The organism is Streptomyces sp. SKN60 (genome assembly GCF_026236535.1).
Classification (GTDB): domain Bacteria; phylum Actinomycetota; class Actinomycetes; order Streptomycetales; family Streptomycetaceae; genus Streptomyces.
The window spans coordinates 56,961-114,631 of record NZ_JAHTMW010000017.1; the positions used below are offsets into that span (position 1 = coordinate 56,961).

Annotated in this window: 45 protein-coding genes, 1 pseudogene and 1 riboswitch (1 of these 47 only partly in view); of the genes and pseudogenes, 10 read left to right on the plus strand and 36 right to left on the minus strand. The window is 70.9% G+C overall.

Translation table 11 applies throughout. The features are described 5' to 3' along the window. Positions 1-50, minus strand: partial view of an acyl-CoA dehydrogenase family protein gene (locus KV205_RS26240; protein ID WP_265867088.1) — the 5' end (the start) only. It extends 1,111 nt beyond the left edge of the window; 50 of the gene's 1,161 nt are visible here — the first part of the coding sequence; it begins with the start codon at positions 48-50; its stop codon lies beyond the left edge, outside the window. Between the two features lie 115 nt (positions 51-165). Continuing rightward, complete coding sequence (locus tag KV205_RS26245; protein ID WP_265867089.1) at positions 166-909, minus strand: MerR family transcriptional regulator; 744 nt, start codon at positions 907-909, stop codon at positions 166-168. A 69-nt stretch (positions 910-978) separates the two neighbouring features. On the opposite strand from KV205_RS26245, the gene KV205_RS26250 reads away from it, so the two are divergent. Continuing rightward, positions 979-2,214: an erythromycin esterase family protein gene (locus KV205_RS26250; protein WP_265867090.1), complete on the plus strand. Its 1,236-nt coding sequence runs from the start codon at positions 979-981 to the stop codon at positions 2,212-2,214. A 605-nt stretch (positions 2,215-2,819) separates the two neighbouring features. On the opposite strand, the gene KV205_RS26255 is transcribed toward KV205_RS26250, so the two are convergent. Further along, complete coding sequence (locus KV205_RS26255) at positions 2,820-3,431, minus strand: TetR/AcrR family transcriptional regulator (RefSeq protein WP_265867091.1); 612 nt, start codon at positions 3,429-3,431, stop codon at positions 2,820-2,822. Between the two features lie 64 nt (positions 3,432-3,495). After that, positions 3,496-4,749: an amino acid deaminase/aldolase gene (locus tag KV205_RS26260; RefSeq protein ID WP_265867092.1), complete on the minus strand. Its 1,254-nt coding sequence runs from the start codon at positions 4,747-4,749 to the stop codon at positions 3,496-3,498. A gap of 232 nt (positions 4,750-4,981) precedes the next feature. On the opposite strand from KV205_RS26260, the gene KV205_RS26265 reads away from it, so the two are divergent. Then, the gene (locus KV205_RS26265) at positions 4,982-6,346 is read left to right on the plus strand and encodes a D-arabinono-1,4-lactone oxidase (RefSeq protein ID WP_265867093.1); all 1,365 of its coding nucleotides are present in this window, start codon (positions 4,982-4,984) and stop codon (positions 6,344-6,346) included. Here the strand turns inward: KV205_RS26265 and KV205_RS26270 are convergent. The 5 genes and pseudogenes from KV205_RS26270 to KV205_RS26290 form a co-directional block, all read right to left on the minus strand. Next, positions 6,300-6,443, minus strand: a pseudogene (locus KV205_RS26270) (peptidase C39 family protein); the annotation flags it as partial. The gene KV205_RS26265 and the pseudogene KV205_RS26270 overlap by 47 nt on opposite strands. A 383-nt stretch (positions 6,444-6,826) precedes the next feature. Then, positions 6,827-7,339, minus strand: coding sequence for a hypothetical protein (locus KV205_RS26275; protein ID WP_265867094.1), 513 nt, complete (start codon positions 7,337-7,339; stop codon positions 6,827-6,829). Between the two features lie 14 nt (positions 7,340-7,353). Further along, positions 7,354-17,679 carry a LamG-like jellyroll fold domain-containing protein gene (locus tag KV205_RS26280; protein WP_265867095.1) on the minus strand — a complete coding sequence of 3,442 codons (10,326 nt, stop codon included), beginning with the start codon at positions 17,677-17,679 and terminating at the stop codon, positions 7,354-7,356. Between the two features lie 953 nt (positions 17,680-18,632). Next, positions 18,633-18,827 (minus strand): hypothetical protein, encoded by a 195-nt coding sequence (locus KV205_RS26285; RefSeq protein ID WP_265867096.1) that lies wholly within the window; start codon positions 18,825-18,827, stop codon positions 18,633-18,635. A gap of 4 nt (positions 18,828-18,831) precedes the next feature. Further along, a complete protein-coding gene (locus KV205_RS26290; protein ID WP_265867097.1) occupies positions 18,832-20,199 on the minus strand; it encodes a peptidase C39 family protein in 1,368 nt (455 codons plus the stop codon). A 186-nt stretch (positions 20,200-20,385) separates the two neighbouring features. On the opposite strand from KV205_RS26290, the gene KV205_RS26295 reads away from it, so the two are divergent. Together KV205_RS26295 and KV205_RS26300 are read left to right on the plus strand one after the other, a co-directional pair. Then, positions 20,386-21,024 carry a uridine kinase gene (locus KV205_RS26295; RefSeq protein ID WP_265867098.1) on the plus strand — a complete coding sequence of 213 codons (639 nt, stop codon included), beginning with the start codon at positions 20,386-20,388 and terminating at the stop codon, positions 21,022-21,024. A 306-nt stretch (positions 21,025-21,330) separates the two neighbouring features. After that, positions 21,331-23,220: an AAA family ATPase gene (locus tag KV205_RS26300; protein WP_265867099.1), complete on the plus strand. Its 1,890-nt coding sequence runs from the start codon at positions 21,331-21,333 to the stop codon at positions 23,218-23,220. A gap of 30 nt (positions 23,221-23,250) precedes the next feature. Here the strand turns inward: KV205_RS26300 and KV205_RS26305 are convergent, their stop codons facing one another. The 10 genes from KV205_RS26305 to ribD all read right to left on the minus strand — a co-directional run bounded on the left by KV205_RS26305 (position 23,251) and on the right by ribD (position 31,865). Continuing rightward, positions 23,251-24,381: a hemolysin family protein gene (locus tag KV205_RS26305; RefSeq protein WP_265867100.1), complete on the minus strand. Its 1,131-nt coding sequence runs from the start codon at positions 24,379-24,381 to the stop codon at positions 23,251-23,253. Beyond that, positions 24,378-25,718: a hemolysin family protein gene (locus tag KV205_RS26310; RefSeq protein WP_265867101.1), complete on the minus strand. Its 1,341-nt coding sequence runs from the start codon at positions 25,716-25,718 to the stop codon at positions 24,378-24,380. Before KV205_RS26310 ends, KV205_RS26305 begins: the two co-directional genes overlap by 4 nt. Positions 25,719-25,981: 263 nt before the next feature. Continuing rightward, positions 25,982-26,437, minus strand: a complete 456-nt coding sequence (locus KV205_RS26315) for a PH domain-containing protein (protein WP_265867102.1) — start codon at positions 26,435-26,437, stop codon at positions 25,982-25,984. 36 nt (positions 26,438-26,473) lie between these two features. After that, positions 26,474-27,322, minus strand: coding sequence for an ATP phosphoribosyltransferase (gene hisG / locus KV205_RS26320; RefSeq protein ID WP_265867103.1), 849 nt, complete (start codon positions 27,320-27,322; stop codon positions 26,474-26,476). Positions 27,323-27,398: 76 nt separating this feature from the next. After that, positions 27,399-27,671 carry a phosphoribosyl-ATP diphosphatase gene (locus KV205_RS26325; protein ID WP_116162050.1) on the minus strand — a complete coding sequence of 91 codons (273 nt, stop codon included), beginning with the start codon at positions 27,669-27,671 and terminating at the stop codon, positions 27,399-27,401. Between the two features lie 48 nt (positions 27,672-27,719). Then, positions 27,720-28,205, minus strand: coding sequence for a 6,7-dimethyl-8-ribityllumazine synthase (gene ribH / locus KV205_RS26330; RefSeq protein WP_265867104.1), 486 nt, complete (start codon positions 28,203-28,205; stop codon positions 27,720-27,722). Between the two features lie 33 nt (positions 28,206-28,238). Then, complete coding sequence (locus KV205_RS26335; protein WP_265867105.1) at positions 28,239-29,516, minus strand: bifunctional 3,4-dihydroxy-2-butanone-4-phosphate synthase/GTP cyclohydrolase II; 1,278 nt, start codon at positions 29,514-29,516, stop codon at positions 28,239-28,241. Next, a complete protein-coding gene (locus KV205_RS26340) occupies positions 29,513-30,151 on the minus strand; it encodes a nicotinamide mononucleotide transporter family protein (RefSeq protein ID WP_265867106.1) in 639 nt (212 codons plus the stop codon). The genes KV205_RS26335 and KV205_RS26340 overlap by 4 nt, the downstream gene beginning before the upstream one ends. Next, positions 30,148-30,768, minus strand: a complete 621-nt coding sequence (locus KV205_RS26345) for a riboflavin synthase (RefSeq protein ID WP_265867107.1) — start codon at positions 30,766-30,768, stop codon at positions 30,148-30,150. Before KV205_RS26345 ends, KV205_RS26340 begins: the two co-directional genes overlap by 4 nt. A gap of 2 nt (positions 30,769-30,770) precedes the next feature. Further along, positions 30,771-31,865, minus strand: coding sequence for a bifunctional diaminohydroxyphosphoribosylaminopyrimidine deaminase/5-amino-6-(5-phosphoribosylamino)uracil reductase RibD (gene ribD / locus KV205_RS26350; RefSeq protein ID WP_265867108.1), 1,095 nt, complete (start codon positions 31,863-31,865; stop codon positions 30,771-30,773). 179 nt (positions 31,866-32,044) lie between these two features. Further along, a riboswitch (FMN riboswitch) is annotated at positions 32,045-32,174 on the minus strand. 251 nt (positions 32,175-32,425) lie between these two features. Between ribD and KV205_RS26355 the strand changes: the two genes are divergently transcribed. Beyond that, positions 32,426-34,804 (plus strand): chitinase C-terminal domain-containing protein, encoded by a 2,379-nt coding sequence (locus KV205_RS26355; protein ID WP_265867109.1) that lies wholly within the window; start codon positions 32,426-32,428, stop codon positions 34,802-34,804. A 125-nt stretch (positions 34,805-34,929) separates the two neighbouring features. On the opposite strand, the gene KV205_RS26360 is transcribed toward KV205_RS26355, so the two are convergent. Then, positions 34,930-36,054, minus strand: coding sequence for an ROK family transcriptional regulator (locus KV205_RS26360; protein ID WP_265867110.1), 1,125 nt, complete (start codon positions 36,052-36,054; stop codon positions 34,930-34,932). A gap of 105 nt (positions 36,055-36,159) precedes the next feature. Between KV205_RS26360 and KV205_RS26365 the strand changes: the two genes are divergently transcribed. The 3 genes from KV205_RS26365 (at position 36,160) to KV205_RS26375 (ending at position 39,624) form a co-directional block, all read left to right on the plus strand. Continuing rightward, entirely contained in the window at positions 36,160-37,368 is a 1,209-nt protein-coding gene (locus KV205_RS26365; RefSeq protein ID WP_265867111.1) for an MFS transporter, read from the plus strand. 56 nt (positions 37,369-37,424) lie between these two features. Then, entirely contained in the window at positions 37,425-38,816 is a 1,392-nt protein-coding gene (locus KV205_RS26370; RefSeq protein WP_265867112.1) for a uracil-xanthine permease family protein, read from the plus strand. 76 nt (positions 38,817-38,892) lie between these two features. After that, entirely contained in the window at positions 38,893-39,624 is a 732-nt protein-coding gene (locus tag KV205_RS26375) for a DUF5995 family protein (protein WP_265867113.1), read from the plus strand. A gap of 27 nt (positions 39,625-39,651) precedes the next feature. Here the strand turns inward: KV205_RS26375 and KV205_RS26380 are convergent, their stop codons facing one another. Both KV205_RS26380 and KV205_RS26385 read right to left on the minus strand, forming a co-directional pair. After that, positions 39,652-41,352: an NAD(P)/FAD-dependent oxidoreductase gene (locus tag KV205_RS26380; protein WP_265867114.1), complete on the minus strand. Its 1,701-nt coding sequence runs from the start codon at positions 41,350-41,352 to the stop codon at positions 39,652-39,654. Positions 41,353-41,412: 60 nt separating this feature from the next. Beyond that, positions 41,413-42,219: a carbon-nitrogen hydrolase family protein gene (locus KV205_RS26385; protein WP_265867115.1), complete on the minus strand. Its 807-nt coding sequence runs from the start codon at positions 42,217-42,219 to the stop codon at positions 41,413-41,415. Positions 42,220-42,516: 297 nt separating this feature from the next. Here KV205_RS26385 and KV205_RS26390 point away from each other — a divergent pair, with 297 nt between their 5' ends. Further along, entirely contained in the window at positions 42,517-43,062 is a 546-nt protein-coding gene (locus tag KV205_RS26390; RefSeq protein ID WP_265867116.1) for a Repetin, read from the plus strand. A 66-nt stretch (positions 43,063-43,128) separates the two neighbouring features. Here KV205_RS26390 and KV205_RS26395 read toward each other — a convergent pair whose 3' ends face one another. Together KV205_RS26395 and KV205_RS26400 are read right to left on the minus strand one after the other, a co-directional pair. Continuing rightward, positions 43,129-43,584 (minus strand): Lrp/AsnC family transcriptional regulator, encoded by a 456-nt coding sequence (locus KV205_RS26395; protein ID WP_030691274.1) that lies wholly within the window; start codon positions 43,582-43,584, stop codon positions 43,129-43,131. A 10-nt stretch (positions 43,585-43,594) separates the two neighbouring features. Further along, the gene (locus tag KV205_RS26400; RefSeq protein WP_265867117.1) at positions 43,595-45,067 is read right to left on the minus strand and encodes an amino acid permease; all 1,473 of its coding nucleotides are present in this window, start codon (positions 45,065-45,067) and stop codon (positions 43,595-43,597) included. Between the two features lie 332 nt (positions 45,068-45,399). Here KV205_RS26400 and KV205_RS26405 point away from each other — a divergent pair, with 332 nt between their 5' ends. Next, positions 45,400-46,419, plus strand: coding sequence for a GDSL-type esterase/lipase family protein (locus tag KV205_RS26405; protein ID WP_265867118.1), 1,020 nt, complete (start codon positions 45,400-45,402; stop codon positions 46,417-46,419). On the opposite strand, the gene KV205_RS26410 is transcribed toward KV205_RS26405, so the two are convergent. The 12 genes from KV205_RS26410 to fmt form a co-directional block, all read right to left on the minus strand. Further along, entirely contained in the window at positions 46,403-46,906 is a 504-nt protein-coding gene (locus KV205_RS26410) for a GNAT family N-acetyltransferase (RefSeq protein WP_265867119.1), read from the minus strand. The two genes, KV205_RS26405 and KV205_RS26410, sit on opposite strands and share 17 nt — an antisense overlap. A gap of 79 nt (positions 46,907-46,985) precedes the next feature. Next, positions 46,986-48,428: a GuaB1 family IMP dehydrogenase-related protein gene (locus tag KV205_RS26415; protein ID WP_265867120.1), complete on the minus strand. Its 1,443-nt coding sequence runs from the start codon at positions 48,426-48,428 to the stop codon at positions 46,986-46,988. Positions 48,429-48,529: 101 nt separating this feature from the next. Beyond that, on the minus strand, positions 48,530-48,874 hold the full coding sequence (locus tag KV205_RS26420; protein WP_265867121.1) for a barstar family protein: 345 nt from the start codon (positions 48,872-48,874) through the stop codon (positions 48,530-48,532). Beyond that, positions 48,861-49,313 (minus strand): ribonuclease domain-containing protein, encoded by a 453-nt coding sequence (locus KV205_RS26425; protein WP_265867122.1) that lies wholly within the window; start codon positions 49,311-49,313, stop codon positions 48,861-48,863. Before KV205_RS26425 ends, KV205_RS26420 begins: the two co-directional genes overlap by 14 nt. An 88-nt stretch (positions 49,314-49,401) precedes the next feature. Further along, entirely contained in the window at positions 49,402-50,451 is a 1,050-nt protein-coding gene (locus KV205_RS26430) for a sugar-binding transcriptional regulator (protein WP_265867123.1), read from the minus strand. 177 nt (positions 50,452-50,628) lie between these two features. Next, a complete protein-coding gene (gene rpe, locus KV205_RS26435) occupies positions 50,629-51,312 on the minus strand; it encodes a ribulose-phosphate 3-epimerase (RefSeq protein ID WP_265867124.1) in 684 nt (227 codons plus the stop codon). Between the two features lie 133 nt (positions 51,313-51,445). Beyond that, the gene (locus KV205_RS26440; protein ID WP_265867125.1) at positions 51,446-52,318 is read right to left on the minus strand and encodes a hypothetical protein; all 873 of its coding nucleotides are present in this window, start codon (positions 52,316-52,318) and stop codon (positions 51,446-51,448) included. Positions 52,319-52,422: 104 nt separating this feature from the next. Then, positions 52,423-54,255 (minus strand): alpha/beta hydrolase, encoded by a 1,833-nt coding sequence (locus tag KV205_RS26445; RefSeq protein WP_265867126.1) that lies wholly within the window; start codon positions 54,253-54,255, stop codon positions 52,423-52,425. A gap of 8 nt (positions 54,256-54,263) precedes the next feature. Next, positions 54,264-54,719, minus strand: a complete 456-nt coding sequence (locus KV205_RS26450; RefSeq protein WP_265867127.1) for a hypothetical protein — start codon at positions 54,717-54,719, stop codon at positions 54,264-54,266. Between the two features lie 122 nt (positions 54,720-54,841). Next, complete coding sequence (locus KV205_RS26455; RefSeq protein WP_265867128.1) at positions 54,842-56,290, minus strand: RsmB/NOP family class I SAM-dependent RNA methyltransferase; 1,449 nt, start codon at positions 56,288-56,290, stop codon at positions 54,842-54,844. Between the two features lie 37 nt (positions 56,291-56,327). After that, complete coding sequence (locus KV205_RS26460) at positions 56,328-56,681, minus strand: hypothetical protein (RefSeq protein ID WP_265867129.1); 354 nt, start codon at positions 56,679-56,681, stop codon at positions 56,328-56,330. Positions 56,682-56,686: 5 nt separating this feature from the next. Continuing rightward, positions 56,687-57,619 (minus strand): methionyl-tRNA formyltransferase, encoded by a 933-nt coding sequence (fmt, locus tag KV205_RS26465; protein ID WP_265867130.1) that lies wholly within the window; start codon positions 57,617-57,619, stop codon positions 56,687-56,689. Positions 57,620-57,671 lie beyond the last annotated feature (52 nt).

The following is a 57,671-nucleotide window of genomic DNA, read 5'->3' on the forward strand; positions in this document are numbered from 1 at the left end:
AGCTCCCGGGCCTCGTCGGTGGGCAGCCGGCGTTCGACCTGCTCGACCATGGCGGCGCACTCCTCCCTGAGGGGATCGGGGATCGGGTCCTGCAGGGAGGGTTATGCCCGGTCGCCGGCCCGGTCTCACGGTTCCGGGGCGCCGGAGCCCCTGACGGGTGCCCGCTCAGCCGCGCTCGCGGAGGTACGCGTCCAGCTCCGCCGCCCCGGCCAGCATCGCCCGGGCGCGGGCCGAGAGCCGGGCGCGCCAGTCGCCGAGCGCGCCCTCCAGGGGTTCGAGGCCGCCCGCGGCCCGTACCCGGTCGAGCAGCGGGGCGATCCGCTCCAGCGGATAGCCGCCGCGGCGCAGCTGATGGGCGAGGCGGGCGTCCCGTACGTCGGCCTCCGCGTACACCCGGTATCCGGTACGGGGGTCCCGGCGCGGGCGCACCAGTCCGGCGCGCTCCCACGCGCGGAGCGTGGCGGGCCGGATGCCGAGCCGGCGGGCCAGCGGCCCGATGAAGGTGTCCCCGGGCGACCCGTCGTGCCCGCTCGCGGGGTTCGGTCCGAGGTCGCTCAGGTCGCGCAGGGCGCTCTCCACGGCCCGGAGGGTCCGGCGGTCCTCCAGGAGCAGGGCATGACTCTCGTCGACGAGGCGGAAGGCCTCGTCGGGGTCGCCCTCGTGCACGGCCCGCAGGATCGCGGTCGCCGTCGGGTGCCCGTGGCCGGGCAGCAGGGCGAGGAAGGCGCGCAGGGCGCTCGCGTGGAGCGGGGTGTAGGCGCGGTAGCCGGCGGGGGTGCGGGCGGCGGGCGGGAGGATGCCGGCGTCCTCGTAGTTGCGGACCGCCTGGGTGGACAGCCCGTGCGCGCGTGCCAGGTCGACCGGCCGCAGCCGCCCGCACGTATCCCTGCTTTGAAGGTTCTGCCCCATGAAGTCCACGATATCGCGGGGGGATCGGGGAAAAGTCTCCACCGAGGCTTCAACGATACGGTTGAAGGCATGGCGACTGACATCAAGGACACCGCCCGTTCCCTCTCCGCTGCCGCCGTCCTGGAGCTGCTCCAGGACCGGCCTCGGCCGCCCCGGCCGCCCCGGCTGCTCGCGCTCGGCGAGCCCACCCACGGCGAGGACTTCCTGCTCGACCTGCGCAACGCGCTCTTCCGGCAGCTCGTCGAGGAGGAGGGCTACCGGACGATCGCGCTGGAGAGCGACTGCCTCGCGGGGCTGCTCGTCGACGCGTACGTGACCGGGGGCGCCGGGGGCGGCGCCGAGGGCGCCCTCGACGAGGTCGTGGAGCGCGGGATCAGCCACGGCTGGGGCGCCTCCGCGGCCAACCGGGCGCTGGTGCGCTGGATGCGCGCGTTCAACGAGGGGCGGCCCGCCGACGACCGGCTCCGCTTCGCCGGCTTCGACGGCCCGCTGGAGATCACCGCCGCCGCGAGCCCCCGCCAGGCCCTCACCGCGCTCCACGCCCGGCTCGCCGCACATGTGGACCCGGGCCTGCTCCCCTGCACCGCGGACACCCTCGACCGGCTGCTCGGCACCGACGAGCGGTGGACCGAGCCGGCCGTCATGTACGACCCCACCCGTTCGGTGGGCCGCTCGCCCGAGGCCGTGGAACTGCGGCTGATCGCCGACGACCTGGCGGCCCTGCTCGACGAGCAGGCACCGCTGCTGCTCGCGGCGGCCTCACGGGAGGAGGTGGACCGGGCGCGGCTCCACGCGCGTACGGCGCGCGGCCTGCTCCAGTACCACCACTGGATGGCGGACACCTCGCCCGCCCGGCTCCCCCGGCTCCTCGGCGTCCGCGGCCGGATGATGGCCGAGAACCTGCTCGCCCTCGCCGACCGCGGCCCGGTCCTCGTGTACGCCCACAACTCCCACCTCCAGCGGGAGAAGAGCACGATGCGGATGGGCGGCGACCCGCTGGAGTGGTGGAGCGCCGGCGCCCAGGTGAGCGCGCGCCTCGGCGCGGACTACGCCTTCCTTCCCACGGCCCTCGGCACCCTGCGCCACCAGGGCGTGGACACACCCGCGCCGGACACCCTGGAGGGCCTGCTGCACGAGCAGCTCCCCCCGACGCCCTCCCTCGTCGACGCGCGCCGCCTCGCGGCGACCCTCACGCTCCCGGAGGCGCGCGTCTCCCCCTGGTTCGGCTACGCCCCGCTGGACCCGGCGCACCTGGGCGCGGCGGACGGGCTGGTCTTCGTCGGCGACGTACCGAAGACCTCCTGACCGTCCCGGGGCTCCGCGCATGCCCGGACGCCCGGTCGGATCGTTGGGCCGATCGGGAGAAGAGTTCCCGCGGAAGGGAGAAGCACATGACGGGTGTCGAGCTGATCCTGGCGGCCCTGGCCACCGGTGCCGCCGCGGGCGTCTCGGAGTCGGCCGGCAGTGCCGTACGGGACGCGTATGCCGGTCTCCGGGACGCGCTGCGGCGTCGGCGGGGCCCCGGCGGTTCGGCCGGCCGGGGCCCGGCGTGCGTATCGACGCCTGGCACGCGCGCGGAGTGCAGATCGGCGACGGGGGCGTCCGGACGAACGCCTTCGTCACCGTGGGGGCGCCGGTCCGCTCCGCCTATCTGCACCAGGTGCGGACCATCGCTCCGTCCGAACTCCTTGGCTGCCAGGCGGAGTTGGCGGAACTCGCGGCCTTCTGCACGGATCCGGGAGACACCGGCTACCTGTGGTGGCGCGCGCCCGCCTGGGCCGGCAAGTCGGCCCTGATGGCGTGGTTCGCCCTGCACCCGCCGGCGGGCGTGCGCGTGGTGAGCTTCTTCGTCACCGGGCGCTTCGCCGGCCACGGCGACCGGACCGGCTTCACCCCGTACGCGAGTCCGGTCACGCGCCCTCGTCGGCGCGGGGCACGGCGAGTGCGGCCAGGTGAGCGGCGTATGTGTCGAGGGCGGCCAGTGCCTGGGCGTCGTCGCGGTCGATCAGCCAGTTGAGGGTGAGGCCGTCGAGGAGGTTGAGGCCGTAGCGGGCGAGGACGGGGAGCTCCGTGGCCCATTCGATGCCGGTGAGGCTCGCGACGGACTGGAGGTGGTCGATGTTGGCCTGGAGGTAGTGCTCGTACTGGCGGCGGGCCACGTCCGTGAGGCCCGGCTCGCGCAGGGCGTACTGGGTGAGTTCGTAGGTGAGCTGGTGCTCGTCGGGGCGCTCGCGGATGCGGTCCCAGTAGGCGTGCAGGGTGGCGCGGATGACGTCGGCCGCAGGGGCGCCGTCGGTGAGCGGCACGAGGGGGAAGGCGAGCGAGCGGAGCATGATCCGCTCGATCACGCTGTGCAGGAGTTCCTGCTTGGAGCGGAAGCAGTAGTGGAAGGCCCCCAGCGGGAGCCCGGCCTCGCCGACGATCGCGCGGGTGGTGGCCTTGGCGACGCCGTCGCGGATCATGACGCGGATGGCGGCCTCGACCAGCTGTTCGCGGCGTTCGCCGGCCGACTGGCGGGCCATGTGGTCTCCCTCGGGCGTCAGGTGGGGGCGGTGTGCCTGGGCAGCGTACGCCGGTGGTCGGCGGCTAGAGGAAGGCGTGGCCTTCGCCTCGGTAGGTGGGAACGGCGTCGACGATCCGATCGCCTTCGACGAGGTGCAGTTCGTTCACCCGCTCGCACAGCTCGCCCGCCTTGGCGTGCCGGAACCACACGCGGTCGCCGACGCGCAGGTCATCGGCGGCGGCTCCGGTCAGCGGGGACTGGACCTCGCCCGCGCCTTCGCGGGGCAGCAGGCGCAGCCCCGTCGGGTGGACCGGGAGGGGCAGTCGGTCGGTCCCGGCCGGACCGGATGCCGTCCAACCGCCACCGAGGACGGTGACGTGACGCGGTGCGGGCCTGCGGACGACGTTCAGGACGAAGTGGGCGGCGGGCAGCGGGGTGAAGCGGCGGTAGTGGTCGAAGAGCCCGGGGGCGTACAGGCCCGAGCCCGCTCCGAGTTCCGTCACTGCCGGTTCGGCGGAGGTGGTCTCCAGGCTGCCGGTTCCGCCGCCGTTGACGAACTCCAGCGGCGCGAGGGCCCGTACGGCTCTGACGACGGCGGCGCGGCGCTCGCGCAGTTCGCGCACGGAGGCACGCTGCATGAGCCGGACAGCCGCGCGGGCCAGGGCCGGGCCGGGCTGGTCGTCTCCGACGCCGGCGATCTGCCCCTCGTACGCCATGACGCCCACGAGCCGGAACCGTGGCCGGGCCAGCACGGCGAGGGCGAGCGCGCGGGCCTGCTCGGGCGCGTGGAGCGGCGAGCGCCGCATCCCGAGGTGCAGGCGGCCGCCGGCCAGGCGGAGGGAGGCGTCCAGGTCGAGGCAGACGCGCAGCGGCGGACCGTCCGGGCCGACGGCGGCGGCGATGAACTCCAGGTGCTCCACCGAGTCGACCATGAGGGTGACGCGCGCCGCGAGCCGTTCGTCGGCCGCCAGGCGGTGCAGGGCGGGAAGGTCCGCCGTCGGATAGCCGACGAGGACGTCGTCGTGGTCCGCCGCCAGCCACAGCGCCTCGGGGAGGGTGAAGGCAAGGATTCCGGTGTAGCCGGGCAGGTTCAGGACATCGCCGATCAGGCGACGGCAGCGGATTGACTTGCTGGCCAGGCGGATCGGCTTGCCGCCGGCGCGGCGGACCATCTGCGCGGCGTTGGCGCGCAGCGCCCCGAGGTCGACGACGGCGAACGGCGGCTGGAGTCCGGCCGTGGCGTGCTGGAGGTCCGCGAAGCTCGCGGGCGCCGGTGCCGGGTGCACAGCGCGGTCGGCGGTGTGCGTCGTGTCCGTGGCATGAGTGGAACGTCCCATGGCGTACGTGCCTTTCTCGGGGCCGGACCGGTTTCGGTGGCGCCACCATGTCTTGGTCACTTGTCCAGGTCAAGGGTTCCCACCTCTTGACTTGGTCAGCCGTCCAAGTTCAGGCTTCCGGGGACCACGGCCCCGTCGAGCCCCGTCGAGAGCCGTCGAGAGCCGTCGAGTGCCGTCGACCGTCCATCCCCTTGATCCCGTTCGATTCGATTCCATCGAGAGGACTTCCGGCATGACCGAGGTGTGGCGCAACTGGTCGGGCAGCGAACAGGCCCGCCCCGTCCGGGTACTGCGGCCGACGAGCACGGACGAGGTGGCCGCCGCGATCGCGGATGCCGCACGGGACGGCCTGAGGGTCAAGGCGATCGGCTCCGGGCACTCGTTCAGCGGCGCCGCCGTCGCCTCCGGCGTCCAGCTGCGGCTCGACCGGCTGGCCGGTCTGCGCTCCGTGGACGCCGAGAGCGGGCTCGTCACGGTCGACGCCGGGATGCCGCTGTGGAGGCTGGGCCCGCTGCTCGCCTCCCACGGCCTCGCCATGGAGATCATGGGCGACATCGACCGGCAGACCGTCTCCGGAGCGATCTCGACCGGGACGCACGGCTCCGGGCTGCGCTTCGGCGGCATCGCCACCCAGGTCAGGGCACTGAAGCTGGTCCTCGCCGACGGGTCGGTCGTGCGCTGCTCGGCGGACGAGCGGCCCGAGCTGTTCCGGGCCGCCCGGGTCGGCCTCGGGGCGCTCGGGGTGGTCACCGAGGTCACGCTCCAGTGCGTGGAGCAGTTCGCGCTGCACGCCCGGGACACGGCGATGCCGGTCGCCGAGGTCCTCGACCGGGTCGACGAACTGACCGAGGAGAACGACCACTTCGAGTTCTTCTGGTTCCCGCACAGCGAGAACGCGCTGACCCGGCGCTTCCGTCGGCTGCCGGCGACCACGCCGCTGAAGCCGATCGGCGCCCTGGCCCGCCGTGTCGACGAGACGGTCAGCGGCCTCGGCTTCGAGGGCCTCCTCCGGCTGGGCACCGCGGTCCCGGCCCTGGTGCCGCCGATCGCCCGGTTCGCGGCACGGGCCATGTCGGCGCGGGAGTTCACGGACCTCTCCCCCCGGGTCTTCGCCTCGCCCCGGGACGTACGGTTCCACGAGGGCGAGTTCGCCATCCCTCGCGAGCACGCCGTCGACGCGCTCCGCGAGATCAAGCGGTGGATCGACACGACCGGCGAGCGGGTGTCCTTCCCGCTCGAGGTGCGGTTCGCGGCCCCCGACGACATCACGCTGTCCACCGCACAGGGGCGGGAAAGCTGCTACATCGCCTTCCACCAGTACCACCGCATGCCGTACCGCCGCTACTTCGACGCCTGCGAGTCCATCCTCGGCTCCTACGGCGGCCGCCCGCACTGGGGCAAGATGCACACCCTCGGCGCCGAGGCCCTGCGGTCCCGCTACGCGCACTTCGAGGACTTCGTCGCCCTGCGCGACACCCTCGACCCGACCGGGCTCTTCGCCAATCCCTACCTCGACCGTGTCCTGGGGCTCGCCCCCGAGGCCGTACCCGTCACAGCAGGCCGAGCGAGCGCAGTGCGTGGAGTTGGGCCGATGTAGGCCTGGCGGGCCAATAGAGGTAGCAGACACCGCCCGTACCGCTTCTGACCTTGCCGTTCGCGTCGTAGCGCTTCGTGCGGAGCCAGATGTTCTCCCAATGGGAGGGCGCCGCTTACCACGCGACGCCCTCCCGCACAAACATGCAGGTCAGAGGTATGGACCGCGCGAGCCCAATCGGCCGCAGATGCGCAGGTGCTGACCTGGTGCAGACTTCCGCTGGCATCCGTTCCGGTCCGTTCGGGTGCGTCGTGCTGGATCGGTGCTGACTCCGGGACCCTCGACGCCCGACAGTCCTCCACCCGCTTGGTGCGCCGATTTCCCTCACTAGTCCACACAGCAGGGTCCCCACTGACGCCAGCACCCGGGGCACGGAAAGGCCAACATCGAGGAGGCAACCCTCCTCGATGTTCAGCGGAGCAAACTCGGCGTGCCCGCCCACTCGGACTGGAGCGCCCGCAGGGGCCTTCAGTCACAAGCGGATCATTCGATTTCCTCGACGGGGTCGTAAGCTGACGGGTCCATCATGTACTCAAGCACATTATAGAAATCCCCAAAGAAGCGACTAGAACCGGCCCCCACCCACCAGAAACGGTAAGGAATTTCGGGGCCGAGGTCGATCATAAAGATGGCCTCTCTGGAAAATTTGTCGGAGGCGACAGGGAGGAGAGAAACCCCCTCAGGTGCACCTACGTCCTGAGCGGTACCAGTGCCTTCAAGGATGTCCCGATAGGCCATGGCGCTCTCACCCCGCCCACCCGGCTCCCAGTCGCGAGACCCGAAGATATCAATGTCACCCCCCACCATCCCGTCCGTCACGAGAAGGAATTCACGATAGGAAGGATCCAGGAAACCGCCAAACCGTCGCCGCAGATCATCCAGCCGTCCTTCGTCGACTGGCGGGAACACAGCCGGCACACGCGATCCACCCAGGGGAGAATCAGCAAAGTACTCCCTCACCACCTTCTCAAACACTCGAGAAATGAGCCTCTGCATTCTCACTGGAACTCCTAAGGGCGCGAAATCTGACAGATACCATACTGACCGCGACTGACTGACCCTGCCACTCTCTCCGTCGTGTATGTGCTCGGATTATTACGGACACCCGCATAGAAGAAGCCCGTGGGTCGGTAGCCGACCTTATACTTTTGCGCGTAGGCCCCGACCTGCTCATTGACCGCCGGATCCTGCTGGTGCCAGCAGTATGGCGCCCACTTCCCTGACCATGTCGTGTCCGGGAGATGCCCAGGCGACTTACCATTCTGCGCGTAGTCATAGGGGGTTCCTTTGACCGCTGGCCTGTGAACCTTATCCAAGTACTTCGTCGCGACCTCGTTCAACGTGAGTGTCCCCGCAACGGTGTCGACCTTGGAAGTAGGAGAAACGCGCCCTGTGGGCGACCAGTAGCCGGGAATCGCATTCAGTGCTGCTATGTGGTCCTTCAGCTCCTCGATCTGCGCGTCAGTAGCGCCCTCCGGGGCCCGGAAGCAGACCGGCCCCGACATCCCTCGATCGGCCCGCCGCACCCTTTCGGCGAGTTGGGCGGTGCAGTCCACATCGTCATCGTTGCGCCGATCGTTGGATTGCTGGCCACCCGCATCACCTCCAGTCTGCACCGCCTCGTCCGGGGTGAGCGGTTGCGCCGCCTCCACGACCATGCGTTCGATATCCGTAAGTACGACCACGGCCTGGTCGACGGCCTGCTGCTGGTTTGCCGCCACGGTCGTCTTCACTTCCGGCTTCGGCTTGGTCCGGGTCGGTGCAGGCTTGGGGTTCTTGCCGCCGCTCGGGTTCTGCGGTTCCTTGGGGCGTGGTGGCTTGTTGGTGTTGGTACGGGAGCCGTCTCCTCGGTTGGTGCCGTTGCCTCGGTTGCCGGTGTTCCCTCGGGGCGTCGTGGGATTGCCCGTCGTGGTACTACAGGTGCCGTAGTAGGCGCAGCCCTTCGGTTTCGAATTGCCCCTACCGCGTGTGGTGTTGACCCGACATGTAGGCGAGTACTTGGAGCATTCCTGGTTTCTCGCATTGCCAGGGCGCTTCGCACTCGTCCGCTGGCTTTTGCTCTTCGTGCTACAGCGCGAAGAGTAGCGGGAGCACTCCTGGTCCCTCGCCCGGGTCACGGACCGTGTGCCGGTTCGCGACGGCCTCCGGAACATCGTTCGTCCCACGCTTCCGCCACCGCCTGAACCGCCATATGCACCGCCGCGACCGCCCGCGCCGGGCCCGCCTCCACCGTTCCGTGGATCAAAGGCGTGTCCGGTGGGATCGGTTCCGCCCAGCGGGTTACCCTCCGCGTAGGCGTAGCGGTTGCCTCGGCCCGAAGGCTTGGGGTCGAGTTGCCAGGTGTCGCGTGAGGTGAACGCGCCGGTGCCGGGCTGGTACCAGCGGGCCGCCATGTTGATCTCGCCCGTGGTGGGGTCGGTCCAGCCGGACTGGTAGCCCAGTGCCGGGTTGCTGCCGTCCGATGCGGTGACCTTGCCGAAGGGGTCGTAGGCGCGGGAGCCGGTGATGATTGTGCCGTCAGCGCTGAGTCCCGCGACGAGGTCGGTGTGCTGGTCGGTGATGGCCAGGCGTTCGAGGCCGGCGGTGGTGAGGCCGGCGCTAGCGAGCAGGTTACCTTCCGGGGTTCGCGTGTATGCGGTGGTGGCGTCGGTGACGAGGTTGTTGGTGGCACCGTCGTAGGTGAACGGGGTGCCGTCGTCGGTGAGTACGCGGTCGAGCGAGTCGTAGGTGAAGGTGCTGCCTCCGTTGGAGACGGTCCGCTCGAAGGCGTCGAACGTCAGCGAGCGTGTCGTTCCGCCCGTTTGCGTGACGGCGTCCGTGGTTCCGCGCGGGCTGTAGGTGTACGTCTCTGAGCCCCAGGTCTCGAGCCGGTTGCGTGCGTCGTACACACCGTTGGTGGCGCCCTGCTTGATGAGGTTGCCGGCGTCGTCCCAGCCGTAGGTAGTGGTGCTGGTGCCGCTGGTCCAGGAGGTCATGCGGCTGACCAGGTCGTAGGTGTAGGTGTTGTCGGCGGCGCCTGCGGTACCGGTCGTGGTCTTCTGCACGAGGCGGTCGTCGAGGTCGTATCCGTACGTGGAGTTCGCGACTGCGGTGCCTGTGGCCGTGCGGGTAACGGTGTCGGTGGTCTGTCGGCCGAGGCTGTCGTAGCCATAGGTCCGCTGGGATGCGACCGTGATCTGTCCGTCCGCGGCGGTGCGGGCGTACTGCTCCTGGGTGGGGCGGCCCGCCTGATCGTAGTCGTACTGGACGCGTGTTGCTGTCAGGGGGTCAGTGGCCGTGTCGAGTCGGCCGGCTGCGTCGTACGTGTATGCGGTGGTTCCCGCGGCGTCCTTGCGCGAGGTCATGTTGCCGTCGACGTCGTAGGAGTACTGCGAGTTCCCGGACGGGCCCTGGGCTTGCAGGAGCATCCCCCGGTCGTTGTACGTGTACGTGTTCGCCGGCCCAGTGGCGCTCGTGCCGGCTGCTGTCAGACGGCCGTCGAGGTCGTAGGAGAAAGTGCGGGGCGTGGTCGGGGTACTGGTGCCGGAACCCTCCTCACGGATCAGACGGCCCAGGCCGTCATAAGTGCGCTGGCGCTTGATGTTGCCGGGCAGCAGATCGCTGACGGCCTCGCCTGCGCTGTTGTAGACCGTGGTCCAGGTGCGGTCTGCCAGGTCGGGGTGCTTGGTGGTGGACGGTTCGACGGTGGACTCGGGCAGGCCCCAGGTGTTGAAGGTGTAGTGGGTGGTGTTGCCGCGTCCGTCAGTAAAGCGCGTCCGGTTTCCGCGCGCGTCGTAGCCGAAGGTGGACGTGACGGTCTTGGTGTCCGAGACCTTTTGCTCCTGCTTGGTGAGTCGGCCGAGCGCGTCGTAGGTGAACGCCGTGCCGCCTCCGGAGGGAGTGATTGCGGAGGTCTCGTTGCCTTCCTCGTCGAAGACCGATGTGTAGGAGCGCAGGGCGGTCGTTCCGGTGCCGTAGTCGGCGGCCGTGGTGATGTTGCCGAGCAGGTCGTAGGTGAACGTGGTCTTGCGGTTGGTTCCGTCAGTGACGGACGCCTGGCGGCCGAGGCCGTCGTAGGTGTACCGGGTGGTGCCTTCACCGGACGGGGTCACCGTGAGGGGTTCGCCGGCCGGGTTGTACGTCGTCGTCGACACGAGTCCGGTCGGCGAGGTGACAGCGGTCTGATTGTCGGCGTCGTCCCAGGCATACCGGGTCGTCAGATTCTGCAGGAACGGGTACCGCTCGACCGTGGTCGCGGTGAGCTGTCGGCCAAGCCCGTCGTAGGTCGCTTCCGCACGGGCGCCGGTGGGTGTGGTGACGGACAGCGGCAGACCTGTCGGTGTCCAGGTGTAGTGGGCGATTCCTTCACCCGACAGAGACGTGGATGTTCCTGTGAGCGGGTTCGGCTCGGTGCTCGCGAGCTGCTGGCTGCTTCCTCCGGCCAGGGGGTCGATGCGCTGGGTCAGCTGGTTGAGCTGGTCGTACACGTAGCGCGTGGTGCGCTGCAAGGGGTCGGTGCTGGACGTGACCCGGCCGAGGGCGTCATAGGCCGTGGTGTAGACCGGCGTGATCGTGGTTCCGCCCGGCGGGGTGTAGGCGGGGAGAGTGAGCGCAGTGGTCCTGCCGAGCCGGTCGAAGTCGGAGCTGGTGACGGCTCCGTTCTCGTCCCTGGAGTGGCTCAGGTCACCGAAGGCGTTGTAGCCGTGCGTGGTGGTGGGCCTCTGCTGCTGGGCGGCGTTTCCGTAGGTTTCGGTGGTGACTGTGGGTGAGGACTCCCCGACGAGTCGGCCGAGGGCGTCGTACCGGTAGGTCGTGGTGTACGTGGCGGGGTCGGCGCCGGTCTTGGTGCCGCGCGGGCTGGTGGAGCTGAGGAGGAGTCCGCGCTGGTCGTAGGTGTTGCGGGTGGTGATGGTAGTGGCACCCGAGGTCAGCGCGGCCGTTGTGACGTTGCCGGCCTGGTCGTACGTCACGTGTTCGGTCTGCGACTCCGTCGCGGAGACGTATCGCGTGGTGTCGGTGAGTCTGTCGTCCTTGTCGTAGACGTAGTCAACGGAGCGGTTGAATCCATTGGGGTCGAGAACCGAGCGAGTGATGCGTCCGGTGGCGTCCACGGTGAACGCTTCCGTGCGGATGCCACCGTTGATGACCTGCTTGATCAGGTAGTTGGCACCGTCGTAGGTGTTGCTCTCCTGCAGGATGTCCCGGCGGGTTCCGTCTGCCTGCTCGACCTGGAGGGCGGTCGTGGTGGCGAGCAGATTGTCGTCGTAGTAGGAGAACGACGTGGTCGCACCGAGGGCATCGGTGGTGGAGGCGAGCCGGCCGGCGGGGTCGTAGGCGTTCGACTCGAGTACGAGGTCGCGCGGTTCGCCCGACGGTTGCCCGGTCCAGTTCTTCAGCACGGTCTCGGCGATGGCACCGCGCGGCGTGTAACTGTAGGCGGTCTCGGTACCGAGGGCGTCCTTTTCGCTGATCACCTGGCCGAGGGGATCAAAGCTGTAGGTGGTGGTGCTGCCTTCGGCATCCGTCATCGAGTCGTTGAGACCGCGGTCGTCGTAGTGACGAGTCGTCGTGTGGGCTGTGTCGCCACCGGTGAGATCTTCGACGGTCTCGGAGAGAAGGTTGCGGTCCGCGTCGAACACGCGTGTGGTCTTCGCGGTGTGGGTGACGCCAGTGATCTCGTTCTTGATGCCGGCACCGGTCTCGGTGACCACGTTGGACAGGGAGTCGTAGCCGTAGGCCGTGGTGACGCCGTCCGGGTAGGTATCGGAGATCTGCGTCTCGCCTGTCTTGCGGCCGATGCCGTCGTAGATGAAGGAGGTGACGAGCCCGTTGGGGTCCGTGACCTTGGCGAGGTCACCGTTGGCGAAGTAGGCGTATGCCGTTACCGCGCCCTGGGGAGTCACCGTGCTCGCAACCAGCCCAGCCGGCATGGTTCCGCCGCCGAAGGCTGCTTCGGAACCCGTGGTGTAGGTAGTCGATGACGTCCGGCCGTCAGCCAGAGTCAGCTTGTCCGGCAGTCCCAGCGCCGTGTAGCCCGTGGTCGTCTTGTAGCGGTTGTCCGCCGGACTGGAGGAGCGGGCATCGCGAGCGGTGGTCTGCCTTCCGTTGCGCGGGTCGAGCGGGTCGGCGGCGTTGTTGTAGTACTCCGCGTACGAAGTCCAGCAGGAGTTGGCATCCCGGCAGGTCGTGCGGGAGACAGCGTTGCCCTGTGCGTCGTGGCCCGTGATCGTGGAATGCCCGATCGGGTCCGTGACTGTGTGGAGGTAGCCACCGGTGTCGTACGCGTACGTGGTGCGCCCGCCCGCCACGTCGGTGGAGGCGATGCGGCGCTGGCCGCGCAGTGCGTCGTAAGTGGTACTGGTGGTCTGCCCCTTGGGATCGGTGACGGCGACCGTCATGGCCAGCGCGGAGGTGCTGGAGTGCTCGCGGGAGCGGTAGTGCTCGGCGACCTGGTCGGCGGTGAGGCCGTGCTGGTAGATGGCGACTTCGTCGATCTGACCGGTGAAGTAGGACACCTCGGCGGGGGCGGCGGGCCAGTTCTTGGCGAAGCCGGCACCGATGTAGGTGCGAGTATTGGACTGGTGGCTGACCGCGCCGGTGAGGGTGGCGGCCTGGACGCCGTCGAGGTAGAGGACCTGCGCGGTACCGGTCGCGGTGATCACGGCGTGGTGCCACTGGTCGTCGTTGACGCTGTCGGCGGAGGCGACCTTCGCGGTTCCGAGGCCGGGTGAGTAGAACTTTCCGTTGAGCTTGCCGTCCGTACCGACGTAGAGCAGGGGTGCGTAGGTGCCGGTGACGGTGGTGCCGCCGATGGGGGCGGACTGGTCGCCGATCAGGACGCCCGGCTTGGTGGTCTTGAACCACACCTCCACCGCGAGGTCGGTGGAACCGCGCAGGATGCTGCCGGGTATCTCGGTGTAGCCGTTTCCGTTCAGGCTGATGGCCGTGTTGTCGCCAGTCCCGAACACGCCATCAGTGCCGAGGGCGGTGTTTGTGTAAGAGCCGCCACCGTTCTGGGCGGCGGACAGGCTGTTGGCCACCGAACCGGTGGCTTCGTCCAAGCGCCAGTAGCCGGCCGGGGCGTCGGCCGTGACGGCGCCACGGTAGTGCGGCCCGTCGCCGGCCACCATCCCCGAGCGGGCTCGGTAGTGGGCGTTGATCTCTGCGGCGGTGAGGGCCTTGGGGTAGAAGGCGACCTCGTCGAGTGCGCCGCTGAAGTAGCCCCAGGGGTCGCTGGAGTCCAGGGCCGTCCAGCGCGAGCCGGTGCGGCCCTTGCCGAAGAAGATCCGGGTCTGATCCAGGTGAGTGATCGTGCCTGAGATCTGACCGGCGAGGACGCCGTCGACGTAGAGGGCGGAGGTGTTGCCGTTGCCGGTCACGACGGCGTGGTGCCACTGACTGTCGTTGACGGTGTTCTTGGAGACCGGGGGAATCCAGTTGGTGGTCTCGGAGTAGAACTGGCCGTGGAGCTTGCCGTCCGTGCCCACGTAGAGCAGCGGGGTGGCGTGGGTGGGGACCTGGTCCTCGCTGATGTCGGCGTTGGACTCGGTCAGCAGGATGCCAGGCTTGTCGGTGCGGAACCACAACTCCGCGGACAGGGCAGTGCCGTTCAGCGAGGCGTCGGCGACCTGAATGTAGGAGTCGCCGTTCAGACCGGCGGCAGTGTCATCGCCATCGGCGAACGCGCCATAGGTGCCGAGCGCGACGTTGTCGCCGTAGTCACCGTCCGCCCCCTCCGGGAGGGCGCTGGCCGCAGTAATGCCACGGCGGTCGCCGAGCCGCCAGTACTCGCTCGGGCCGGACGCGCGCACAGTGTCGGCGTAAGCGGTGGAGCCGGCCGAGAAGCGGGGCGCGGACACCTTCCACATCCCCTTGTTCGCGTCCGTGACCTGAGTGACGCGCTCGGTGTCGGAGTCGTAGACAACCTGAGAACTGACGCGGCCCGATGGGAGGGTGACCTTCGTGATTCGGGAGGTGGTGGCCTTGGCCGTGTAATGCTCAGCAACCGTCCGGGCGTCGAGGGTGTGTCCATAGACGGCGACCTCGTCGATCAGTCCGTTGAAGTGGCCGAGCTGGTCGGTCTTGTCGATTCCCAGCCACGGGACATTGGTCCAGCCGAGTCCGACGTAGGTGTAGCGCTGCTCGAGGTGGTCGATCGCGCCGGTCTTGGAGCCGACTGCCTTACCGTCGAGGTACAGCGTCTGCGCCGTGCCGGCACCGGAAAGCACCACATGGTGCCAGGCATCGTCATTGACGACGCCGGTGGAGGTCAGGGCGGTCCAGGAAGTGCCTGGGTAGTAGAACTGGCCGCGGAGCTTGCCGTCCGTGCCGACGAACAGCAGCGGAGTGGACTGGCTCACCGTCGGCTCGACGTCCTCCATCCGCTCGTTCGCCTGCGACAGCAGCACGCCGGGCTTGGTGGTCTTGAACCACATCTCCGCCGACGCGAACGGCGACGAACCAAGCGCGTCATCGGCGAGGGCGAGGTAGGAGTCGGTGCCGTCGAAGGAGCCGGCCTTGTTGCCGGTCCCCGACAGAACGCCTGCGGCGCCGCGGGTGACGTCGCGGTACTGGGCGTCGTTCATGCCGCTGCCTGAGACGGTCTCGCTCGCGGCGGTCTCCCCCTCTGCCTCGTTCAGGCGCCAGTACCCCGACGGGCCAGCGTCCAGCACCGTGCTCCGGTACAGGCTGCCGTCCTCATAGGTGTAGATCGTGCAGGCCGTGGTGGACGACGGCGGACACACCTTCGTGAGGCGGTCGCCCTCGTAGGTGTAGCTCCACTTCAGCGCCGTGCCCGCACCGTTGACGGCGTTCGTCTCCGCCGTCGCGACGTGCCCGTTCGACCACGTGAAGGTCAGCGTGCGGCCCGATTGCACGTCCTTGGCCTGGGTCAGCAGACCGTTGGTGTACGTCAGCTCCTGCACACGGCCATGGCCGTCAGCGATCTTCGCCAACAGTCCGGCGGCAGTGAAGGTGTAAAGGGCCCCAGAGCCGTCACGCAGCGTCCAGCCGCCGGTCTCGGCCTTCAGCTCTCCCGTGGAACCGGACGGGCCGGCGTAACTGCCGTCGGCATTCTTACCGAAACGCACTTGGGCACCCGTGGCCAGCGTGATCAACACACTGCCCGTGCTCTCCGCCGCCGCTTGCATGTCCCAGCGGGTCGCCCACCCGGCACCGAAAGCATTCTTCTGCCGCGGATCCTGCGAGTTGTAGGTACGGGTCACCGACAGTTCAGGCCCGACCGTTGGCACGGCAGCATCCGTGGCCGCGGTGCCGTAGTTACCCGACCGTTCATCGAACTCGTCAGTTGTGTCGGAGGCACCCAGCTGGCCTGTAACGGCCGGCTGAGGCACTTGCGTAGTCAGTAGCGACGGCTCGGGGCGGGCCGAGGTGGCACTGCCGTCGTAGGCATATGAGTACCAGGCATACGTCTTCGACCAGGACAGCCAACCGCTGGTGACCGCCCACTGCTGCGAGGCGACCTTGGGGCCCATCTTGCAGTTCTTGCGCGTGTCCTTGCCCTCGACCTCGCAGGCCTCGAACTGGTACTGCAGCGCCTTCGGGTAGCGGTCGCGGTCTGTGGCGGAAGCCCAGAGGGTAGGCGTGAGTGTGCTGGTGACAGTTCCGCTGGGCGGTGCGATGCGGATCAACTGAGGCGGGATGTTGGTGGACGAAACCCTAATTCCTACGGGCGGGACACCAGCACCACTGAAGGTGGCGATGCCGTTGTCGTTCATCGTCCACAGGAGTGTGTAGTCGCCGGGCGGAAGAGGGGCGATCTTCGCGTCAACAGTCACGCTCGCGCCGGGAGGAACGTCTGCCGGCATGGCCGACCAACGGATCTTCGATGTGTCGGTGATTTCCTTGCCTGCACTGTCGAGCAGGAGGTAGCGCAGGGAGAAGTTGCCGTTCTTAGGCCACATCTGCTGACCGCGATTGGTCACCGTGACATGGAAGACGCCCTCCGCGGTCGTGGTGATCGGAGTGACGAACTCCCCCATCCTGTACGTGGCACCGTACTTGGTCCACGTCACGTCAAGCGACGGCTTGCCTCCAGGGAAGTCATCGGAGCCGAAATTCTTCCACGCCTTGGAATCGGTCGTCGACGCCTTCACCGCAAGGCCATAGTTCTTCTTCCGGCCATGCGTCCAGTCATCCACCAGCTGACGCCCCGCCGACCCCAGGTTGATCGACTCCCACGTCGGCCCACCACAGACCCAGGAGCTCGATCCGTCGGCACGCCAGGCGTGAGCGAATGACTTGGATGCCAGGGCAGGGCCTGTCGAGGGGCCCGGGTAGGAACTCGTCGTCGACTCAAGCCAGCTGGACGTAATTGGATGCACCGTCACAGGTCGAGCGGTGCACGAGTATGACCACGTGTTGTACAGCGCCAGCCGGGCATTGACGACCCAGGCGTTCTTCAACGTGCTCTCAAGGCCAGCAAACCGCAGGAACGCTGCTGCCTTGTGGCCACCGCCGTCGTAGGTGCCGACCTTGATATTCGTGTCGCCCGCGAAATTCACGTTGTATGGGGACTGCACGTAGGTGCCTGAGCTGGCCTCAAAGGAAGTCAAGGTGGTGACCGTCGGGTCGACCTTGACCGGAAAGACACGCGTCGGGTCGCGCAGCCAGTCCGTGTCCAGCGACACCTTGAGCCCCTGACCACCGACGACGTCCACCAGCTCATAGCGGACACCGTTGGAGATCTCACCCTGATTGGAGTTCGGGGCGAGGTTCGAGTCCTCCATCCACCCGGCTGGCATGGTGGCCCGCACCCCACCGGCGTTGTCTCTGAACGTCACCGCTCCCGTGGACTCCAGGCGGGGCGTCAGCCCCTGGGTGTGGAGAGGGAAGAGCCACTCGGTGGGAGCATCGACGCTCTTGAGCGTGATGACTTCCTTGACCGACGTGCCACCAGCGACGAACCTCAGGTCGGCACCTGGGCGGACATCTTGGTAAGTAATCGTGCTCGCGTCTGCCTCACCTGCGGCGTGCACGACATCCTGCACGGAGAACCCGACAGAGCTCTCGGCACCCGTCTTCAGGGAAACGAGAGGGGACGAGTCGGCGTAGCCGCCAAACGTCGTCTCCGCCTCCCCCGAAGTAATCTTCCAGCCATCACCGGAGGTGTTGACGGCACGCCCCAGCAGTCCGCTCTTGGGCAGGGCCTGCAGGGTCGTGTCGATCGGCTTCCAATCGCCTTGCGCGTCCTGGAAGTTGATCGGGTCTTCATAGAACCGGGTGGTGAGGGTTCCGTCCGCGTTCTGGAATGTCTTGGACGTGCGTTTCCGCTCAGCGACGAGCTCACGACTTGTCTTCGAGTCGAAGCCCTTCGGCTCTGTCGCTCCGACCGTCACCGGGACAGTCTTCGCTACGGGAATACGCGAGGCTGGGGAAACGAGCGGAGACAGCATGCCGCTGTCGATGGGGAGTTCGTTGGGAGCGGGCGAATGACCGAGACGCCCCCCCGCTCGCATCCTCCGAGGTTTCACCGGCAGAGGCATGGTGCGATCGTCCGGCGGCTGAGCCCAACGACTGCTCGGGAGACTCCCCGCTCGTCACACGCGCCCCGGCAAACGCTGGTGTGGCAGCCGCACCTTCCATGCCAGTGATTGCTGCCAGGACGAAGGCAATGGCAACGGAAACAGGCCGCACGAAACGCACGGTTCCCCCCTCAGAACACGATCAAGAGAAGGTCAGTAGATCGACATATAGATGAGGCGTTCAAGAGTCGTAGTCATTTCGTGATCATGAAGTGAAGATCATTCTGTGACATTCACACCTAAGTCACAGCAGCTGCAAGCCTTGATCCTTGAGGTGCGTGCGCAGATCAACAGGCGGGCATGAGATCGGCCACCGAGAACGTGACCGTTTGCGAAGACAGAGCAGGACGTGGCGGCCGGGCACGTCACGACGGCCGAGCTAGTGCCGGGCGTGAAAGAACGGCTCTCGCGTCCGTGCACAAGAGACGGGAAGCGCCGGTGCACGACTTCCGCCGGTCGTGGGCACCGATCGCCCGCAACCGTGGCCACACCCGCGGTTGCGTCTGAAGCGCGGGCTTGGATGAAAGGCAGATGCCGTCCGACCAGAGGGCATCGATCGACGCTCCTGACGCGAGCGTCTACTCGGACCTCGGATCCGACAGATAGGTGCCGACGAGCTTGCCGTCGTAGCCAGCGGCCTGGGCAGCGGTCTCCAAGCTCGGATAGTCCTGGCCGTCGGCGTCGATCATCGCTGCGCATCCGCACGCGTCAGTTCGGGTTCGACCCACTGGTGGATGCATCGGCAGCGGATGCTGATCTCGCTGCGGTCACAGATGACCATCCAGTCGCCGCCAGGCTCCGCAGTCCGGGCAGATCACCAGGATGCCGCCGATGCGGATTCCGCTCAGGGTGGGTGGTAGCGCGGAGACGGATTTACCGTCGCCAAGCAGCGTCTCCTTTACCTCACGCAGGACGGCCAGGAGCGCTGCCGTCAGGTCGTCGAGACGACCGTCGGGCCGCACATGCTCACACCAGGCCGAGCGACCGCAGTGCGCGGTGCAGACTTGGTGCTGACTTGACCGGCCAGAAGATGTAACAGACACCCCCCGTACCGCTTCTGACCTTGCCGTTTGCGTCATAACGCTTGGTCCGCAGCCAGATGTTCTCCCACTCGCGGCGCCGGTAGACCCGGCGGACCGCCTCGTTGCTGGGGGAGGCGGGGTCGTTGGCGATCACGTCGCCGTCGGCGGTGAAGCCGATGACGGTCATCAGGTGGCCCGAGGTGCCGTAGCCGGCGCCGGTGAGTTCTTCCTTGCGGAAGGACTGGGACGTTATGGCCGGGATGCCGGCGCGGATCAGGGTCTCCAGGTCGGTGAGCGAGCCGAGGCGGGTGACGACCGCGTTCATGTCGGGGTAGGCGGCGGCGTAGGCGGCGTTGAAGGGCCAGTTGCCGCAGCCGGCGTACTGGTAGTCGTAGGTGTGGCGGGCCGCGTGGCAGACCTGGGGGTCGGCGAAGTCGGGGTTCACCCAGGCGAGGTCGGCGGTGGAGGGGCGGCGGCCCCAGTACTCGACGATCATCTGCGAGGAGGTGGGGCTGCACCAGGCCTCGCCGCCGTTGTCGTACTCGGGGTACTGGCCGACGTGGGTGTTCTGGGAGTAGCGCGGCACGGTCAGCTCGTGGTCGAGGCCGGGCGCGGAGGCGGGGACCTCGAAGCGGTCCGGGATGTCGGAGGCCATCGCGCCGAGCCGCCAGACCACCGGCGAGAGGTCCGTGCCGGGGGTGCGGTGGAGGGTGAGGCGGAGCTGGTACGAGAGGAGGCGGAGGCCGTTCGCCGGGTCGTCGATCGAGAAGGTGTCGGTCCAGATGGAGGCCTTGCCGTCGCTCTGGTCGTCGACCGAGGTGCGGCGGATGTCGGCGTCGCCGGAGGCCCAGCGGCCCATCACGAACCACGGGGTGTCGGTGCCGTCGCCGTACGTGCCGCGCAGGTCGACCTGGATCCAGGTGCCGGGCGGGGTGTGGGCGTTCCAGGAGGCGATGACCTCGGTCGCGGGGACCCTGGAGGTGTGGACCGGCGAGGTCCAGGTCGCGTACTCCCAGGTGCCGGTACGGCCGGTGTGCGGGTCGGTGTAGTCGGTGCGGCCGGCCGGGACGGCGAGCACCAGGCCGGGGCGGTGGCCGGCGACGGCCCGGGTACCGGCCGCGGTGCCGCAGCGCCAGTCGGTGTAGGTGGACCAGAAGCGGTTGTCCACGAGTTCGGGGGCGGGGGCACGACCTGCGGCGGCCTCGTCGGCGCGGGCTTCCGTGGCCGCGGCCGGCGCGGCGGACGCCGCCGTTCCGGCCGCCGCGGCGAGGGCGGCGGCGAGGACGGTTCTGCGCGGGGTGGCAGGGGGCATGGGCGGTGACCCTCCAGTCGGTGGTGGCGAACGGACGGGCTGCGGGCCCCACTATCGCGGCTCGCGGACGCCTTCTGCCAGCGATTCGACACGTGCCGCGCGAGCAATATTGGTCTCCACCAGTGGCAGGACGAGCCCCGCTGACCTGGGGCGGATCCCGGAAGGCCGCTCCCCTACCCTGAAGCCATGACCGTCGACCCCGGCCTCGACCGCGCCGCCACCGCCCTGCGCCGGCTGCCGCCCTCCTGCGGCCCGGTGCGGCTCGTCGCGGTCGACGGGCACGCCGGATCCGGCAAGTCGACGCTCGCCGCGCGGCTGGCCGCCGCCCTGGGCGGGGCGCCCGTGCTGCATCTCGACGACCTCGCGAGCCACGAGGAGCTCTTCGAGTGGGACGGCCGGCTCCTCGACCAGGTCGTGGTGCCGCTGTCCGAGGGCCGGGCGGCGCGCTATCACCCGTACGACTGGAATCTGCGCTCCTTCGGCCCGGCGCGGACGCTGGAGCCGGCGCCGGTGGTGCTTCTGGAGGGCGTGGGGGCCGGGCGGCGGGTGGTGCGGCCGTTCCTGGCGCGGCTGCTGTGGATGGAGCGCGGTGCCGAGGAGTCCTGGGCGCGCGGGCGGCACCGGGACGGGCCGGCGCAGGCGGATTTCTGGGACGGCTGGACCGTGGCGGAGACTCGCCATTTCACGGAGGACCCGTCGCGGCCCTTCGCCGACACCTTGGTACGGGAGCGCGGGAAGGGTTACGAGTGGCTGCCAGGGCCCTCTGTGACAGCGGGCCCGAACCAGATCATCACCCATCGTGACGGGTCCCCGGCCGCAAACTGAGTGGGCGGAACTCCACTTCCGCAAGTGCCTCAACTCGGCTTGACCCAAGGGGCGTACAGGTCTTACGTTCTGAATGTGCGGCTCTGCGGAGTCGCCGCGGACGCGAAGCCCCCGGTTGTTCCCCCGTGATCGGGGGCTTCGTTCCGCCCCCGTCATCACCGTGGGTCACGACCGGTGGACGGCCGGCGGATCGCGTCGATCACGGCCGATCGCCCTCTTCTCCCTCATCACGCACCCCCTGCGCAGGTACGATGCCCCTCGGTGCGGTCAATTCCCGTCCACGTGTAGACGGTTGTGGGGGACCCGATGGACTTCGGCACACAGGGCACGCATGCCCCCGCCGAGCTCGCCTGGCTGCGCGGAGTCGACGCCTACACGATGGGCGCGTATCCGCAGGCCGAGGAGGAGTTCCGGACGGCGGTGCGCATCGACCCCGGCATGGCCGACGGCTGGCTCGGGCTGCACGCGCTGCGGGTGGACACCACGACGGCGCTGCTGCGGATGTACCGCAACCGCGAGCGCTTCGGCGAGCAGCGCACCCGGCACCGCCGCACCCTCAACTCCTGGTACTGGCTGGGCTGGTGGGTGCAGCCGGTGCTCGAGACGCCGCGCGATCTGCTGCTCGCGCACGCCTCGCACTGGCTCGACGGACGGCACGTTCCCGAGCTGGACCGGGCGCTCGCCGGGCTTCCGCCGGTCGACGCCGATCCCCAGGTGCGCTTCCTGCACGCCTGCCGCGCCTATCTGGTCAAGGACTGGGAGCAGCTGGTCCGGCACACCGAGGCGCTGGTCGACGATCCGCTGCTCGGCATCGAGGCGGGTCTGTTCGGCGGCATGGCCCGGGTGCGCCTGGAGATGTACGGGCAGGCCGAGCCGCTGCTCTCGGCGGCGCTGATGCGCTGCCGCAGCGAGCAGCCGCAGCGCAAGGAGCTGCGCTACTGGCTGGCCCGGGCGCACGAGGGCACCGGCCGGTCCGCCGCCGCGCTGCCGCTCTACCGGGCGGTGCACCGGATCGACCCGGCGTTCATGGACACCGCGGCGCGGCTGGCGGCCATCGCCGAGTACGACGGCTTCGAGGGCCCGGACGACCCGGTGGGCTACGCCCCGGCGATGTACGGCGGGCTCGGCCAGGACACGGTGGACGGCGAGCGGGACGGGCCGGAGGGCCCGGGCGGCGACGGGCTGCTGCTCAGACCGGAGACCGGCCCGCCGCCCGCGCCGCCGGAGCCGCCCGATGTCGTACGGCAGAAGGCGGCCGTCCCGGCGCAGCCGGTGCCGCCCCGCTTCCCGGCCGGCACCACCGACCCGGAGCTGCTCGCCGAGGCGCTGGCGGAGCTGGAGCGGATGGTCGGGATGGAGCCGGTGAAACGGCAGGTGAAGGCCCTGTCGGCCCAGCTGGAGATGGCCCGGCTGCGCGCCGGACAGGGCCTGCCCGTCCAGCCGCCGAAGCGGCATTTCGTCTTCTCCGGCCCGTCGGGCACCGGGAAGACCACCGTGGCCCGGATCCTCGGGCGGGTGTTCTACGCGCTCGGGCTGCTCGGCGGCGACCATCTGGTGGAGGCCCAGCGGGCCGATCTGGTCGGCGAGTATCTGGGCCAGACCGCGGTCAAGGCCAATGAGCTGATCGACTCGGCGATCGGCGGGGTGCTCTTCGTCGACGAGGCCTACTCGCTCTCCAACACCGGCTACAGCAAGGGCGACGCCTACGGCGACGAGGCCCTGCAGGTGCTCCTCAAGCGGGCCGAGGACAACCGGGACCACCTGGTGGTGATCCTGGCCGGCTACCCGGAGGGCATGGACCGGCTGCTCGCCGCCAACCCCGGGCTCTCCTCCCGCTTCACCACCCGCGTCGACTTCCCCTCGTACCGCCCGCTGGAGCTGACCGAGATCGGCAAGGTGCTCGCCGCGGCGAACGGCGACGGCTGGGACGAGGAGTCCCTCGACGAGCTGCGCTCCATCAGCGGGCACGTGGTCGAGCAGGGCTGGATCGACGAGCTCGGCAACGGGCGCTTCCTGCGCACCCTGTACGAGAAGTCCTGCGCCTACCGCGATCTGCGGCTGTCCGGCTACGGCACCGTGCCGAGCCGCGAGGACCTGGCCACGCTGCGGCTGCCGGACCTGATGCAGGCGTACGGCGAGGTGCTCTCGGGACGCGGCCCCATGGACCGCGGACCGCAGGAGCCGCCGGGCATCTGACCGGCGGCTCCCCCAACGCTCTGGCCGAACTCAGCTCGCAATCACCCTGGCGGACGGCTGCGCGCCCGCTGTCCCCACGGGGTGGCGCACCACGGTCCGCACCCGGTGGGCAGGGTCGCGGACCTCGCCGACCAGCGTCTCCAGGACGTCCTCCAGGGCGACCAGGCCGAGCACCCGGCCGGAGGCGTCGGACACCTGGGCGAGGTGGGTCGCGGCCCGGCGCATCACGGTGAGCGCGTCGTCCAGCGGCAGTTCGGCCCGCAGCGTGGCCATCGGGCGCCACACCTGCTGGGGCACCGCCCGCTCCCGGTCCTCCAGGTCCAGGACGTCCTTCACGTGCACGAAGCCCATGAAGGTGCCCCGGCCCCCGACCCCGACCCCGGCCCCGACTCCGGCCGCGCCGCCGGGGGCGCGGACCGGGAAGCGGGAGAAGCCGGTCCGCACGGTCAGTTCCTCGATCTCCCGGGGGGTGACCGACGGTGGCACGGTGACCAGGGAGGCGGACGGGATGAGGACGTCGGTGACCGGGCGGGTGCCCAGTTCGAGGGCGTCCTCCAGGCGCTCCTGCTCGGCCGGGTCGAGCAGTCCGGCCTGGCCGGCGTCCTCGACGAGCCGGCCGAGCTGGGCGGAGGTGAAGACGGCCTCCACCTCGTCCTTCGGCTCGACCTTGAAGGCCTTGAGGACCAGGCGGGCGCAGGCGCCGAGCGCGCTGGTGACCGGGCGGCACAGGCGCGCGAAGCCGACCAGGCCGGGGCCGAGCGCGAGCGCGGTGCGCTCGGGGTCGGCCATGGCGAGGTTCTTCGGGACCATCTCGCCGATCACCAGGTGGAGGAAGACCACCGCGGCGAGCGCGATCACATAGCCGAGCGGATGGACCAGGCCGTCCGGGACGCCCACGGCGTGGAAGACCGGTTCGAGCAGCGAGGCCACGGTCGGCTCGGCGACGGCGCCGAGGGTCAGCGAGGCCACCGTGATGCCGAACTGGGCGGCGGCCATCATCTGCGGCAGGTTCTCCAGGCCGTACAGGACCTGGCGGGCCCGCTTGCCGCTGCGCTGCTCGATCTGGCTGCGGCGCACGGAGACGAGCGCGAACTCGGCGCCGACGAAGAAGCCGTTGGCGAGCACCAGGAGGACGGCGAAGAGGAGGGGAAGGAGGCTCATCGGGCCGCCTCCGCCCCGACGGGCACCGGGGCGGTGCGCATGATCCGCACCCGCTCGGCGCGGTAGCGGTCGACCTGGCGGACCGAGAGCCGCCAGCCGGGGAGTTCGGCCCGGTCGCCCGGGGCGGGGATGCGCCCGAGCAGATCGGCGACGAGCCCGGCGACCGTCTCGTACGGTCCGTCGGGCACGTCGAGTCCTATCCGGTGCAGGGTGTGCACCCGGCAGGAGCCGTCGGCCTCCCAGACCTGGCTGCCGTCCTCCGACGGCACCGCGGCCAGCTCCGGCCGCTCGTCGGCGGCCGTGTCGTGCTCGTCGCGCACCTCGCCGACCAGCTCCTCGACGATGTCCTCCAGGGTGACGACGCCGGCGGTGCCGCCGTACTCGTCGACGACGACCGCGATGGGCTGCTCGCGGCGCAGCCGCTCCAGGAGGGCCTGGGCCGGCAGCGACTCGGGGACGAGCAGCGGCGGGACGGCGATCCGGCCCACCGGGGTGCGGTGCCGCTCGTGCGGGACGACGGCGAGGGCGTCCTTGAGGTGGACCATGCCGACGATCTCGTCGATCCGCTCCCGGTAGACCGGGAAGCGGGACAGGCCGGTGGCCCGGGTCAGGTTGAGGACATCGGCGGCGGTGGCGTCCGACTGGAGGGCGCTCATCTTCACCCGAGGGGTCATGACCTGCTCGGCGGTGAGCCCGCCGAGCGTGAGGCTCCGTACGAAGAGGTCGGCGGTGTCCTGTTCGAGGGCGCCGGCCTCGGCGGAGTGGCGGGCCAGGGAGACCAGCTCGCCGGGGGTGCGGACGGAGTCGAGCTCGTCGGCCGGCTCCACGCCGAACAGCCGGACGAGCCGGTTGGCGACGGTGTTGAGCAGCGCGATCACGGGCCGAAAGAGGCTCGCGAAGACATGCTGCGGGCCGGCCACGAAACGGGCCACCTGGAGCGGCCGGGAGACCGCCCAGTTCTTCGGGACGAGCTCGCCGACGACCATCTGCACCGCGGAGGCGAGCAGCATGCCGACGAGTACGGAGATGCCGGAGACGGCCCCTTCGGGCAGTCCGGTCGCGGTCAGCGGCCCGTCGAGCAGTCCGGCGAGCGCGGGCTCGGCGAGCATGCCGGTGACCAGCGAGGTGATGGTGATGCCCAGCTGGGTGCCGGAGAGCTGGAAGGACAGCTCGCGCAGGGCCCGTACGACGCCGCGGGCGCGGCGGTCGCCTTCGGCGGCGGCGCGCTCGGCCTCGGCGCGCTCGACGGTGACGAGGCCGAACTCGGCGGCCACGAAGAAGCCGTTGGCGAGGATCAGGAGGAAGGCTGCGGCGAGCAGCAGGAGAGAGACGATCATGCCGCCGCCTCGGGTGAGGGGGCGGCGCAGGTACTACCGGACGATCCGTCCATTGCCGGAGGGAGTCACTCCTCGGGTCGAAGGGCGGCCTCGCGGGCCGCCGGCGGGCGGCCCTGCACATGCGAGGCGGTGGTGCCGCTCGGCACCACCGCCACCAGATTAGTCACGCCCGTGCTGTCACGGGCAGGGGGTCGGCCCCGTATGGGGGACGGATCAGGGTCGGCCCCGAGCCGGACCCGAGTCGGACCGGCGTCGGACCGGGGTCAGCGGGACTCGGAGCCGGTGCCCCGGCTCTCGGCGAGCGCGCGCAGCGCGCGGGCGTCGCGGATGGCCTGCTCCTTGGCGATGCCGGGCTGGATGCCGAGGGCGGGCAGGCTGGTGCCGTCGCTCAGGTCGAGGAACACCCAGGCGTCGCCGGGGCGCAGATTGACCCTGAGGATCTCGGCCCAGGCGAGCCGGCGCTTCCGGGTGATGTTGACGACCGTCACACCGTCCTCGTCGGCGACCACCTTGGGGCGGCTGAGCAGCACCAGGACACCCAGGAAGAGGGCGGCGGTGAAGACGAAGCTGACCCGCTCTCCCGGGTTCAGCTTCTCCAGGATCAGCCCGACCGCCGTGATGACGAGGAACATCACCACGCCGAGGGTCAGCAGGACGGCCCGGGTGCGGCCCGGCCGGAAGGTGACCGGGAGGGCGGGGAGGGTGGTGTCGGAGGACATCGGCGTTCCTGGACTTCTTCCGTGCGGCCGTGCGGCTCAGAGACGGCAGGCGTGGATGGCCGTGGTGAGGATGGCGCGGGCGCCGAGCTCGTACAGGTCGTCCATGACCTTCTGCGCCTCCTTGGCGGGGACCATCGCGCGCACGGCGACCCAGCCCTCGTTGTGCAGCGGCGAGACGGTGGGCGACTCCAGGCCCGGGGTGAGGGCGACGGCCTGCTCCAGGTGCTCGGCGCGGCAGTCGTAGTCCATCATCACGTAGCTGCGGGCGACCAGGACGCCCTGGAGGCGGCGCAGGAACTGCTGCACCTTGGGGTCGTCGTCGACGGCGCCGGTGCGGCGCACGACGACGGCCTCGGAGGTGAGGATCGGCTCGCCGATGACTTCGAGGCCCGCGTTGCGCAGGCTGGTGCCGGTCTCGACGACGTCCGCGATGATCTGGGCGACGCCCAGCTGGATCGCGGTCTCGACGGCGCCGTCGAGGTGCACGACGGAGGCGTCGACGCCCTGCTCGGCGAGGTGCTTGGCGACGATGCCCTCGTAGGAGGTGGCGATCGTCATGCCGTGGAAGTCCGCAGGGCCGTTCGCGGTGCCCGGGCGGGTGGCGTAGCGGAAGGTGGAGCGGCCGAAGTTCAGCGGCAGGATCTCCTCGGCGTTGGCGCCGGAGTCCAGGAGCAGGTCGCGGCCGGTGATGCCGATGTCGAGCCGGCCGGACGCCACGTAGATCGCGATGTCCTTGGGGCGGAGGTAGAAGAACTCCACCTCGTTCTCCGGGTCGACGGTGACGAGTTCCTTGGACTCCTTGCGCTGCCGGTAGCCCGCCTCATGGAGCATCTCCATCGCAGGTCCGGAGAGAGAACCCTTGTTGGGGACGGCGATGCGCAGCATGGGACGGGCTTCCTTTGCCTCGGATGTCGGTGTCTTGCGTGGTGCGGTGCGGGCTCTGAAGGTCGGGCGCTTAAGGTCAGAGGTGGGCGTAGACGTCGTCGAGCGAGATCCCGCGGGCGACCATCATCACCTGGACGTGGTACAGCAGCTGCGAGATCTCCTCGGCGGCGGCTTCCTTGCCCTCGTACTCGGCGGCCATCCAGACCTCGGCGGCCTCCTCGACGACCTTCTTGCCGATGGCATGGACGCCCTTGCCGACCAGTTCCGCGGTGCGGGAGGTCGCCGGGTCGCCGGTCTCGGCCTTGAGCTTGAGCTCGGCGAAGAGCTCTTCGAAGGTTTTGTTCGCCATGATGTCCTAAGAGTACGGGGTGGGCAGGCGCGTCTCGGCGCCAGGGTTTCAGCGCCAGGGTTCGCTGACCGTGCGCAGGATGGTCGCGGTCGCGACGGCGGCGGTGACGGCCTCGTGGCCCTTGTCCTCGCTGGAGCCCTCGAGGCCGGCCCGGTCGAGGGCCTGCTCCTCGTTGTCGACGGTCAGGACGCCGAATCCGACGGGTACGCCGGTGTCGATCGAGACCTGGGTGAGGCCGTGGGTGACGCCCTGGCACACGTACTCGAAGTGCGGCGTTCCGCCGCGGATGACGACGCCGAGCGCCACCACGGCATCGTAGCCGCGCTGGGCGAGGACCTTGGCCACGACCGGGAGCTCGAAGCTGCCGGGGACGCGGAGCAGGGTGGGCTCCTCGATGCCGAGCTCGTTCAGGGCGCGCAGGGCGCCGTCGACGAGGCCGTCCATGATCTTCTCGTGCCACTGGGCCGCGATGACCGCGACGCGGAGGTCGCCGCAGTTCTTCACGCTGAGGACGGGTGCGCCCTTGCCGCTCATGTTTCTCCTTGGTCGATCTCGGTACGTGCTGACTTACTGGTTGCCGCAGGTGGGGGCCGAGGTGCCGTCCAGCCAGGGCAGGTCGTGGCCCATCCGGTCCCGCTTGGTGCGCAGGTACCGGAGGTTGTGCTCGCCCGCCTGGACCGGCATGGGCTCGCGGCCCTCGACGGTGAGGCCGTGCCGGGTGAGGGCGTCGATCTTGTCGGGGTTGTTGGTCATCAGGCGCAGGCTGCGCACGCCGAGGTCGGCGAGGATCTGGGCGCCGGCCGCGTAGTCGCGGGCGTCGGCGGGCAGGCCCAGTTCCAGGTTGGCGTCGAGGGTGTCGCGGCCGCGCTCCTGGAGCTCGTACGCCCGCAGCTTGGAGAGCAGTCCGATGCCGCGGCCCTCGTGGCCGCGCAGATAGACGACGACGCCGCGGCCGGCCTCGGTGATGCGGTCCATGGAGGCTTCCAGCTGGGGACCGCAGTCGCAGCGCAGCGAGTGGAAGACGTCGCCGGTGAGGCACTCGGAGTGCACCCGGACGAGGACGTCGGCGCCGTCGCCGATCTCGCCGTGGACGAGGGCGACGTGCTCGACGCCGTCGACGGTGGAGCGGTAGCCGTACGCGGTGAAGTCGCCGTGCCGGGTGGGCAGCCGGACCTCGGCCTCGCGGCGCACGGTGGGTTCGGCGGAGCGCCGGTAGGCGATCAGGTCCTCGATGGAGATGATCGTCAGGCCGTGCTTGCGGGCGAACGGGACCAGCTCGGGCAGCCGCAGCATGACGCCGTCCTCGCCGGCGATCTCCACGATGGCGCCGGCCGGGCGGAGTCCGGCGAGCCGGGCGAGGTCGACGGCGGCCTCGGTGTGTCCGTTGCGGGCCAGGACGCCGCCGGGCTTGGCGCGCAGCGGGAAGATGTGGCCGGGGCGGACGAAGTCGCCGGGCTCGTGCTCGCCGCTCGCGAGCATGCGCAGGGTGGTGGCGCGGTCGGCGGCGGAGATGCCGGTGGTGACGCCGTGGGCGCGGCTCGCGTCGACGGAGACGGTGAAGGCGGTCTGCATCGACTCGGTGTTGTGGTCGACCATCTGCGGCAGCCGGAGCCGTTCGAGCTCCTCGCCCTCCATGGGGGCGCAGATCAGGCCGCGGCACTCGCTCATCATGAAGGCGACGACCTCGGGGGTGGCCTTCTCGGCGGCGATGACGAGGTCGCCCTCGTTCTCGCGGTCCTCGTCGTCGACGACGACCACGGGGCGGCCGGCCGCGATGTCCGCGATGGCCTGCTCGACGGGGTCGAGGGAGAGGTCGGAGGTGTCCCAGAGCGACAGCGTGTTCATGCGCGGGCTCCTTCCAGGGTGGGGGCGGTGGTGCGGGAGCGGAGCCACCAGTCGCGCATGCCCCAGAGGACGAGCGCGCCGTAGATGACGTAGACGAAGCCGGAGAAGGCGTAGCCGTTGGCGAAGTTCAGCGGGACGCCGACGAGGTCGACGAGCAGCCAGGCGAACCAGAACTCGACCATGCCGCGGGCCTGGGCGTACATGGCGACGATGGTGCCGACGAAGATGTACGCGTCGGGCCAGGGGTCCCAGGACAGGCTCGGGTAGGCCTTGAAGAGGAGGGCCACGGCGACGGTGCCCGCCGCGGCGGCGGCGATCATCGCGCCGCGCTCGCGCCAGGTGGCGAAGCGCACGGAGATGTGGCCGTCGGTGCCCTGCCCCTTGCCGCGGCTCCACTGCCACCAGCCGAAGAGGGCGACCAGCATGACGACGACCTGCTTGCCGGCGCTGCCGGTGAGGTGGCCGTAGAAGGCGCCGAAGAGGATGAGGCCGGCCAGGAACTGGACGGGCCAGGTCCACACCGAGCGGCGCCAGCCCAGGGTGAGGGCGATCAGGCCGAAGATGTTGCCGATCATGTCGGACCAGATGATGTGCTGGTCGAGGAGGGTGAACGCCTCGGAGTTGAGCCAGTTCACTTGCCGTTCTCCTGTCCGTTCGAGGGCCCGTTCGGGCCGAGCAGCCGCTCGACGTACTTGGCGATGACGTCCACTTCGAGGTTGACCGGGTCGCCGCTCTGCTTGATGCCGAGCGTGGTCAGCGCGAGGGTGGTGGGGATGAGGCTGATGGTGAACCAGTCGTCGCCGACCTCGACGACGGTGAGGCTGACGCCGTCGACCGTGATCGAGCCCTTCTCGACGACGTAGCGGGCGAGCTGCGCGGGCAGGCCGACCTTGACGATCTCCCAGTGCTCGGAGGGCTCGCGGTCCAGGATCGTGCCGGTGCCGTCCACGTGGCCCTGGACGATGTGGCCGCCGAGGCGTCCGCCGACGGCCATCGGCCGCTCCAGGTTGACCCGGGAGCCGACCTCCAGGGCGCCGAGCGAGGAGCGCTTGAGGGTCTCGGCCATGACGTCGGCGGTGAACTCGCCGTCGCCGAACTCGACCACCGTGAGACAGACGCCGTTGACGGCGATCGAGTCGCCGTGCTGGGCGCCTTCCGTGACCAGCGGGCCGCGCAGGCGGAAGCGCGAGGCGTCTTCCAGCTGCTCGACGGCGACGACCTCGCCCAGCTCTTCGACGATTCCGGTGAACACGGTCAGGCTCCCTTGGGGGTGGCGGGGACGGTGGGGACGGCGGTGACGCGGAGGTCGGGCCCGATGCGCACGGTCTCGGTGACGTCGAGGCGCAACGCCTCCGCGATGGTGGTGATTCCGGCGTCGGCGAGGGCGGCGGGGCCGGCGCCGAGCAGGACCGGGGCGAGATAGCCGACGACCTGGTCGACGGCGCCCGCGGCGAGGAAGGCGCCCGCGAGGGTGGGGCCGCCTTCGAGGAGTACGGAGCGGACGCCGCGCGCGTACAGGGCGTCCAGGAGGGCGGGGACGGAGAGCCCGCCGCCGGCGGCGCGGGGCAGCCGTACGACCGGTTCGAGGGCGGTGTCGGCGTCCTCGGCGACGGCGATCAGGGTGGGCGCGGTGTCGTCCAGGACCCGGGCGCCGGGCTTGACGGCGGTGGCCTCGGTGTCGACGACGACGCGGAGCGGCTGGACGGCGCCCTCGATGCCCCGTACGGCCAGGTGGGGGTCGTCGGCGCGGGCGGTGCCGGAGCCGACCACGACCGCGTCGGCCTCGGCGCGCAGCCGGTGCACGTCGGCGCGGGACTCGGCGGAGCTGATCCAGCGGGAGGTGCCGTCGGCGGCGGCGATCCGGCCGTCGAGGGTGGCGGCGTACTTCCAGCGCACGAAGGGGCGGCCGGTGCGTACGGAGGTGAGCCAGGCCAGGTTGCCCGCCTCTGCCTCGTCGGCCAGGACGCCCTGCTCGACCTCGACGCCGGCCGCGCGCAGGGTGTCGGCACCGCCCGTGGCCTGCGGATTCGGGTCGCCGACCGCGTACACGACGCGGGCGATCCCGGCCTCGATCAGGGCCTGGGCGCAGGGGCCGGTGCGACCGGTGTGGTTGCAGGGTTCGAGGGTGACGTACGCGGTGCCGCCGCGGGCCAGGACACCGGCCGCGCGCAGGGCGTGGACCTCGGCGTGCGGGCCGCCGGCGCGCTGGTGCCAGCCCTCGCCGACCTGGTGGCCGGAGGCGTCGGTGATGACGCAGCCGACGACCGGATTGGGGCTGGTGGAGCCGAGACCGCGGGCGGCGAGCGCGATCGCGCGTCGCATGGCGGTGATGTCGGCCTGGGTGGCCACCGGGTCCTCCTGCCTCTTCGGGCACGGACTCCGGGGCCTGTCGATGACGACAGAGAGCGGGTACGAGAGCCTTGCGCAGGGTGTGCCGAGGCCGGATGCCCGCTGGGGGCGCCGGGACCGGGATCCGGTACGGCGACCAGCGGACGTACGGCCGGCTCACCCCGAGAAGGGGTCGCCCGCCGCGCACTGCCTCCCATCCGGACTTTCACCGTCGGTCCAGGAATCTCACCTGGTCAACCGGCCGCTGGCTGCGGACGGGTCGCGGACTATACCGCCGGTTCGGAATTACACCGACCCCGGAGTGCGCTGCTGCTGATACAGGACCAATATGCCACGGACTGCGACCGGCCATACGAGTGAGGCCCTGTGGGCTGACTCACAACCCGCCATGACCCTGCCACGAAATCCTTCGTTGGTCCAGACCTATTGACGCACTGGTCTAGTCCTCTTAATGTCCGTGTCACCTTCGAGACACGGCCCGCCGGTGTGCGCACTCCACGGGCCCAACACGACCCACCCCCTTGTTCGTTGAACAATCCCGACCTCTACGGAGGAAGATCGTGTTGTCCCCCACCCACAAGAGAGCGACGCTGCTCGCGTCCGGCGCCGCCGTCGCCGGGCTGCTGATCAGCTCCCTCGCCACCGGCGGCGTCTCGTACGCGGCCGACAACGAGAGCTGTCGCCCCGACGGCCTCTACAGGACGCCCGGCGTCGACGTCCCGTACTGCTCGGTGTACGACTCCGAGGGCCGCGAGAAGATGGGCGCCGACCACCAGCGCCGGGTCATCGGCTACTTCACGGGCTGGCGCACCGGGAAGAACGGCGAGCCCGCCTATCTCGCCTCCGACATCCCGTGGGACAAGGTCACCCACATCAACTACGCCTTCGGCCACGTCGGCGGCGACAACAAGCTCTCCGTGGGCACGGACGGGCCGAACAACGCGGCCACCGGGATGACCTGGCCCGGTGTCGCGGGCGCCGAGATGGACCCGGCACTCCCCTACAAGGGCCATTTCAACCTGCTCACCAAGTTCAAGAAGCAGCACCCGAACGTGAAGACGCTGATCTCGGTCGGCGGCTGGGCGGAGACCGGCGGCTACTTCGACGACAGCGGCAACCGGGTGAACTCCGGCGGCTTCTACTCGATGGCCACCAACGCCGACGGTTCGGTCAACCAGGCCGGGATCGACACGTTCGCGAACTCGGCCGTCGACTTCATCCGGAAGTACGGGTTCAACGGCGTCGACATCGACTACGAGTACCCGACCACGATGAAGGACTCGGGAAACCCGCTCGACTGGCAGCTCTCCAACGCGCGCCGGGCCGGCCTCGTCCAGGGCTACGCGGCCCTGATGAAGTCGCTGCGCGAGAAGCTCGACCGGGCCGGCGCCACCGACGGCAGGCACTACATGCTGACCGTCGCCGCGCCCTCCTCCGGCTATCTGCTGCGCGGCATGGAGACCTTCCAGATGCAGAAGTATCTGGACTACGTCAACATCATGTCCTACGACCTGCACGGCGCCTGGAACGAGTACGTCGGCCCGAACGCCTCGCTGTTCGACGACGGCAAGGACGCCGAGCTCGCCGCCGCCAACGTCTACGGCAGCGCGCAGTACGGCTCCATCGGCTACCTCAACACCGACTGGGCCTACCACTACTTCCGCGGCTCGATGCCGTCCGGCCGGATCAACATCGGCCTGCCGTACTACACCCGCGGCTTCAAGAACGTGCAGGGCGGCACCGACGGTCTGTGGGGCAAGGCCGCCACGACCACCTGCCCGGCCGGCGCGGGCCTGACCAAGTGCGGCGACGGCGCCGTCGGCATCGACAACCTGTGGCACGACAAGGACACCAACGGGCAGGAGTCGCCCGCCGGTTCCAACCCGATGTGGCACGCCAAGAACCTCGAGAAGGGGATCGTCGGCGACTACGTCACCCAGTACGGCTTCCCCGCGAACACCACGCTGACCGGCGCCTACGCCCGCAAGTACGACTCGACGCTGGTCGCGCCGTGGCTGTGGAACGCCGACAAGAAGGTCTTCCTCTCCACGGAGGACGAGCAGTCGGTGGGCGCCAAGGCGGACTACGTGGTCGACCGCGGCATCGGCGGCACCATGATCTGGGAGCTGGCCGGCGACTACGCCTGGAACGCGGCCAAGGGCCAGTACGAGATGGGCTCCACGCTCACCTCGCTGATGTACGACAAGTTCAAGGCCGCCACCCCCTACGGCGCCAAGAAGTCGAACAAGGCGCTTCCGGCCCAGGCCGTGAACGTGGGCGTGGAGTTCACCGAGTTCAAGCTCGGCGACTCCAACTACCCGATCACCCCGAAGCTGAAGATCACCAACAACACCGCCACCACGCTGCCCGGCGGCACGGAGTTCCAGTTCGACTACGCCACCTCGGCGCCGAACAACGCCTCCGACCAGTCCGGCTTCGGCACCAAGGTGATCAGCAGCGACCACACGGGCAGCAACGTGGGCGGCCTGAAGGGCGACTTCCACCGGGTCTCCCTGAAGCTCCCGGCCTGGCAGACGCTCGCCCCGGGCGCCTCCGTGGACCTGGCGTTCAACTACTACCTGCCGGTGTCGACCCCGTCGAACTGGACGGTGAACATCAACGGCACGACGTACGCGCTCGCCGGTGACCTGGCGCGCGGCACGACGACGGTGGAGCCGGGGGGCTCGACCGCCACCCCGACGCCGACGCCGACCACCACGTCGCCGACCCCGACCCCGACCACCACCTCGCCGACCCCCACCCCGACGCCGACCGGCGGCACCTGCACCAACCCGGCGTACGTGGCCGGCCAGGTGTACACCGGCGGCTCGGTCGTCTCGCACAAGGGCCACAACTGGAAGGCCAAGTGGTGGACCCAGAACGAGGAGCCGGGCACGACCGGCGACTGGGGCGTCTGGCAGGACCTCGGCGCCTGCTAGCCCCTACGGCCTGACATGCCCCCGGCGGCGGTTCTCACGGCCCTTGCCGCCGCCGGGCCTCCCACCGCGCCGCGTCCCCCTGTCCGGGACGCGGCGCGGACCCGTTTCCCCGGGACTGCCGCTCGTTACGGGAAGAGCTCGTCCTGCGCCGCGTCGCGGGCCCGCAGCAGCGCGCCCCGCAGCACCGCCGCGTCGCCGAGCGCGGTGGCGCGCACCTCGGTGCGCAGCGGCGAGAGCCCGGCCAGGGCGTGCTCGACGCGGGCGGCGAGCTCGGGGCCGCCCTGGTGGCCGATCTCGCCGGCCAGCACCACACAGCCCGGGTCGAGGACGGCGGCGACGGCCGCCGCGCCGACCGCGAGGCGCTGGGCGAGGGCGTCGAGGAAGGGGCCGTGGCCGGAGCCGAGCGCGGTGGCCGGGTCGAGGCCGTGGGCGGCAGCCAGGGCCCGGACGGCGGAAACGCAGGCCAGCTCGTGGAAGCCGCCGTCGCAGCCGGTGGCCGAGGGCAGACCGGAGGTCATGGGCACGGGCAGGAAGCCGATCTCGCCCGCGCCGCCGGAGGCCCCGCGGCGCAGCCGCCCGTCGAGGACGACCGCCGCACCGACCCCCTGGCCCAGCCAGAGCAGCACGAAGTCGTCGCGGTCGCGGGCCGCGCCCGCGCGCAGTTCGGCGACGGCGGCGAGGTTGGTTTCGTTCTCGACCAGGACCCGGGCGGGCAGGCGTTCCTGGAGGACTCCGATGAGCCGGCGGTGCCAGGCGGGCAGTCCGGTGGAGTCGCGCAGTTCGCCGGTGGCCGGATCGATGAGGCCGGGCGCGCCGACGGCGACCGTGTGCAGCCGGTCCGCGCCGGCCTCCCGCGCGGCCTGCTGGAGGAGCGTGACGGCCTGCTCGACGGCGGCGCCGGTGCCGCCGGTCTCGCCGACGGGGGCCGCGGCCTCGGCGAGGGTGGTGCCGAGGAGGTCGGCGACGACGACGGAGACGGAGCGGGTGCGCACGTCGAGGGCGGCGAGGTGGGCGCGGTCGGCGACGATCCCGTAGAGCTTGGCGTTGGGGCCGCGGCGCTCGGCGCCGGTCTCGCCGACGACGTGCACGAGTCCGGAGCCGCTGAGCCGCTCGACGAGGTCGGCGACGGTGGGGCGGGACAGTCCGGTGAGCGTCTTCAGCTGGGTCGCCGTCAACGGGCCCTCGTCCTGGAGCAGTCGCAGGGCGAGCCGGTCGTTGATGGCCCGTGCGGTGCTCGGGGATGCGGCCATGCGGGGATCCTCTCAGACGATCACGGGTGTCCGGCCCCGGAGCACTATTTATCAGGCAGGGTTCCTGATAGTTTACGCGACACACCAGGACCGAGGGAGGGACCCATGGCGGCAGAGACCGTCTTCACCACCGAGCGGCTGCGGCGGGCCCGGTACGCCGTCGCCGCCGTCTTCTGCGTGCACGGCGCGGTCACCGGCAGCTTCGCCACCCGGATCCCGTGGATCCAGGAGCACGCGGACGTCAGCGCCGGGCAGCTCGGCCTCGCCCTGGCCTTCCCCGCGATCGGCGCCTCGCTGGCGATGCCGCTGGCCGGGGCGGTCAGCCATCGCTTCGGCGCCCGCACCGCGCTGCGCGGGCTGCTCGCGCTGTGGACGCTCGCCCTGACGCTGCCCTCGCTCGCGCCGAACGTCTACGGCCTGTGCGCGGCGCTCTTCGTCTTCGGCGCCACCGCCGGCATGTCCGACGTCGCCATGAACGCCCTCGGCGTGGAGACCGAGAACCGGCTCGGCCGCTCGATCATGTCCAGCCTGCACGGCATGTGGAGCGTGGGCGCCCTGCTCGGCTCGGCGGCCGGCACCCTCGCCGCCCACCTCGGCGGCGACGCCCGGATCCACCATCTGATCGCCGCCCTGGTGCTCACCGCGCTCGGGCTCGCCGCCTGCCAGGGCGTGCTCGACCTGCACAGCGCGCCCGAGGAGGAGGCCCCGCCGCGCTTCGCGCTGCCGCCGAAGTCCGCCCTGGTCATCGGCGCCATCGGGTTCTGCGGGGTGTTCGCCGAGGGCGCCAGCCTGGACTGGTCGGCGGTCTACCTCAAGGAAGAGCTGGGCAGCTCGGCCGGGCTCGCCGCCGCCTGCACCACCGCCTTCACGCTCACCATGGCCGTGGCGCGCCTGGTAGGCGACCGCGTGGTGGACCGCTTCGGCGCGGTGCGCACGGTACGGGTCGGGGGCGCGACCGCCACCCTGGGCGGGCTGCTCGTGGTGGCCGCCCCGCACGCGGCGGTCGCGATGGCCGGCTTCGGTCTGATCGGCCTGGGCGTCGCCGTGGTCGTCCCGCTCGCCTTCGCCGCCGCCGGGCGCAGCGGCCCGAACCCCAGCCAGGCCATCGCGGGCGTCGCCACCATCACGTACACCTCGGGGCTCATCGCCCCCTCGGCGATCGGCGGCATCGCCGACGCGACCTCGCTGGTGCTCTCCTTCGGCCTGGTGACCCTGCTCGCCTTCGGCCTGGTGCTCGGCGCGGGGGTGCTGCGGTCCGCGGGCCGCACGAAGTCCGCGGCGGCCGCGGCCGGCGCACCCGAAAAGGTCGGCTGACCTGCGGCGCCTACCATATGGCTGATTCTTTGCCCCCGGAGAACTGGAGCGAGCACATGAGCCTCGGCGTGCGATGGACCCTGCACGGCGACGGGAGGACACCCGCTCCGGGTGCGGTCGTCCGGCCGGACGAGCGCCTCTCCTGGCCCCGTACGGTCGGGCTCGGCGCGCAGCACGTGGTGGCGATGTTCGGCGCGTCCTTCGTGGCGCCGGTCCTGATGGGTCTTGACCCGAACCTCGCGATCATGATGTCCGGTGTCGCCACCGTGATCTTCCTGCTCGCGACCCGCGGCACGGTCCCCTCGTACCTCGGCTGCTCGCTCTCCTTCGTGGGCGTCGCCGCCGCGATCCGGGCCTCCGGCGGCAGCAGCGCCACCGTGACCGGCGCGGTCCTGGCGGTCGGCGCGGTGCTGTTCCTGGTCGGTCTCGCGGTGCGCAGGTTCGGCGCGCGGATCATCCACGCGGCGATGCCGCCGATCGTCACCGGCGCGGTGGTCATGTTGATCGGCTTCAACCTGGCGCCGGTCACCGCCGCCACCTACTGGCCGCAGGACCAGTGGACGGCTCTGCTCGTCATGCTGTTCACCGGCCTGGCCGTGGTCTGTCTGCGCGGCTTCTGGTCGCGCATCGCGATCTTCCTCGGCCTGGTCTTCGGCTACGGCATCTCCTGGGTATTCGACCTGGTCTTCGGCCGGATCCACTCGATGTCCCCGAGCGGCCAGGTCACCGACCACTGGCGGCTCGACCTCTCCGGCGTCTCGAAGGCCGACTGGATCGGTCTGCCCAGCCTGCACGGCCCCAGCTTCGAGTGGTCCGCGATCCTCGTGGCGCTGCCCGTGGTCATCGCCCTGGTCGCCGAGAACGCCGGCCACGTCAAGGCGGTCGGCGAGATGACCGGCACCTCCCTGGACGACAAGCTCGGCACCGCGATCGCCGCCGACGGCGCCGCGTCCATGCTGTCCACCGCCGTGGGCGGCCCGCCGAACACCACGTACTCCGAGAACATCGGCGTCATGGCCGCCACAAGGGTCTACTCCACCGCCGCCTACTGGGCCGCGGCCGGCTTCGCGCTGCTCTTCGGCCTCTGCCCCAAGTTCGGCGCGGTCGTCGCCGCCATCCCCGGCGGTGTGCTCGGCGGCATCACCGTGATCCTCTACGGCATGATCGGTCTGCTCGGCGCCCAGATCTGGATCAACGCCAAGGTCGACCTGCGCAACCCGCTCAACCTGGTGCCCGCCGCGGCCGGCATCATCATCGGCGTCGGCGGCGTGAAGCTCACCTTCAGCGACACCTTCGAGCTCGGCGGCATCGCGCTCGGCACGATCGTGGTCATCACCGGCTACCACGTGCTGCGCGCCTTCGCCCCGGCCCATCTGAAGCAGCAGGAGCCCCTGCTCGACTCCGGCACCAGCTCGTACGAGACGGGCGAGGAGTCCGTGGCGAAGTAAGGGCGGATTCGCCCGTTCTGGGGAAGCCGGGCGGCGGAACCCCACCGTCCGGTCCTCCGGCTGCCACCCTGCACCCATGGCGCAGACGCAGGACATCCAGTCGCAGGACATCCGGTCGCAGGACATCCGGCTCGGGCCGTTCACGGCCGTCGACCCCGTGGTGGCCCGCATGCGGGCCATCCGCGCCGCCTGGCACCCGGCCGACGGGGTCGCGGTGTTCAACCGGGTCTATCTGACCGTCACCGAGGAGATCGGCCGGGCCATCGAGGCCGGCTCCTTCACCGACCGGCGGGCCGCCGCCACCCTCGACGTGCGGTTCGCCCAGCGCTATCTGACGGTGGTCGACTCGGTCGCCGCCGGCGGCCCGGCGCCCGCCTGCTGGCGCCCGCTCTTCCACTACCGGCGGCATCCCGGCGTCCGCCCGCTGCAGTTCGCCCTCGCCGGGATCAACGCCCACATCGGGCACGACCTGGCGCTCGCCGTCGTCGACACCTGCCGCACCCTGGACTGCGCGCCCGGGGACCTGGAGGACGAGTTCGACCGGGTCGGCGACGTCCTCGTCCTCCTGGAGGAGCGCATCCGGGACGAACTGATGCCGGGCCCGGACCTCCTGGAGGTCGCGGACCCGCTGACGCATCTGCTCGGCTGCTGGAGCCTGGACCGGGCCCGCGACGGGGCCTGGCTCGCCGCCCGCTCGCTGTGGCAGCTGCGGCGGCTGCCCGACCTGGCCGAAGAGTTCACCGAACGCCTCGACCGGTCGGTGGGCCTGGTGGGGCGGATGCTGCTCACGCCCCTCGCCAGGCCCTGACCGACACGGGGATCGGTCCTCCCGGGATCAGTCCTCCGGCAGCTCGACCGGGGCGATCTCGTCGTACACGTCGCCCGGGCCCGGGTTGGTGCCGTCGGTCGCGCCGCCGAACTGGTGCATCACGCCCCACACCGCGTTGAGCGCCGTCTGCACCGCGCCCTCGGCCCAGCCGGCCGTCCACGAGATGTCGTCGCCGGCCAGGAAGATGCCCCGCTTGTCCTCGGGCAGCCGGTCCTGCATGAAGTGCGTGAACAGGCGGCGCTGGTAGCGGTAGTGGCCCGGCAGGTTGGCCTTGAACGCGCCCATGAAGTAGGGCTCGTTCTCCCAGGAGACCGTCACCGGGTTGCCGATGATGTGCTTCCGGATGTCGACCTTCGGGTAGATCTCGCCGAGCGACTTGAGCATGACCTCCATGCGCTCGTTGGCGGAGAGCGGCAGCCACTTGAGGCTGTCGTCGCACCACGTGTACGAGAGGCAGATGACGGCCGGCTTGTCCGGGCCGTCGTCCAGGAGGTAGGTGCCGCGGGTCATCCGGTCGGTGAGCGTCATCGACATGACGTCCCGGCCCGTCTCCTCGTCCTTGTCCAGCCAGAACGGCCGGTCGACCGGCACGAAGAGCTTCGAGGACTCCATGTAGTGGGTGCGCTCGATCGCCGTCCAGTGGTCGATCGGGAACAGCGAGTCGTCGCAGGCGATCTTGGAGAGCAGCATCCAGGACTGGGCGGTGAATATCGCCGCCCGGTACGTGCGGATGTCGCCGTTGGCGTCCGTCACCGTGATGTGGTTGTCCGCGGTGCGGTGCAGCCGGGTGACGGCCGGCTTCGGCGCGCCGCCCTCGTGCAGCGAGGCGAGCGAGGTGCCCTGCGCCCAGTGCACGATCTTCTCCGGCTCGCGCTCCCACAGGCGCAGCGGCAGCTGCTGCGAGCCGCCGACGATGCCGCGGTGGTGGTCGTCGGCCTCGGTGTAGACGACCCGCAGGATCTCCAGGATGGAGTTCGGGAAGTCGGTGTCCCAGCCGCCGGTGCCGAAGCCGACCTGGCCGAAGATCTCGCGGTGCCGGAAGGACTTGAAGGCCTCGGACTCGCAGAGGAAGCCGTAGAAGGTCTGGTTGTCGAGCTTCTCGACCAGCTTCGCCCAGATCTCGCGGATCCGCGGCACGTCGCGCTCGCGCATCGCGCGGTTCATGTCGGAGAAGTCCGCGCCCTCGTCGAGGCACTTGTTCCAGGCCTCGGCGACATCGCGGTAGACCTGCGGCAGGTCGGCGACGGTCTCCGCGTAGTGCGACTCGCCCTTGAGGTCGACGACGGTCGACGGGGTGGCCTCGGCCAGCGGGTTCGGGAACGGCTTGGTGGTCAGGCCGACCAGGTCGATGTAGTGCTGCAGCGCCGTGGAGGAGGGCGGGAAGCGCATCGCGCCCATCTCGGCGCTCAGGCCCTCGGCGCCGGTGCCCTCGAAGCCGACCGTGCGCAGCCGGCCGCCGATCTGGTCGGCCTCGTACACGACCGGCTTGAGGCCCATCTTCATCAGCTCGTAGGCGGCGATGATGCCGGACAGGCCGCCGCCGACGATCGCGACCTCGGCGCCGTGCTCGGTCGCCGGGACCTGCCCGAGGCCGGCCGGGTGGGCCAGGAAGTCGTCGTAGGCGTAGGGGAAGTCCGGACCGAACATGGTGATCGGCGGCTGCTGCTCGTCGGCGTGCTCGACGGCGTTGGGCACGGTGGACGTCATGGGGTACGGACTCCTTGCGCGAAACGGGTGAGGCGGGGGTGGGACCGGGCGGGGACGGCGCTAGACGAGGGAGCCGTAGAGCCCCGGGCGGCGGTCGCGGAGGTAGGGGTTCTCCGCGCGGGAGGCCGCGAGGAATTCGGGTTCGACGTCGCCGAGGACCAGGTCCGTGCCGCGCCCGGCGCGGGCCCGGGCGGTGCCGTCGGGGCCGGCCAGGACGGAGAGGCCGACGAACTCGAAGTCGCCCTCGGGGCCGGTCCGGTTGGCGTACCCGATGTAGATCTGGTTCTCGAAGGCGCGGACCGGGACGACGGAGAGCGGGACGATCTCGGCCGGGTGCATCAGCGCGGTCGGCACCAGGAGGAGGTCGGTGCCGGCCAGCGCGTGCGCCCGTACGTTCTCGGGGAACTCGACGTCGTAGCAGATCATCAGGCCGACCGTGAGGCCGCCGAGCTCCGCCTGGACGACGGCGTCGTCACCGGGGGTGAACCACTTCGCCTCGAAGCCGCCGAAGAGGTGGGTCTTGCGGTAGTGGGCGAGCCGGCTGCCGTCGGCGCCGAAGAGCTGGGCGGAGTTGTAGATCACGCCGTGCCGCTCGGTGTCGCGCTCCGGGTATCCGTAGCCGACGGCCAGGCCGTGGCGGGCGGCGATCGCGGCGACCGCGTCGGCGGAGGGGCCGTCGGCCGGCTCGGCGAGCCGGGCCATGGCGTCGCCGATGGCGTAGCCGGTGAGGAACAGCTCGGGGGCGAGCAGCACGGCGGCGCCCGCGGCGGCGGCGCGGCCCGCGGCCTCGTCGAGGACCTTGAGGTTGGCGGCCACGTCACCGAGCTCGCCGGAGCTCTGGAGCAGTGCGGTGCGCAGCGCGGGCATGGGCCGTCCTCGGAGGTCGAAGCTGGGGGAGGAATTCAAGGGGAAGCTGTCAAAAACGGTACGGTTTCGGGCTCGGCCGGGACAAGGCGCGACCGTTGCGGACCGACCGTCGAACCGTTGCGCGATCACCCCCCTCGATGGTGATTCGTTGCGCACCCCTCGGGAGCGTGATCGTCCGCAGGTCGTACGCCTCCCCCGCCGCGCGGCGGAAGCGGGGACCGTTCCCCGGCGCGATGTCCCGGCGGGCCCGGGCCGGAAGAGTGGTGGGCGTCCGGTTGACCTGCCGAAAGGACCGACATGAAGCGCCGTACGAAGATCGCCGCCGTGGCCGCGGCCCTGCTGATCACCTTGGCCGCGGGCGGTGCCGCCACCGCCGACACCGACTGGTCGGGCAAGGGGCCGCGCGAGGCGGCGGCGCTGACCGGCACCGCCAAGCTGTACCGGCCGGCCGGGGACGACATCACGTTCAGCTTCGACGCGCACCTGGCGGCGAAGGACAACAAGGACCCGGAGGCCGCGACGGGCACCTTCCGGTTCAGCCACTACAAGGACGGGAAGGGCGGCTACGCGGTGGCGAAGGTCGACTGCCTGGTCACCGGCGGCAAGGTGGCGGTGGTGACGGGCATCGTCACCGAGACCGATGTGGACGGCTTCCGGAACAAGCGGGTCGGCGTCTCCGTGCACGACCTCGGCCGGCACGACCGGCTCGGCTACAGCTGGATGACCCGGGGCCAGGACTCGGAGCTGCCGCCGTGCCAGAGCGCGCCGCCGTTCGAGAAGGTCAAGGCCGGCACCGGCGACTTCGACGTGCTGCCCTGGCTCCTGGAGTACCCGACCGAGTAGCGCCGGGGACGCGAAAAGGGCGGGCCGCCCCACGGGGGTGGGCGGCCCGCCCTTGCGCACTCGTCCTTACGCGGGCGATCCCGAGGAGAAGCGCCGCAGCAGCGGCGACAGCACGAGCACGGACTTGGTGCGCTCCACGAAGGGCTCGCCCGCGATGCGCTCCAGGACCCGCTCGAAGTGGCGCATGTCGGAGGCGAAGACCTGCACGACGGCGTCCGCGTCACCGGTCACGGTCGACGCGGACACCACCTCCGGATACCGCTCCAGGCCGCGCCGGATGTCCTCCGGCGAGGTGTTGTGGCGGCAGTAGATCTCGACGAACCCCTCGGTCTCCCAGCCGAGCGCCGCCGGGTCCACCCGTACGGTGAAGCCGGTGATGGCGCCCTCGGCCCGGAGCCGGTCCACGCGCCGCTTCACGGCGGGCGCGGAGAGTCCGACGAGCGAGCCGATGTCGGCGTAGCTGCGGCGGGCGTCTTCCGCGAGGGCGTGGACGATGCGTTCGTCGAGGTCGTTGAGTCGCACTACGGGTGGATCACTTCTCTGCGGATGCCAGTTTCGAGCGGCGAATGCCGTACAGGAAGTAGAACACGAGTCCCGCGGCCATCCAGCAACCGAAGACGACCCAGGTCACGGTGTCGAGGCTGAACATGTTGTACGCGCAGAAGATGAAGCCGAGCACCGGGAAGACCGGGCCGAGCATGACCTTGAAGGTGCGCGGCATGTCGGGGCGGGTGTAGCGAAGCACGATCACCGCGATGTTGACCAGACCGAAGGCGAAGAGGGTGCCGATGCTGGTGGCGTCGACGAGCTTGCCCAGCGGGATGACCGAGGCGAGGGCGGCGCAGAACAGCGAGACGATCACGGTGTTGACCCGCGGGGTGCCGGTCTTGGCGCTGACCTTGCCGAAGACCTTCGGCACCAGGCCGTCGCGGGACATCGCGAAGAGCACGCGGGTCTGGCCGTAGAGGACGGTCAGGACGACGCTGGCGATGGAGATGACGGCGCCGGCGGCGAGCAGGGTGCCCCAGAAGGTCTGGCCGGTGACGTCGTTCATGATCGCGGCCAGGGTGGCCTCGGAGCCCTCGAAGTCCTTCCAGTGCCAGGCGCCGACCGCGACGGCGGCGACGAGCACGTAGAGGACGGTGACGATGAGCAGCGAGAGCATGATCGCCCGCGGCAGGTCGCGCTTGGGGTTCTTGGCCTCCTCGCCGGCCGTGGAGGCGGCGTCGAAGCCGATGTACGAGAAGAAGAGGCTGGCGCTGGCGGCGCCGACGCCCGCGACGCCGAGCGGCATGAAGTCCTTGTAGTTGCCGGACTTGAAGCCCACGAAGCCGATGGCGCAGAACAGCGCGAGCGCGGCGATCTTCACGACGACCATGATCGTGTTGACCACGGCGGACTCACGGGCGCCGCCGAGCAGGAACACCATGGCGAGCAGCACGACGATCAGGCCGGGCAGGTTGATGATGCCGCCCTCGCCCGGGGCGGAGGACAGCACGTCGGGGATGGTGACGCCGATCGTGCCGTCGAGCAGCTCGTTGAGGTACTCGCCCCAGCCGACCGCCACCGCGGCCACGGAGACGCCGTACTCCAGGACCAGACACCAGCCGCAGACCCAGGCGACGAGTTCGCCCATCGTTGCGTACGCGTACGAGTACGAGGAGCCCGCGACCGGTATGGAGCCGGCCAGCTCGGCGTACGAGAGGGCCGAGAAGAGCGCGGTGAGACCGGCGATCACGAAGGACAGCGTGACGGCGGGGCCGGCCTTCGGGACCGCGGAGCCGAGCACCACGAAGATGCCGGTGCCGAGCGTCGCACCGATGCTGATCATGGTCAGCTGCCACATGCCGAGGGTGCGGCGGAGCGTGCCGCCCTCGCCCTGGCCACCCTCGGCGACCAGGCTTTCTACCGGCTTGAGGCGGGTCAGGGCGGAGAGCCCGAAGGTCTTGCGGGCGGTCGGGACGGTCGTGTCCTCGACCGGTGGGGCTGCGCCGTGGTCCAGCACTGCGGGGGCTCCTTATCGCTGCCTGTCGACGAGCGGGGACCGCGGCGGTGCGTGGGCATGGAAAAGCAGGCCCACGGGGGAAGGGGAACCGCCGAGCAGGCGGTCGCCGCCACTCCTGGTACGGGGCACGAGCCTAAGGGGTGGAGCTTCGCACTCGTAATGCAGGGTTGTTGCGCACTGCCGGATGATCATTGCGCACTTGCCGCACAGACGGGGAAACATTGCGCTCCCCCGCAAAAAACGACACATCGGGGGCAATGCGCGGCCTCCCGTGACCCTTGACTCCTCAGGGCGTTTGGCCCACGCTGCACCCGCCCGAACGGAGGTCATCGGTGAGCTGGCTGGAGCCCGAACCCTTCCTGCGCGGCACCGCGTGGCGGGACGGCGACCGTCCGGTCCGGGCCGACCCGGCCGACCTGGAGCGGCTGCCCTGGGACATCGCCCAGCGGGCCGCGCTGCCGATCGGGGTGCGGCTCGAGTTCACGGCGGCGCCGGGCACCCGGGCGGTGCTGCTGCGCTACCGTGCGGTGCTCCCGGCGCCCGGCGACGCGCTGCGCGCGCTGCGGCACGGCTTCGCGCTCTGGCAGGGCGCCCGGTGTCTGGCGGAGGTGTTCGCGAAGCCGGCCGAGGAGGGCACCGTACGCATCCGACTCCCGCCCGATGGCGGCGAGTTCACGGTCCATCTGCCGGAGGGACAGGCACCCGTCGTGTGCGGTCTGCGGGCCGTCGGCGGCGCTCTGGCGCCCGCCCCGCGCCGTCCGCGCTGGCTCGTGCACGGGGACTCGATCACCGAGGGCTGGTGGTCGACCCGCCCCGCCCACTCCTGGCCCGCCGCGGCCGGCCGGCTGCTCGGCCTCGATCCGGTGAACCTCGGTTACGCGGGCGGGGCACGCGGCGAACTCCCGCTCGCCGAGCACCTCGCCCGGCTCCCCGGCGACCTGATCACCCTCGCCTTCGGCACCAACTGCTGGGCGGCCGTGCCCTGTTCGGCGCCGCTGCTCTACGAGACCACCCGGGCGTTCGTCGCTCTGGTGCGCCGCGGCCACCCGGACACCCCGCTGCTGCTCCTCTCCCCCGTCCTTCGCCCGGCGGCCGAGCGCACCGGCAACGCCCTGGGCGCCACGCTCACCGAGCTGCGGGCCGCCATGGAGGCGGCCGTACGGGACCTGGCCGCGGCGGGCGACGGACGGCTCGCCCTGCTGCCCGGCGGTCCGCTCCTCACCCCGGACGACCTCGTGGACGGCCTGCACCCCAACGACCGGGGCCACGCGCGGATCGCGGCGGCGGTGGCGGGGGCGCTGCGGGAGGCGGGCTTCGTGGGCCGCCCGGCCCCCGTCAGGCGAGGCGCCTGACGAGGAAGGTGCAGGGGTCGGCGCAGTCGTGCCGGAGGCCGGCCTCGTCCGTGTACGCGTAGCGGTCGGTGTACGCCGTCACGGGCCCGTAGCCGAGCCGGGCGTACAAGGCGGCCGCCCTCGGGTTGTCGTCGCCCACGCCGAGGCCCAGGTGCGTCCGGCCCCGCTCGCGCGCCAGCTCCTCGGCGGCGCGGATCAGGGCCGTGCCGATGCCCTGGCCGCGCAGGTCCTCCCGTACGTCCAGACCGTTGAGCTCCGGGCAGCCGGCGAGCGCCGCCTGCACCTCCGGCGCGGCACAGCCGTCCCAGCGGATCTGCCCGTTGCCGGCCGGCAGCCCGCCGTGCCAGGCGATCAGATACGTGCCGTGTCCGGCCTCCTGGCGGGCGAAGCGGTCGGCGTGCCGGCTGGGAGCCCCCGGGGTGGGCAGATGGCGGCCGAGCAGGGGCAGGTCCTCGGCCCGGCAGGGCGTGATCTCCGTACGGTCCATGCGGCCGACCGTACGGGAACGCCGTGGGCCCCCGGGAGGGATTTCCCGGGGGCCCACGGTGCGTTCAGATCGCCGCGGCTCAGCTCCAGCTGGCGTGCAGCGGCTTGCCCTCCGCGTAACCGGCGGCGGACTGGATGCCGACGACGGCCCGCTCCTCGAACTCGGCGAGGTTGCTCGCGCCCGCGTAGGTGCAGGAGGAGCGGACGCCGGCGATGATCGAGTCGATCAGGTCCTCGACGCCCGGACGCTGCGGGTCGAGGAACATCCGCGAGGTGGAGATGCCCTCCTCGAAGAGCGCCTTGCGGGCGCGGTCGTACGAGGACTCGTCGGAGGTCCGGTTCTTGACGGCGCGGGCCGAGGCCATGCCGAAGGACTCCTTGTAGGCACGGCCCTGGGCGTCGTGCTGGAGGTCGCCCGGGGACTCGTAGGTGCCGGCGAACCAGGAGCCGATCATCACGTTGGACGCGCCGGCGGCGAGCGCCATGGCGACGTCGCGCGGGTGCCGGACGCCACCGTCGGCCCACACGTGCTTGCCGTACTTCTTCGCCTCGGCGGCGCACTCCATGACGGCCGAGAACTGCGGGCGGCCCACGCCGGTCATCATGCGGGTGGTGCACATGGCGCCGGGGCCCACGCCGACCTTGATGATGTCCGCGCCGGCCTCGATGAGGTCCTTGACGCCCTCGGCGGCGACGATGTTTCCGGCCACGATCGGGACCTGCGGGTCGAGCGCCCGGACGGTGCGGATCGCGGAGATCATCGACTCCTGGTGGCCGTGCGCGGTGTCGATGACGAGCGTGTCCACGCCCGCGTCGAGCAGCTGCTTGGCCTTGCCCGCCACGTCGCCGTTGATGCCGACGGCGGCGGCGATGCGCAGTCCGCCGTTCTTGTCGACGGCCGGGCTGTAGAGGGTCGCGCGCAGCGCGCCCTTGCGGGTGAGGATGCCGACGAGCTTGCCGTCCTCGTCGACCGCCGGGGCGTAGCGCCGGTTGGCGTTGTCGAGGACGGTGAAGGCCTCGCGCGGCTCGATGGCCGCGTCGAGCAGCAGCAGGTCCTTGGACATGACCTCGGACAGCTGGGTGAAGCGGTCCACGCCGGACAGGTCGGCGTCGGTGACGACACCGATCGGGCGGCGCTCGGCGTCGACGACGACACCGGCGTCGTGCGCCCGCTTGGGCAGCAGGGCCAGCGCGTCGGCGACGGTCTGGTGCGGCTCCAGGACGATCGGGGTGTCGAGGACCAGGTGGCGGGACTTGACCCAGCCGATGACGTCGGTGACGACCTCGATCGGGATGTCCTGCGGGATGACGACCAGGCCGCCGCGGCGGGCGACGGTCTCGGCCATGCGGCGGCCCGCGATGGCGGTCATGTTGGCGACGACCAGCGGGATCGTCGTACCGGTTCCGTCGGGGGCGGAGAGGTCCACGGCCTGGCGGGAACCCACGGCCGAGCGGCTCGGCACCATGAACACATCGTCGTACGTGAGGTCGTACGGCGGCTTGACGTCATTGAGGAAACGCACGTGCTGACATCCCAGTCGTTCGGATCGGCCCCTAGGCATTTCAGCCAGGGGAAAAAGCACGTAGTTCATTGTCCCACGGGGGTACGCGTACCCGCCCCGGGCTAATCGTCCGAGTCTTGCGCGGGGCTGCTTGGCCGATCCTCCAAATGGGCGAGGTCGCCGCCCAGCGACAGGAGGACCGCGAGGCCGGCCGAGCTGGCGCGGGCCGCCGCCGAGAACACCTCCTGGGCGGTGGACCACTCGTCCGGTTCGGCCTCGGCATAAGCCTGCCAGTGCGTGACCACGATCGCCATGGGTGCGCGCATGTCGGCGAGGCTGTCGGCCAGGGCGTCCCAGTTGCGCCCGAACCACACCGGCAGCGGGAGGGCGTGCACGCAGCGGTTCATGAAGGCCGTCTTGTCGGCGACCCCGTGCAGGTCGAGGACGACGGCGTCATCGATCCTCATCCGTGGCCACCTCCCGGAAGCTCTGGTAGTGGTCGTCCGTGTAGTACGTCTCCCCCTGCCGGCCGGTGACGATGCGCCGGGCGCCGCGGTCGCGTTCGCCGGGGGTCTTCACCGTGTACTCGTGGTAGTAGCCGCGCTCGCGCCGTGGCAGGACGCGCTCGAAGTTCGAGAAGACGGCGCCGTCCTTGGCGTACGGGAAGGGGCCGCCGCTTCTGATCAGGGCGAGGGTCCGGCGTGCCTCGGCCGGCAGCTCGGACTCGGGGACGACCGGGAGGCCGGAGGAGGCGGTGGGGCGGGCGGAGGGCGCGACCGCGGTGGTACGGGAGGGGGCGCCGGCCCCGGGGCCCGCGGCGCCGCCGGAGCAGCCGGTGAGCCCCGCGAGGAGCAGCGCGAGCCCGGCCAGGACGGAGAGCCCGAGCCGGGCGCAACGGGTGATCATGCCCCGATGCTGCCACCGCCCCGCCCCGGCGGCGTGCCGGTACGGGGCGGAGGGCGGCGGCGTGTCGGCCGGCGGCCGTCGGGGTCCGTCAGCGGCCGTCCGGGTCCGCGCGGTCGAGGGCCGGGCGCGGGCCGGGGGTGAACTCGCTGAGCAGGAAGTCGGCGGCCGAGCGGTCGGTCACCAGGCTGGTGACCAGGCCGGAGCGGAGCACCGCGCCGATCGCCGCCGCCTTGCGCTGGCCGCCGGCGATGGCGACCACCTCGGGGATCCGGCGCAGCCGGTCCGCCTCGACGGTGATGCAGCGCTCGCCGAGGTCCCGGCCGACCCGGCGGCCCTCGGCGTCGAAGAGGTGCGCGGACATCTCGGCGGCGACGCCGAGCGAGGCGTAGTGGGCGCGCTCGGCGTCGGACAGCATGTCGTGGACGGTGGAGATGCCCGGCTCCCAGGAGCCGATGGACACACAGGCGACGGTGACCTTGTCGAAGTACTCGAAGGCCCGCGCGATGCCGGTCTGGCTGCGCAGCGCGTTGGCGGTCGCCGCGTCGGGCAGCAGCATCGGCGCGTAGATGGGGTGCGCCTCGCCGCCGGAGACCTGGGCGGCCCGGCGGACCGCCTCGACCGAGCCGCGCTCGGCCGTGCCCGCGTCGTACACACCGGTGAGCTGGACGACGGTGCAGGGCGGCAGCCGGTCGAGGGCGGCCGCCATGTGGATGGTGGACCGGCCCCAGGCCAGGCCCAGGACGTCGCCCTCGGTGACCAGCTCGCCGAGCAGGTCGGCCGCGACCTCGCCGAGGTTCTCGGGGTCGGGCGACTCGTCCTCGCCCTCCGCCGGCGACTCGACGACCACGGCGTGCCGCAGCCCGTAGCGGGCGCGCAGCGCGTCGGAGCGCTCGGCGTCCAGCTCGGCCGGCACGCGGATCTCGATGCGCACGAGGTCGCGCTCCAGGGCGGTCTCCAGGACCCGGGCCACCTTGAAGCGGCTCACGCCGAACTCCTCGGCGATCTGGATCTTGGACTTGCCCTCGAGGTAGAAGCGGCGGGCCATGGCCGCCGCCTGCACCAGCTCCGCGGGGCCCATCCGCAGGGCTGACCGTCCCGCCGACATTCCCGCCACCGCGATCTCCTCACTGCTGTTCACGTACGGCTGCTCAGCTGCCGCCGGTGGCGCCGGTTCGGGGCGCCGCCGCGGCTTGATTCAACGTGCTGTTGTTCACACTCTCGACTCACCGTTCATCCTGTCAGATCCGGCGGGTCCTGAACGGCCGTGTCGGCGGCCCGACGGGCCGCGTTCACGTACCGGTGGGTCAGTGGAGGCTCAGTGGCCACACGCCCACGCCGCCGAGGCGGTCGCGGACTCGGCGCTGGCCCGGAGCGAGCGCACGGCCTCGGCCGGGTCGGCCGCCCCGTAGACGGCGGAACCGGCCACGAAGACGTCGGCGCCGGCCTCGGCGCACCGCTCGATGGTGGCGGCGGAGACGCCGCCGTCGACCTGGAGCCACAGCTCCAGGCCGTGCTTGGAGATCAGCTCACGGGTGCGGCGGATCTTCGGCAGCATGATGTCGAGGAAGGCCTGGCCGCCGAAGCCCGGCTCGACCGTCATGATCAGGAGCATGTCGAGCTCCGGCAGCAGGTCCTCGAACGGCTCGATCGGCGTGGCCGGCTTGAGCGCCATCGACGCCCGGGCGCCCTTGGCGCGGATCTCCCGGGCGAGGCGCACCGGCGCGGCCGCCGCCTCCACGTGGAAGGTGACGGAGCCGGCGCCGGCCTCGACGTACTGCGGCGCCCAGCGGTCCGGGTCCTCGATCATGAGGTGGCAGTCGAGCGGGGTGTCCGTGGCCCGGCTCAGCGACTCGACGATCGGCACGCCCAGCGTCAGATTGGGCACGAAGTGGTTGTCCATCACGTCGACGTGCAGCCAGTCGGCCCCGTCGACCGCCTTCGCCTCATCGGCGAGCCGGGCGAAGTCCGCGGACAGGATGCTGGGATTGATCTGCGCCATGTGCCAAGCCTGCCATGTTCTTGAGGACTTCTTTGCCGCGAAGCGGCGCGGATTGCGAGGGGGCCGCTTCACGCCGGGGACGTAATGGTACAGACCAGTTGATTCCGCCGGTAGGGCCCGGCGGATCCGGCCGTCACACGGCCGCGGAATCCGAACCGGCCGGGCCGGCCGGGCCGGCTGGGCCGTCGACGGGTGTCGTCACCGCGACCCGCACCGCGCCGGTGGCCGAGACCACCACCTGCGCGACCGTGTGCTCCTCCGGGTGGCCGGCGACGACGCCCGGGGCGCCCTCGGCCGTCGGCATGGGGCGGACCCGCCATCCCGCGCCGACGAAGTACGCCTGCGCGCGGGCCACGGCCCGGGCCCGCTCCTGCTCCGGCAGCGGCGGGGTCGACCAGGTGTGGTGGACCGCCTCGGCCCCGGACGCGTCCCGCACCCGGCCGATGCCCTCCCCGGGCTGCGTGGGCGCCGCGCCCACGCCCAGCGCGTCGTAGATCCGGCTGGAGTGGCCGAGCGCCCGGCGCCCGGCGGGGTCGTCGGCCGCCGGCGCCTCGAAGGCGGCGGGGTCGGCCGCGGCGGCCGAGGACTTGCCGGGCGGGAGGAAGCAGGGCGACCGCACCTTGAGGGTGGCGATGCCCTCGCCCTTGTCCCGGTCCAGGACCCCGGTGATGCCTTCCATCCAGAAGTCGTCCGACTCCGAGCGCATGCTGACCCAGGGGAAGGGACCGGACATGTCCTTCTCGTCCGAGGAGTGGTACTTGTAGCCCTGCTTCAGCCACGCGTCCCGCGCCTGCAGCACGAGGTTCCTGGCCTCGGCGCCCGGCACACCGGTGAGCTTGTAGAAGAGGGTGACCTGCCGCCGGTCGTCGGGGCCGTGGTCGTCCCTGGCGATGCAGGGGCCGACGCTCTCGGGGCCCGTGCGCTCCAGAGTCGGCTTGGGCGACATGACGTCCACCGCCTGGTGGATGATCTCCTCGGCCCGGTCGACCGCCTGCTGCTCGTCCATCGTGACCTGCTTCGCCGTTGCTCCGTCGTCTTCCTGTGCCCCGCACCCGGTCGCCGTGACCGTCAGGGCCAGCAGTGCGGCAACCGGGATTGCCTTCCGTAGGTTCACGGCTGTCCTCCGGTAACGATGTTCGCCATGGTCTTGAGGGGCTTGTCGTCCCAGTACTGGGAGTGCGCGGGCATCATTTCCCAGTCCGTGCCCGGCAGCTTCCCGCTCGGGACCTCGAAGACCCTGCCCCCGAAGTCCTCGGAGGTCGGGTCGGTGCCGTGCACGATCGCGTCGCCGTCGAAGAAGGTGTCCCAGTACGCCTTCGGGCTGAGGTAGTCCTTGGCGATCGGCGGGGCGACGTTGATGAGGTCGTTCTGGGCCGTGGCCGCGTAGACGTGGTCCGGCGGGATGTTCAGGTCCTTGGCGTGGTCCACTCCCACACCCGGGCTGCCCACCATGATCGCGTTGTCGACCGGCAGGTCGATGTGCATCTCCATCGTCTCGCCCACCACCAGGGAGCCGTAGCTGTGGCCCATGAGGGTCTGGTTCACGCCGTTCGGGCGGTGATTGGACTCCTCGAGCCCCTGGATGAAGTTGCCGAGCGGCTCCTTGGCGTTGTCGGCCCACTTGGTCTCGGTGGCGTCGGTCATGATGCCCTGCGGGGCGTCGTAACCGAGCCACACGATCGAGGCCGTCTTCTTCGAGCCGTCGGTGGCCTCGGCCTGCGCCTGGAGCAGCTGTGCCCGGGTGAGGTCCCCGTCGATCGACTCCAGCTTGGCGAACGTGCCGGGCACGTACGTCACCACGTTGTCGGCGGTGTCCGGGTTGCCGATGGAGACGATCGCGCGGCCCATGTCGTCGCCGTCGAACCCGAGCAGATAGGGGCGGTTGCTCTCGCTCGTGAAGCTGTTGAACCGGGACTGGATGTCGTCCATGCCCTTGTAGCCGTTCTCCAGCTTCTTCCGCTTCTCCTCCCACTCCTTCCACTCGTCCGTCGGGACCATCGCGCCCTTCACCTCGCGCCCGGTGACGGGGCTGATGTACGGCTTGTAGTGCTCCGGCTCCTTCTTGAGCCAGGCGTCGTACTCCAGCTGCTTGGCGGCGCGCTGTTCGGCGAGCACGGTGCGGTTGGCGTCGTCGCGCACGTCCGAGGGGAGGCCGTCGAGCGCTCCGATGCTCGCGGGGTGCATGGATATGTAGGCCTCGCGCTGCTCGTCCGTGAGGCCCTTCCACCAGTTGGCGTTGTCCTGGGGCCAGTCGTTCTTGGGCGGCGGCTTGATCGCGTCGAGGTAGGCGTCGGCGGCCTCCCGCACGCCCCCCGTGTCCGACGTGACGTCCGTCCAGTCCCGGTCGGAGACGGTCAGGTCGTCATCGGCCTTCAGGGCCCGTATCTTCGGCTCCCACTTCGTGTCGGCGTCCGTGGCCTCCTTGAGCGCGTCGGCTATCCGGTCCGCGTACCCGATGGCCTTGCCGTAGTGCGGGTTCGGGTGGATGTTCGCCGCCTGGCGGTCCAAGGCGTCGGAGGTCGCGTTGCCGCCCGGGGTGCCGGTCACCGTGCCGCCCTCGGTGTCCTTGTCCGCCCCCGGCTTGCGGCCGGCGGGATAGCTCACCGAGCCGTTCTCCGTCACCGTGCAGCCGTCCGCAGCGGCGTCCTCGACCGCCGCTTCGAGCTTCCGCTTGGCGGCCGCGATGTCGTAGGCGAACCCGTTGAGGGCCGTGCTGATCACATGGCACTCGGTGAGGGTGTAGTGGAAGTTCTTCGCCAGGGCCTGGAGTTGCTTCTGCGACGCCTTCGCCGACTCGCCCGACAGCGACTTGCGCATGCCGGTGGCGACGGTGTTCTCGATGTGGCTCTTGGCCGCCTGGGCCGCGTTGCCCAGCGCGCGGTACCCGTCGGCGGCGCCCTCGAACTCGGTGGGCTTGAAGGCCTTGAGGGTGGCGTAGTCCATGGGCGCCGTCACCTGCCCTTCGACTGGCCGCCGACGGCGTCCGTGTCCGCGTACTGCTTGTTCAGCCGGTCCATCTCGTCCTTGACCGCGTCGTCGGTCGTCAGCACGTCGCGGCCGACCTGCTGAAGGATCCCCTGGAGCGAGCCGCACCGCTTGCTGACGCTCTCGGCGTACTTCTTCCAGGAGTCGTAGACGTCCTTCTGCGCGGCCGCGGTCAGACAGCCCGTGGTCGCGCCGAGCCCCGCCTGGCCGTCCTCCAGCTTGGTCAGCGCGGTGCCGATGGTCCCGCGCAGGGAGCCGACCCCTTCACCGGCCGTGTTCCACGCCTTCTGGCTGGACTTCAGGCCGCCGGTCACCTGGCTCGGCCCGGCGTCCGGCTCGACCGGAACATGGTTGAGCTGCATGGCCGCCGGCTGCTGCCCGGCCGCCCCGGCCTTGATCTGTTCCCACTCGTCCCACGCCACGCCAAGCCCCCGTCTCACCCATGTGGATCACCAGGCGGGCCACACTACATCGCAACCGCAACGCACAACTCACGGGTCCCCGTACCGGGGTTGGGCCGCGGACCGGAGCGGCCCGCGGACGCTCAGGCCGTGCGGCGGATCAGGGCCAGGTACATCGCGTCCGTGCCGTGCAGATGCGGCCACAGCTGGACGTCGGGGCCGTCGCCGAGCGAGGGCACGCCGGGGAACAGCGGGCGGGCGTCGACGAGTTCGGCGCCACCGGTCTTCTTCAGGACGTCGTCCACGACGACCCGGGTCTCGGCCAGGTGCGGGGAGCAGGTGGCGTAGCCGACCACGCCGCCGACCCGGACCGCGCGCAGCGCCTCGGTGAGCAGCCCGCGCTGGAGCGGGGCGAAGCCGTCGAGGTCGCCGGGGCGGCGGCGCCAGCGGGCCTCCGGGCGGCGGCGCAGGGCGCCGAGTCCGGAGCAGGGCACGTCCATCAGGACCCGGTCGAAGCTGCCCTCGCGCCACGGCGGGCGGGTGCCGTCGGCGGCGACGACCTGGTACGGGCCGGGGTTGCCGGCCAGGGCGCGCTCGACGAGCCGGGCGCGGTGCGGCTGCTTCTCGGAGGCGAGCAGCGCGGCGCCGCGCTCGGCGGCGAGGGCGCCGAGCAGCGCCGCCTTGCCGCCGGGGCCGGCGCAGCCGTCGAGCCAGCGGGTGTCGGGGCCGTCGAGGGGCGCGTTGGCGAGGGCGATGGCGACCAGCTGGCTGCCCTCGTCCTGGACGCCGGCGCGGCTCTCCCGTACGGCCTCGATCGTGCCGGGATCGCCGCCCTCGGCCATCCGGAGCGCGTACGGGGACCACCGGCCCGGCTCGGTGTCGGCGGCCTCGGCCAGCTCGGCGGTGGTGGCCCGGCCGGGGCGGGCGACCAGGGTGACCTCGGGCCGCTCGTTGTCGGCCGTGAGCAGCTCCTCGATGCCGGCCCGGCCCCCGCCGAGCGCGTCCCAGAGCGCGGAGACCACCCAGCGGGGGTGCGAGTGGACGACCGCGAGGTGGTCCTCGGCGTCGTCCTCGTAGGGCGGCGCGACCCGCGCCACCCAGGTGTCGAAGTCGTCCTGGGCGATCTTGCGCAGCACGGCGTTCACGAACTTGGCCCGCCCGTCGCCGAGCACCACGCGGGCCAGCTCGACGGTGGCGGACACGGCGGCGTGGCTGGGGATCCGGGTGCCGAGCAGCTGGTGCGCGCCGAGCGCCAGGACGTCGAGGACCGGCGGGTCGACCTCGCGCAGCGGCCGGTCGACGCAGGCCGCGATGATCGCGTCGTACGTGCCCTGCCGGCGCAGCGTCCCGTAGACGAGCTCGGTCGCGAGCGCCGCGTCCCGCCCGTCGAAGCCCTCGTTCTTCTCCCGGGCCTTCTTCAGGAGCGGCGGCAGCACCAGGTTGGCGTAGGCGTCCCGCTCGTCCACCGCGCGCAGCACCTCGAAGGCCAGGATCCGGACCGGGTCCTTCTTGGGCCGCCGGTGCGGCCGGGGGGCCTTGGGGGGCGCGCCCTTGGGGGACGTGGGGGTGCGGCGACGTGCCTGCTCGCTCAAAGGTGCTCCGCGTGACGAAAGAAGAGGTCGAACCTCCTCAGCCTACGTCCGCGGGCCCCTGCCGGGAAAAACGGCCGTGCCGGATCGCCCGGTCCCCGGCGGCGATCAGGCACGTCACCGGCCGCGTGCCGCCGCCGTCCGCCTCGAAGGCGACGAGCACGGACGGCTCCTCGCCGACGAGCCGGACGATCTCGTCACGCTCGTCGGCGGTGGGCTCCCGGAACTCGGGATCCGCGAAGTCCATGGGGCAGCGGACGTAGACGGTGTCCGTGAAGACGACCTCCAGTCCGTGGCCGTATGACAGGTCGTAGTGGGCGGCCAGGGTGAGCCGGCTGCCGTCGTAGCGCAGGACCGTCCAGTCCCACCAGGAGCCCTCCGGCAGCGGGAGCACCTTGCTCAGGCTCCGACCCGCTCGCCCGGCGCGATGCGCACGCCGCGGGCCCAGTCGGCCGCCTTCATCGGCTTCTTGCCCTGGGGCTGGACCCAGAGCAGTTCCACCGCGTGGGAGCCGGTGCCGACGTACACGTTGTTCTTGCCGGCCGCGAGCTCGCCCGGCGCGAGGTCCGTGCGGTCGGTGACCAGCGCGGCCTGGACGATCTTCAGGCGCTCGCCGCGGAAGAGGGTCCAGGCCCCCGGGGCGGGGGTGCAGCCGCGGATCACCCGGTCGACGCGCAGCGCCGGGGCGGCGAAGTCGACGTGGGCGTCCTCGACCTGGATCTTCGGGGCGAGGGTGATGCCCTCGGCCGGCTGCGGCACGGCCTTCAGGGTGCCGTCCTCGATGCCGTCCATGGTGGCGGCGAGCAGCCCGGCGCCGGCGAACGCGAGCCGGGTCAGCAGGTCGCCGCTGGTGTCGGTGGGCCGCACGTCCTCGGTGACGACGCCGTACACCGGGCCGGAGTCGAGGCCCTCCTCGATCTGGAAGGTCGACGCGCCGGTCACCTGGTCGCCGGCCATCAGCGAGTGCTGCACCGGCGCGGCGCCGCGCCACGCGGGCAGCAGCGAGAAGTGCAGGTTGACCCAGCCGTGCGCGGGGATGTCGAGCGCGACGCGCGGCAGCAGCGCGCCGTACGCCACGACGGGGCAGCAGTCGGGCGCGATCTCCCGGAGCCGCGCGAGGAACGCCTCGTCCCGCGGCCGCTCCGGCTTGAGCACCTCGATCCCGGCCTCCTCCGCCCGCTCGGCGACGGGGCTCGCGACGAGCCGCCGCCCGCGCCCGGCGGGCGCGTCGGGCCGGGTGACGACGGCGGCCACCTCGTGCCGCCCGGAGGCGAGCAGGGCGTCCAGGGCGGGTACGGCGACCTCGGGGGTGCCGGCGAAGACCAGCTTCACGCGGGAGAACCTCGTATCTCGGGACGTTGGGAGTACCTCCCTGCACGAGCGG

Bases quoted from the DNA above. Each gene is read 5' to 3' on its own strand.
- KV205_RS26245 (WP_265867089.1), bottom strand. From the start codon at position 909: ATGGGGCAGAACCTTCAAAGCAGGGATACGTGCGGGCGGCTGCGGCCG.
- KV205_RS26385 (WP_265867115.1), bottom strand. From the start codon at position 42,219: ATGCCCGCGCTGCGCACCGCACTGCTCCAGAGCTCCGGCGAGCTCGGT.
- KV205_RS26250 (WP_265867090.1), top strand. From the start codon at position 979: ATGGCGACTGACATCAAGGACACCGCCCGTTCCCTCTCCGCTGCCGCC.
- KV205_RS26290 (WP_265867097.1), bottom strand. From the start codon at position 20,199: ATGCCCCCTGCCACCCCGCGCAGAACCGTCCTCGCCGCCGCCCTCGCC.
- KV205_RS26300 (WP_265867099.1), top strand. From the start codon at position 21,331: ATGGACTTCGGCACACAGGGCACGCATGCCCCCGCCGAGCTCGCCTGG.
- KV205_RS26420 (WP_265867121.1), bottom strand. From the start codon at position 48,874: ATGAGGATCGATGACGCCGTCGTCCTCGACCTGCACGGGGTCGCCGAC.
- KV205_RS26260 (WP_265867092.1), bottom strand. From the start codon at position 4,749: ATGGGACGTTCCACTCATGCCACGGACACGACGCACACCGCCGACCGC.
- KV205_RS26390 (WP_265867116.1), top strand. From the start codon at position 42,517: ATGAAGCGCCGTACGAAGATCGCCGCCGTGGCCGCGGCCCTGCTGATC.
- KV205_RS26315 (WP_265867102.1), bottom strand. From the start codon at position 26,437: ATGTCCTCCGACACCACCCTCCCCGCCCTCCCGGTCACCTTCCGGCCG.
- KV205_RS26310 (WP_265867101.1), bottom strand. From the start codon at position 25,718: ATGATCGTCTCTCTCCTGCTGCTCGCCGCAGCCTTCCTCCTGATCCTC.
- rpe (WP_265867124.1), bottom strand. From the start codon at position 51,312: ATGGCGCAGATCAATCCCAGCATCCTGTCCGCGGACTTCGCCCGGCTC.
- hisG (WP_265867103.1), bottom strand. From the start codon at position 27,322: ATGCTGCGCATCGCCGTCCCCAACAAGGGTTCTCTCTCCGGACCTGCG.
- KV205_RS26370 (WP_265867112.1), top strand. From the start codon at position 37,425: ATGAGCCTCGGCGTGCGATGGACCCTGCACGGCGACGGGAGGACACCC.
- ribH (WP_265867104.1), bottom strand. From the start codon at position 28,205: ATGAGCGGCAAGGGCGCACCCGTCCTCAGCGTGAAGAACTGCGGCGAC.
- KV205_RS26425 (WP_265867122.1), bottom strand. From the start codon at position 49,313: ATGATCACCCGTTGCGCCCGGCTCGGGCTCTCCGTCCTGGCCGGGCTC.
- KV205_RS26255 (WP_265867091.1), bottom strand. From the start codon at position 3,431: ATGGCCCGCCAGTCGGCCGGCGAACGCCGCGAACAGCTGGTCGAGGCC.
- KV205_RS26275 (WP_265867094.1), bottom strand. From the start codon at position 7,339: ATGCAGAGGCTCATTTCTCGAGTGTTTGAGAAGGTGGTGAGGGAGTAC.
- KV205_RS26365 (WP_265867111.1), top strand. From the start codon at position 36,160: ATGGCGGCAGAGACCGTCTTCACCACCGAGCGGCTGCGGCGGGCCCGG.
- KV205_RS26380 (WP_265867114.1), bottom strand. From the start codon at position 41,352: ATGACGTCCACCGTGCCCAACGCCGTCGAGCACGCCGACGAGCAGCAG.
- KV205_RS26265 (WP_265867093.1), top strand. From the start codon at position 4,982: ATGACCGAGGTGTGGCGCAACTGGTCGGGCAGCGAACAGGCCCGCCCC.
- KV205_RS26305 (WP_265867100.1), bottom strand. From the start codon at position 24,381: ATGAGCCTCCTTCCCCTCCTCTTCGCCGTCCTCCTGGTGCTCGCCAAC.
- KV205_RS26410 (WP_265867119.1), bottom strand. From the start codon at position 46,906: ATGGACCGTACGGAGATCACGCCCTGCCGGGCCGAGGACCTGCCCCTG.
- KV205_RS26335 (WP_265867105.1), bottom strand. From the start codon at position 29,516: ATGAACACGCTGTCGCTCTGGGACACCTCCGACCTCTCCCTCGACCCC.
- KV205_RS26360 (WP_265867110.1), bottom strand. From the start codon at position 36,054: ATGGCCGCATCCCCGAGCACCGCACGGGCCATCAACGACCGGCTCGCC.
- KV205_RS26325 (WP_116162050.1), bottom strand. From the start codon at position 27,671: ATGGCGAACAAAACCTTCGAAGAGCTCTTCGCCGAGCTCAAGCTCAAG.
- KV205_RS26295 (WP_265867098.1), top strand. From the start codon at position 20,386: ATGACCGTCGACCCCGGCCTCGACCGCGCCGCCACCGCCCTGCGCCGG.
- KV205_RS26445 (WP_265867126.1), bottom strand. From the start codon at position 54,255: ATGGACTACGCCACCCTCAAGGCCTTCAAGCCCACCGAGTTCGAGGGC.
- KV205_RS26440 (WP_265867125.1), bottom strand. From the start codon at position 52,318: ATGGACGAGCAGCAGGCGGTCGACCGGGCCGAGGAGATCATCCACCAG.
- KV205_RS26375 (WP_265867113.1), top strand. From the start codon at position 38,893: ATGGCGCAGACGCAGGACATCCAGTCGCAGGACATCCGGTCGCAGGAC.